Source organism: Holdemania sp. 1001095H_141210_F2 (genome assembly GCF_015558105.1).
Lineage (GTDB): Bacteria > Bacillota_I > Bacilli_A > Erysipelotrichales > Erysipelotrichaceae > Holdemania.
This window is the reverse complement of sequence record NZ_JADNPO010000010.1, coordinates 56,908-107,430: the sequence shown is the minus strand read 5'-3', so window position 1 is coordinate 107,430 and position 50,523 is coordinate 56,908. Positions and strand designations below refer to the sequence as shown.

Here is a 50,523-nt window from a genome sequence, read left to right as displayed (position 1 = left end):
TTGTCCCTCCAGAAAAAGTTTGCAGACTTCGCTCGTCAGAGCGATAAATCAAAATATGTCGCTCCACATAAGTGAATGTAAGTGTATAATTAGGTTAGAACGGAGGGAATTTATGACTAACTTCGATTATTTGAAAGACGAAAAAGATTTTGATAGCTTTGTAGATATTGCGGTTGTCGCAGAAAAAACATTCAATATCGATGTTAGCTCATGTATTTTTAACTGCCGACGAGCGATGGAAGCGGCAATTAAATGGATGTATTCCGTTGATCGAGAATTGAAAGTTCCCTATCAGGATAATCTACATAGCTTGATGAATACTGATGCTTTTAGGGATATCGTGGGGACTGATTTGTGGAATCGATTAGAATTCATTCGCAGATATGGTAATAAAGCAGCCCATACCACAGATAAGAAAAGTGAAAACATAGCTAAAATATGTTTGTGTAACCTTTTCTACTTTATTGACTTTATTGCTTACTGCTATGGCGAAAATTATGAACAGAGAGATTATGATGAAAGCTTATTAGAAACTCAAAAGATAAGTGAACCCGATAATAAAGTACAAGATATTGAATTACAGACTCTGATTGAAGAAAATAAAGCCTTAAAAGCTGAATTAAGTGAGCGCAGAATTCAACAACAGGATACCTATGTTGCCAGGCCTTTGGATTTATCTGAGTTCAAAACAAGGAAGCTATATATTGATGCCATGTTAATTGATGCTGGATGGACAGAAGGCAAAGATTGGCTGAATGAAGTAGAGTTAACAGGAATGCCAAATAAGTCGAATGTTGGTTATGCTGATTATGTTTTATTTGATGATGCGCATAAACCATTAGCGATTATTGAAGCGAAAAAAACATGTGTTGATGTTTCTCAAGGAAGGCAGCAAGCCTCTTTATATGCTGATTTAATAGAAAAACAATATCATGTAAGACCCGTTATTTTTCTGACGAATGGTTTTGATACCCGAATTATAGATAATCAATATCCGGAAAGAAAAGTTTCATCTATTTATTCTAAGCGAGATTTGGAAAAACATTTCAACTTGCAGAAGATGAAATCGCATTTGAAGTATATTGATATCAATAAGGAGATTGCTGGGCGTTATTACCAGGAAAATGCGATTAAAGCAGTTTGCGAAGCTTTCGATGCCAGAAATAGAAGAAAAGCACTACTGGTCATGGCAACTGGTTCAGGTAAGACAAGAGTTGTTATCGGACTTGTCGATGTATTATTAAAAAACGGATGGGTAAAAAACATTCTGTTTTTAGCAGACCGTAATTCTTTAGTTATTCAAGCAAAAAGAAGTTTTGTTAATTTGCTTCCAGAATTGTCAGCGACGAATCTGGTTGAGGAGAAAGATAATTATAACGCACATGCGGTTTTCTCTACCTATCAAACGATGATGGGCTGTATCGATTCAATTAAAGAAGAGGGCAAAAAACTTTTCACTTGCGGGCATTTCGATTTAATCATATGCGATGAAGCTCATAGATCCATCTATAATAAATATAAGGATATATTCACGTATTTTGATGCACCGTTAGTGGGCTTGACCGCAACGCCAAAAGATGAAATTGATAAAAACACGTATGGAATTTTTGAACTTGAAAACCATGTTCCGACTTTTGGATATGAATTAGCTCAAGCTGTAAAAGATGGGTATTTAGTCGATTACTTATCAGTAGAAACAGATTTGAAATTTATTGTTGATGGAATTAGCTGGGATCAATTGAGCGACGAAGAAAAAGAAGAATACGAAAATACCTTTACGGATGAGAATGGAAATTTTCCAGAAAGGATTAGTCCTGAAGCGTTAAATGAGTGGGTGTTTAATGAGGATACTATAAAGAAAGTTTTGAGAACCCTATTTCATTATGGAATTAAAATTGATTATGGCCAGAAAATAGGAAAAACAATTATATTTGCTAAAAATCACAATCATGCGGAAAAAATATACGAAATTTTTAATAAAGAATATCCACAGTTAAAGGGATATGCAAAAGTAATTGACAATTATATCAATTATGCACAAACTGCGATTGATGAGTTTTCGGATGCTAATAAGCTTCCTCAGATAGCAATATCTGTAGATATGTTGGACACGGGGATTGACGTGCCTGAAGTAGTAAATCTTGTTTTCTTCAAAAAGGTAATGAGCAAGGCAAAATTCTGGCAAATGATTGGACGTGGAACCCGTTTATGTCCTGGACTGCTGGATGGGGAAGATAAAAAAGAATTTTATATTTTCGATTTTTGTGGTAATTTTGAATTTTTCAGAATGAATAAAGGGAAAGCTTCTGCGAATATAACCGCTATTCAAGGAGCGATCTTTAACTTGAAATTTGAAATTGTGTGGAAACTTCAAGCTATGGCTTATCAGACAGAGGAATTAAAAGTGTGGAGAAGTACTTTAGTTGATGAATTGGTGGCAAAGGTAAAAGAATTGGATCGTTCCAAATTTGATGTGCGCCAACATCTTAAATTTGTTGATTTTTACTCGAATCCAGAAAATTATGTAACTTTGACCTCTGATGATTGTTCAATGGTTAAAAATGAGCTTACACCGCTGATTCAACCTGATGAAGATGAGATCAGCGCAGTGCGATTTGATGCTTTAATGTATCAGATCGAGTTAGCGTATCTAATGAATAATCGGTATATGAAAGGGTATAGAGATTTAACTAATAAGGTTAAAGAAATTTCCAACGTAGCCAACATTCCGGAAATTCAGGTTCATTCAGACTTAATCAACAAAATCCTGCATACAGATTATTTGGACAATAGCGGAATTAATGAGTTTGAGGAAATCAGAGAAAAACTTAGAAGTCTTATGAAATACTTGCCAAAAGGAAAAATAAGTAAATATGATACTAATTTTGAAGATGATATTCTTTCTATAGAATGGCATGAGTCAGAACTTAATCAAACTAACTTGGAAAATTATAAAGCGAAGATTGAATATTATATTAAGCAGCATCAACAAGACAATCCAGCCATCATAAAACTCAAGTCCAATGAACCTCTAAATTCCAAGGATCTAAAGGATTTAGAATACATTCTTTGGATTGAATTGGGAACGCAACAAGACTATTATTCAGAGTTCGGAGATAAACCATTAGGTGAATTTGTCAGAGAAATTGTAGGCTTGGATATGAATGCCGCGAAAGGGGCGTTTGCGGAATATCTGGATGATGCGGAGCTGAATAGTAATCAGATTTATTTTGTCAATCAGATTATTGAATATATTGTAAGAAACGGTATGCTAAAGGATCCAGAAGTGCTTAAACATACACCGTTTACAGATAAAGGTACGATCCTTGAATTGTTTGGTAATGATTTAAACATGTTAAATGGAATTCAGAATGTTATTAAAAGAATCAATTCTAATGCTTTATCCTGAGATGCAAGTTCTAGGTCTAAGTAAGAATGCGTTATATCATTAAAGCTGGGATAAATTGCTGCCCAGCTTTTAAACTATTTGGGATTTTGATTCTCAGAGTAAATGATTTTATTAGATAATTGCTATTCTTTTGTTCGTAGATTTCGATATCAGATAAATTTAAAAAATTTGATAAGTTATGCCGGAACGGGAATATTGTTTTTCAATTCACTTTAAGCTATTAACAGCATATAAAATTGAGATGTAGAATTTTTTTGAAATTAAGAAAAGATAATTCCAGTAAAACAGATCAGACTACTCAAATCGTCTTGACATTAATGGACTATTGTAGTAGTCTTTATTTAACAAGAAGACTATTGAAGTAGTCTGAAAGGAGGACAGGATGAAATTATTCGATTCTGAATTAAAAATCATGGACGTCTTATGGCGGAAAGGCAAAACACCGGCGAAGGAAATTGCCGATGAGCTGGGCCAGAGTATCGGCTGGAATAAGAATACGACGTATACCGTGATCAAAAAATGTGTGGATAAGGGCGCGGTTTTGCGCACGGAACCCAACTTTCAATGTGAGGCGTTAGTCCGCCGGGAAGAGGTTCAGAAAGAGGAAACCGCGGAGCTGATCAATAAAATGTTCGGTGGAAGCGACGAGCTGTTCTTTTCTTCCTTCTTAAAGAATAAGGGACTCAGCGATGAAAAAGCCGACGAACTTCTGAAGCTGATCGAAAAGATGAAATGAGGAAAAAATCATGTGGATTGTTAAAATGAATATGCCGCTGGTGCTGATGAGTTTGGTCGGGGGCGGAATGATCGTCATCGTGGTGCTGCTCAAAAAAATATTCGGACGGTTTCTGCCGAAACGGTTGTTTCCGCTTTTATGGATCTGCGTCCTGATTCGTCTGCTTCTTCCCTTTTCATTATCGACGCCGTTCAATCTGACTTCACTGCCTGACTGGAAGCTGCCGGTATTCTTTGAACGGTTTGCGGAAAGCGCAGATGTGATCGTACAAGCCGGGACTGCCGGTCAGACTGCGGAAACAAGCGTAACCAAGGATCGGCAAATTGCTTATACAACGACTAACGAAGTCGCGCAGTCAGCGCTTCCGGCATTTCAATGGAATTGGGTAACAATTCGCATTGCCGGAACGCTGCTTTTGGGAGGATTTTTATTCTGGCGCTATACCCAGACGCGCCGCAAATTTGACGATAGTATTTTGATTGAAGACGATGAACGAGTCAGCTCCATTCTGGAAGAACGAAATGTGCGGGCGGAAGTATATCTCAACGATCAGATTGAAGGCCCGCTGGTTTCCGGCGTGCTGCGTCCACTGATTTTCCTGCCCGCGAGCCTGGATTTCCGGGATTCGGAACTGCTGCGGAACATCCTGCTTCACGAATGCGCGCATATCCGCCGCCGGGATAACCTGATGAAGCTGGCCGCATTGCTTGCGCTCTGTATCCACTGGTTTAATCCGCTGGTCTGGCTGATGGTCAACTGGATCAGCCGGGATCTTGAGGAAGCGTGCGACGAAACGGTGCTGACGATCCTGGATATCCAGCAGCGTCAAAGCTATGCCCGGGCGCTGATTCAGATGTCGCGCAAACGTCTGAAATTTGCCTGGAACTACTGTGCATTCAGCCGCAATGAAGTGGAACGCCGGGTCCGCAGCATCGCTGCCTATAAACCGTTGAAGAAAATTATGACAGTCAGTTGTCTGGGCCTGTTGGTCAGCTTTACCATGATCACCGCGGCGGCAGCCCAAACCCCGTTTTCCTCAGAGCTGTCGTCCATGTGTTCCAGCGCGGACTCCCGCTTTATGTTGGAAGCGGAACTGACGCGGGATCTCAATCTGCCATCGACGCAGGAAATCCGCAGCCGTGCCGATCAAGCCTTGATCCAGGTATTGCGCCAGAATCCGCAGGATGGCCTGAACGTCTTGAGAGAAAAAGCCGCAGCCGCGCTGGTTGCCGAATTTCACGCCGAGCCGCGGGCCTTCCATATTGCCGCTTATCTCAACTTAAGCGATGAGATACTGGATCAGGAATATCAGGAACATGAGCTGATCTATGACCACGAAGGCTATACTTACCAGGGAAAAAAGGTCAGAGTGATGGAGGACAAAATGGCCGGCCGATACTCAATGCAGAGCGATGGTCAGGTCGACGTCTATATTGAACGCGATGACCACGGCCAGATCGTTGATCTGAAAATCTACAGGGTTCAAGATTAACTTGTCTCTGATTCAGAAAGGACACTTTGGGACAGGAAAGAAAAAGTTTTACATCGGAGTTTTTACGCTGATTAATTTTAAGAAAAGGATAAGATAAAAGGATAAGATAAAAGAAAACCAGAATGCAGATTGATACGTACAATGACAAGGATACAAAGTCCGTATCATTATTTGGAAGCAACAGGCATTCTGGTTTTTATCATGATTTTAGAAAGATGAATTTCGCAGTCTATCGACACAAGTCAATAAGTTAAGTTTTAAGGTTTGCATGTCTTGCATGGGATATAGCCCATGTTGATCACTTCTTCTCGATCACCATGATAATCCCAACGATTACTGCTTTTTATGGTTTTGACGTGGCGGCAGCTTGGATAGTGAAATTTCATTGTATTTGTATTTAATACATAATCCGCACCCTCACTTTGATATCCTTGCTGACTTGAGGATTCCGATTCCAGGACAATTTGTTTTTCGCTGACGGCAACGGTAATATAATCTTCCAATCCATCACCTTCAACATGAATTTTGGTTGTCCCTGCAGCGACGCCATTGACATTGCCTTGAGAATCGACCGTTGCAATTTCTTCATTATCAGAATAATAGTTTAAATAAGAAGGTGTATTCCCGCCGCTTGAACCATACTGAACATAGGTGCTGACAGTATCTCCGATTTTGATTTGCCAGGCGTTGCTATAATAAGAAGTATTTGCGTATAATAAGAGGGTTTGAGGAGACTGTGCCGGTTCCGGCGTAGGCGCGGGAGTTGGAATCGGGGTAGACTTGACTGCCGGTGAAGGCGTTGGCGAAGGGAGCGGACTTGCAGCGGGCGAAGTGGATGAAGTTGGAGAACTCTCTCCAGCTTTCTGTTCCTGCTCCTTTTCTGCTCCGTTTGAAACGTTTTTTTCTTCTTTCTGCGATTCATTGAAATCGTTGACCGCAAGAGCATCGGGTTCCTGAGTTGCCTCAACTGTAGCGGCAGGTGTGGCAGCGGCGGCCGGTTTATCTGCGGAAGGAACATTGGAAAATAAGATCCCTGAAAAGAACAAAAGAAGCATAAGAACAACAGTCAGACTGGGCTTGACTCTGTATTTCTTCTTTATTTCTGCGATGGATTTGATCGGGGCAATGAACAAAGCTGCGAAAATGAACAGGACTGTTGCGAATAATCCACCTCCGGAAATAAAGTTGGCCAGAGCTATCAAGGCGATGAATGCAGCGAGAATTCCGGTAAAGCAACGTAAAAGGACGGGGCCTGGCGATGATTTCTTTTTCATGAAAATGAACTCCTTTCATAACGGCCTGGAATATAAATTTATTATATCATTAAACATTCGTTACTCTAATTAATTTGAAAGAAGCAGAGTAAATGAGTCCTCGTTTTGTAAAACAGGAAGAAAGTTGTTTCATTAGTGTGATCAAGGCTCAGAAAGAGGACTGATGAAAGGATGTCAAAAATAAATCAGCAAGCTGAAAAGAATAAAAAACAGGCATATTGCCTGATGTGATATCGGAAAACCCGCGGTTCAATTTTTTGATGTGATTTTCATTCTTTGATAATCATTTATCATTTTATCGGTAAAGCAGAATCGAAGGAAATAAGAACAAATACGGCGCCGTCAAAACCGCCAGAACCAACGCCGCTTTGCGCTTCTCACTGAGCGACCAGTCCAGCTTGCGGAAACTGATTTTGAGGTTGAAAAAATAAATCAGAGCCCCTGCTGTCGCCACTATCAGCGCAACAAGCAGAAATCCGGCAAAGTTGGAAAATGGATTAAACTGCATTGCGTAGGGAAACGGATCGCTCAAAACGGTGGAGAGGATAAGCAATATTGCGGCGCCGATGAAATCGGCCAGATAACCAAACGCAAAGATCCCAGGAAAGCTCTTTTTCCAGGCTGAAACGAAAGACTTATGATTCATTTTGCAGCCCAGGGCCAACACCAGCGAATCAATCGCGGCGTTCCCAAGGAATGTGATCAGGAAAAGCCAGGTGGAAGGAATAAACAAAAAGAACCAGATGGGAAACAGAATATTATAGAAGCGATCTTTTTTCATAAGCTCTCCTTTACTGAATCAGGCCATTGCGCCAGCTCTGGATTTTCAGCAGCGGCGTATCATTGCCTTGTGAAGATTCCGGTTATCTCTATTATATAAGGAAAAACGATGTGAAGGAAGAAGACCGGCGAAACGTAAGAAAATTGTAATGGGCCGGTATGAATCACTTACCTTTTTATGCCGGCAAGGAAACCAGAGATAAAAGTAACGTTTGACAGCCAGCCTCTTAATCCAGTATGATGAACGAAACAAGGCTGTCCGCTGCCGCCTAGGGAAAATGGATTTTGTCCGCTGGAAATAAGCGGAAGCGGCAAAGAGGGAAAGGAAGGATCTTATGGAAGCGATCGTTCGTGTCGTTGTGCATCTGGCCTGTTTTGCGCTGGCACTGTACGCCATGCAGGCCCTGAACTATGAAAAACTGATCCGCAAAGGGCGTGTCGTGCAGGCCCAGCTGCTGTATATTCTGACCGCGATGTGCATCGCTTTGTTAGCGGCGCAGTTTTTACTCAATCTCGTCATCAAGATCCATGTATAAACAAAAAGGACATGGACATACTCACCACTAGAGGTGAAATCCATGTATATGTACGAAAAGAAAAGTACCAAAGGCAAAGCAACCGCCGTGATCCTGATGACGATGATTCTGATTCTGATCTCCGGTTTCTTCATTGCCAATTCCACTTTATTCAACAACAAACCCGTCCTTCCGGTCAATCAGCCGGACGCCGTGGCTTCCCTGCATATCCCGGTCGTACTGCCGGCAGACGAAACCGTCGCCGCGCCGTTTGCGATCAACGCCAAGGAAGTCCTGCATTTCTTCGATAAAACAAAAAGCGAAGACGTGCTCAGTCAGGCCGTTACGGAATTTGAAGGCGTGTATCGTCCGAATCAGGGACTCGATTACGCGTATGACGGCAAAGTCTTCGAGGCCACGGCGATGCTTGGCGGAACGGTGACGGAAGTCAAAGAAGACGCGATGTTCGGCAAGAGCGTCACGGTGAAAACCGGGGAAGATCTGGAAATTACCTATCAGAGCTTATCCCAGGTATCGGTGAAAAAAGATCAGGTTGTCAATCAGAACGATGTCCTTGGCCTGGCAGGCGAAAACATCTATAACAAGGATCTGGGAATCCATCTTCATGTCGTGGTGCAGAAGGACGGTAAGCTGATTGATCCGGCAACGGTCATCGGCATGAAGCCGGCTGAAATAAAATAGCACTTCGGTGCTGTTTTTTTCTGACAGGTACGCGCTGCGATAGCCCTTGAAATAGTTACAAATTCATTAATTCTGGTGTTATTTTAAGGAGTTGTGTTATAATGTTTGTGTTTACACGAGATGCGGAGGTTGGTTTATGTTGTTTACCAAAGAAGTAGGTATCGACTTAGGTACCGCGAATACATTAATTTACGTTAAAGGAGAGGGCATCGTGTTGAACGAGCCTTCCGTTGTTTCATTAGATGCAGAAACGAAGAAGTGCCTGGCTGTCGGCCAGGACGCGAAGGAAATGCTGGGCAGAACCCCGGGCCGCGTCAGCGCGATCCGTCCGTTAAAGGATGGCGTCATCGCCGATTTTGAAGTCACCGAGCTGATGCTTGAGCATTTTATCCGCAAACTGAAACTCAAGGGAATGTTCTCCCGTCCGACGATTCTGATCTGCTGCCCGTCGAACATCACGTCCGTCGAACGCAACGCGATCCGGGACGCGGCTTACCGCTGCGGCGCCAAGCGCGTTTACATCGAAGAGGAACCAAAGGTTGCGGCGATCGGTGCGGGTCTGGATATCGCCAAGCCGACAGGCTCGATGGTTCTGGATATCGGCGGCGGAACGACCGACGTTGCGATTCTTTCCCTGGGTGAAATCGTCACCAGCACGTCCTTAAAGATTGCGGGCGATAAGCTCGACCGCGATCTGATCAAATATGTGAAGGAAAGCTATAAGCTCTTGATCGGCGACCGCACTGCGGAAGAAATCAAGAAGCGCATCGGCACGGCCTGGAGAGGCAGCCGCAGCGATTCGATGGACGTCAGTGGGCGTGACCTGGTCACCGGTCTGCCGCACACGATCACGCTGAATTCGGAAGAAACAGAACTGGCCATGCGCGAAAGCCTGCAGGACGTCGTCCGGGCCTGCCGTACAGTTCTGGAACAGACACCTCCGGAATTGAGTGCGGATATCGTCAGCCGCGGCGTAGTCTTAACCGGCGGCGGCGCGCTGCTGCAGGGGATCGATCAGCTGCTGATCAACGAGCTGAACGTTCCGGTGTATGTCGCTGAAAACGCGCTGTCCTGCGTGGCGGAAGGCACGGGCGTCATGCTTGAAAATCTGCATCTTGTTCGCTAGTAACCAACAATATCGCTGATTCAGCGATATTTCTTTATCGTAGTCTGGGGGTACTTTCAATGCTGCATTTGATTGAAGGCGCCTTTCCGTTCTTTGCGCTGCCGTTTGTGATTTCTCTGATCTGCGTACCGATTGCCAAGCGCATCGGATTCGCCTTAAAGGTGTACGCAGTGGAAAACAACCGAACGGTTCATCACGGAAAGATAGTGCAGATGGGCGGTCTGGCCGTTTTCGTCGCCTTTATGATTTCAATGGCCTGTTTTTTGAAGGCCGACTCGACCATCAACGGGATCCTGATCGGAGGCTCGGTGGTCTTTTTGGGCGGCTTGCTCGACGACATGATCAATTTGTCGCCATTAAAAAAACTGTTGTTTGAAGTCGCCGGGGCGCTGATCGCGATTCTGGTCGGCGGCATCGGCCTGACGTCGATCACCCTGCCGTTTGGCATTGAGATCAATATGATGCCGTTTTCCTTTCTTGTTTCGTTTATCTGGATTGTCGGCGTGACCAACGCGATCAACCTGATCGACGGGCTGGACGGCTTATCGGCAGGCATCTGCTTTATCGTCGTCTGCACGATCGGCTTCATCGGTTTCTTTATGGGACGCCGGGATATTCCGGTGATCTCCTTGATCCTGGCGGGTGCGATCGCCGGATTTCTGCCGTACAATTTCCATCCGGCGTCGATCTTCCAGGGCGACTGCGGGGCGTTGTTCCTCGGATTCACGCTGGCCTGTCTGTCGCTGCTGGGGTTTAAGACGACGACGTTCATCACGCTGGGCTTCCCGGTGATCATTCTGTTCGTTCCGATTTCCGACACGCTGATCGCAATGGTGCGGCGGAAGCTGAGCGGCAAGGGGATCATGCAGGCAGACCGCTCGCATTTGCATCACATCTTAATGTATAAGCTGAAACTGGGACACCGCAACACCGTGCTGGTGCTGTATCTGGTGACGGCGCTGTTTGGCGGCTGTGCCGTCTTGAGCTATTTTAATGAACAATGGGGCATGATCATGCTTGTGTTGCTGACGATTGTGGCCGAGATCTTTGTGGAAGCGACCGAAATGATCAATCCAAAGTGGCATCCGTTATTGGGACTGTGCCGGCGCCTGACGGGACATCCGAAGAAGAAGGCGTTAGTCGAGGAAACAGATCCGAGCGACGCCAGCGAAATCCTGAGTGAAACAGAGTCCGATGCGGAGCATACGGAAGCAAAGGATCAGGAAGAGAAGGGGCCGGCAAAGACGAAAGCCTCGAAAGAGGAAGAGCCATCGGATGAAAATGAAGCAGATTCCGAGAAGAACGAAGACCTGAAATAAAAGAAATAAAAAAGACACGGAATTGGAAGGGTTTGCGAACTTCATGAATTCCGTGTTTTTAAATGCATAAAAACTGTTTTTTTTACGGTGGGGAAAGACAGAAGAAAGGCAGAAGAAAGGCTAAAGAAAGGCAGAAGAAAGACAAGAAAGACTGTTAGCCGTCAGCCATTTTCGTTAAGCTTCAAACAACGCTTCGAAATAATGAATGAGATAATGATAAAACGGATGAATCAGAGCTGTCCGGGCGCTGTCCTGCGGATGCAGGGAGATTCTTAATTCGCGGGCACATTGCGGACTGGCTATCGGAATCAGCTTCACGTCTTCGCCGATGGCTCCCCAGGTATGTTCGGGCCAGAAACCGATGCCGCTGCCTGCCCCGATCAGATTGCGCACCGTTGCCGGGCTGTCGCTTTCAAAGATAATTTTCGGCTGAAAGCCTGCCGCCTGACAGAATTGATCGCAGATCTTCCGGAATTTCCGGTTTCCGGCCAGACAGATAAAGCCTTCTTCCTTTAACTCTTTTAAATCAATGGAGCTCAGCCTGCTGTAAAGGGAGGCAGAAGGAACCGCAAGCAGAATCGGTTCCCGGAAAGAAACGGAATTGTCCACTTGGTGCGAAACCGCCGGCAGTTCTGTCAGCGTATCGACGGATAAATCACAAATTTGCGTCAGTTCATTCTGCATGATGGAAAACAAGATTTCCGAATGATCATGTTTGTAGGCGATCACGGCGTCCGTCACAGCCCGGGAAGCCGCCAGGACATTGATGTGCAGCGTGCAGGCACTGCGCTGAGCCAGCTGCCGCATCTGCTCGGGGATCTGATCTAAAGCTGACAGAGGTTCGCGAAGCATACCGTAAAGCGCACGGCCATAGTCCGTCAGCACGATGTTGCGGCCGCGCGAGGCAACCAGGGGAATGCCGAGTTCATCCTCCAACCGGTGAATTGATTTGGTGATCGCCGGTTGTGCGACGTGCATCCGTTCTGCAGCCCGGGTCACGTGCTGAAGCTCGGCCACGGCGGCAAAATAGCGTAGCTGGGTTAACTCCATAATTCTTCCTCCTTTCATAACGGTTTGTTATTAATTCGATCAATATTAACTATTACTTATTATACATGAACGGTGCTATACTTGGAAAGTCTGATAGGGGGTTTTTTATGAATAAGGATTTAACCGTAGGGAAACCGGCGGTTGTGCTGTGGAAATATTCGCTTCCCCTTTTCGGGAGTATTATTTTCCAACAGCTTTACAACATTGCCGACAGCTTTGTGGCCGGCCGCTGGATCGGTACGTCGGCCTTGGCGGCCGTGGGAAATTCCTATGAAATTACATTGATTTATATCGCGTTTGCGTTTGGCTGCAATATCGGCACGTCAGTCGTTGTAGCGCGGCACTTCGGATCGAAAAATTATAACCGGCTGAAGACGGCGGTGACGACCTCGCTGATCACCAGCACGGTGATCGGACTGGCGCTGACCGGGCTGGGCTTGATCGGCGCGGACTTCCTGTTGAAGCTGATTCAGACGCCGGCGGAAATCTTCGGGGATTCGTTAGAATATCTGTTAATTTATCTGGGCGGCTTCCTGTTTCTTTTAATTTACAACATTGCGACGGGGATTTTTTCAGCGCTGGGTGATTCGCGGACGCCGTTTTATTTCCTGGCGGTGTCTTCCGTTACGAATGTGTTTGTCGATATTCTGTTTGTCGCGCAGCTGAACATGGGCGTGGCTGGCGTAGCATGGGCGACGTTTCTTTGTCAGGGCGTTGCGGCGGCCGCGGCGTTGACCGTCGTGTTGAAACGGCTGCAAAGTCTTCCGGAAAGCGGAAAGGCGCCGCTGTTTTCCACTGTTTGTCTGAGAGAGCTGACGCTGATCGCGGTGCCGAGTATCTTACAACAGGGCTTTATTTCCGTTGGCAATATCATGATTCAAAGCATGATCAACGGCTTTGGCATGGCGGCGGTGGGCGGCTATTCCGCGGCGGTGAAGCTGAATAATATGACGATCACTTCGATTACGGCGATCGGCAACGGGATGTCCAATTATACGGCGCAGAATGCCGGGGCCGGAATCCCGGAACGGATTGAAGCGGGACTTTCGGCTGGAATCAAACTGGCGGGGATGATCGCGCTGGTGTTCGCGGGGCTGTATCTGGCGGCCGGTCCGGCGTTTGTCGGCTTGTTTATCACCGACGGCAATCAGGCGGCCTTATCCGCCGGCGTGATGTTCTTGCGCATCGTTTCGCCGTTCTATCTGGTGATCGCGGTGAAGCTGATCGCGGATGGAGTGCTGCGCGGAGTGAATCGGATGAAGCTGTTTATGACGGCGACGTTGACGGATCTGGTTATCCGCGTCGTCTGCGCTGGTCTTTTCTCAACGGTTCTGGGGCTGGGCTTAACCGGAATCTGGCTGTCCTGGCCGGTTGGCTGGCTGATCGCAGCCACAATGTCGGTGTCCTTCTACCGTGCGGTGAAGCAGCAGCGCTTCGATATCCCGCAGGAAGCGATCCAGCCGGAAATGCCGGCCGAAGAAACGGCGGCGGAATGGATCGAAAGTGAAGCATGATCCAAACTGAGCCAGATCTGAAATAACGCTGTATATTCTGATTTTTGATCCATTGGGTCAAGATGGAAACCTGATGCAATGATTCAATCCCGCATCGGTGGTGAACGCTTTCTGGATTTGCGTTGCCGCCGGTAAAGGGGATTGGATCGGAAGTCAGGTTTTTCTTTTGGAACCGGATGAGGTTGAATTAATTTTTCTGCAATACTTGTGAGCGGCAGGCAGGGAAATTCGTATGCAGAAAAAAAGTATTCTCGCAAACCGAGAAGAAAGCAGGCAAAATGTGAAATCGGGCAACATTATAATCAGGAAGGTGAAGAATGATGAAAAACAACCTGATGCTTGAACGTCCGGCTTTGAATTTGTCGCCGATTTACAGTGAAGATCCTTCGCTCAAGGAACAGTGGGGAGCGTATCTCTCATTAAAGGAAGAAGAATTTTCCGCGCTGTCGGTCCGGCAGGCGCATTGCCATCTGGTCAGCGAAGCGAACTGGCTCAACCGCAAGGATGCCCGCAGCTGTGTCCAGCTGGGCGTGAAAGCGAAGATCGGTGATATCTGTTACATCGACTTTGGCCAGGCGTATCTGAATGAAGCGGGTTTTCAGCACTTCGGCGTGATCCTGTCCTTCTGCAATGGCAAAGCGTTCGTCGTGCCGATGACGTCCAATCCGGTAACCTATAAAATGGCGTATGATCCGATCGAATGTCCGAACGGCCGCCGGCATCTGATGCGGATTGGTCTGATCGAAGGCATGAAGAAAGAGTCGGTGCTGTTTCTGAACGACTGCAAATACATCAATACCGCCCGGATTATAGACGTCAAAGCGACGATCCCTGAAAACAGCGCGCTGTTCCGTCATATTGTCAACCGCGTCAAAGAATGCCTGATGCTTTAGAAATTGAAAAGAACTGGAAGATTCGACAGGGTTTTCAGCGAAGCTTTCTTACAATAGCCTTAAGAAGGTGAAAAACATGAGTCAGCTGACCCTAAAGAAGTCTACGGCATGGCTCCGGAAGTTTCATAGGAGCGATGGGTTTTTAGTTTTCAGTTTTTTCTTCACTGCGCTTTCATTTCGATCCGCAGTGTTTCTTTATCCCGGACTGGCCTTTTTCTATCAGCGCAACCGCAGGGAGGGAATGGCGGCGGCAATCGGCACGCTGGCTGGCAGCTGTTTCTCTGGCTTTGCCGGATTTTACTGTCAATTACTGCTGCTGGTCTTCTTCCTGCTGCTGATTTGTCTGATCCAGCTTTTGCGGCAGAATTTATTCGCGTGGTTTCCAATGATCTGCGGTCTGAACGTCCTGCTGGCCAGTCTGGCGACCGGAACGGCCTTCGCGCAGGGGTTGGCCGCGGCGGGGGCGGGGGTTCTGATCTGCCGCTTCACCCAGTCGGACTGGATGTGGATCGACACGGAATTCAAGCTCAGCATGATGATGCTGGGAATTCTCGGAAGCAGTCTGATCTATCCGATCATGACCATCTTTCCATTGGAAGGCGCATGGATGGCGTCGGTGCTGGTGATGGCATGTCTGGCCATGACGATGCCGGTGCGTGAATATCTGGCGTTGTGTTTAGGCTTGTTATTCTGTTTTCCCATCGGCAGTCATACGCCGGTCTGGTGCGCGGCGTTGTTATTGTTGAACATCCTGCGGCAGGATATGGGCTGGCTGCGCTTCTTAGGCTGGATGGTGCCGTTAATCTGGACCCGGCAGCCAGCCTGGTCGCTGGCTTCAGCGATCGTGATCTTTCTGGCGGCGCAGCAGTTCCCGGCCTCGCAGATCACGCAGCGCTGGGTGAGCGAGGAAAAACAGACGCTGAACGGTCAGCGGATCGAAGGCCGCAAGCGGACTTTACTGCACCAGCTATCGCAGTTTTCGCATATCTTTGATTTGATCGCCGATTATTTCAAACCGATTCACCCAAGTCAGTCGCGGATTCTGGAAGGGATGGCCGATGCACTGGATACCGTGGCGATGCAGATGAAGCAAAGCGTCGTGGATGACGAAGCGCTGAGCGATAAACTGGTGAATCTGTTGGAAGGGTATCACTTTGAAGTCAAGCGCGTCCATGTTCAGCAATGGGAGGAAGGTCCGCTGCAGGTAGTGATCGACTTCTCCCAGCTGTCGCACAGCGAATTGGAGGAAGTCGTCCTGCCTCTGATCCACATGGTCGTCGACCCGGATCTGAAGGTGACGCGGTTTCAGCGCAACCGGATTTTCTATACCGGCAGCCGGCTGGAGTTGTCGACCTCTCAGCCTTCAACATTGAAAACACGATTATTTACTTTAAAGAAGGATCCTGAGGTTTCCGGCGATACCAGCGCGGTGTTCCGCAACGGTCAGACAACGATCTGTACGATCAGCGACGGGATGGGCTGCGGCCCCCAGGCGGCCCGCAGTTCCCAATTTGTCACGCAGGTGCTGCAGCGGATGCTGAGCGCCAAGCTGCCGGTGGAAGCGGCGGTGCAAAGCATTAATGCCCTGCTTCATGCCGATCAGCGGGAGTTGTTCGCAACCTTGGATTTCCTGTGTTATGACCAACGCCGCCATCAGGCATTCCTGAGTAAGTCCGGGGCGTGTCCGACGTATCTGATCCGGGAGGATCAGATCATGGAAATCAGCGGCGAATCACTGCCGATCGGGATCATTCAGGAAATCGAAACGGATTGCTTTCAAATTGACTGTCAGGATCAGGATTGCTTTGTGATGAGCAGCGACGGCGTGGAAAAACAAGTGCTCGATCAGTGGATCCGCGGCGGCGATCCGGATCAGATTCTGCAGCGGATTGAAACCGGTCTGCGTGCGATGGAGGAAACCGGCTGCGCCGACGACGTGACCGTGTTAATCGCCCGTGTCAGCAAGCGCTGACGCGGGTTTTTCACATTTTGGACTTCAAAACAGAAAAAAGCCTGAATTTATACAATAATCCGGGATTGTCGCAGGCGAATCGCTTGGCAACGGAATACTTCTGTGGTTCAATAAATAAAACCAGGATTCAAGCGGAAGGAGGCGGTACGATGCGGTGGAATCAACTGGCGGAAAAAAAGTGGATCGTGGGTGTTTCCGGGGGGCCGGATTCGATGGCGCTTCTGGATTTGTGCCGCCGACATCGTGTGAGCGTTGTGTGCGCCCATGTGAATTATCATCATCGGCCGACTGCTGACCGCGATCAACAGATCGTTGAAGCGTATTGCCGCAGCTATGCGATCCCGTTTTATTCGCTGGATCCGGTCAAGGAAACGTCCGGAAACTTTCAAGCCTGGGCGCGCGAGGCGCGGTATGCCTTCTTTGCGCGGCTGGCCGATCAGGAAGCGGCGGCAGGTGTTCTGATTGCTCAGCATCTGGACGATTTTCTGGAAACGGCGCTGCTTCAGCAGGAGTCTGGAAGGCAGTGCGAAGTGCTGGGCATCCGGGAAGAAGGCCGGGTGCTGGGCGTGGTCGTCGTCCGGCCGTTGTTAAGCTGGACGAAGCGGCAGCTGCAGGAATACTGCGGCCGGCATAAAATTGCCTATGGGATCGACGAATCCAATCTGAGCGACGATTACCGCCGCAATCAGCTGCGTCATCATGAACTGGCGGAACTCAGCGAAGCGCAAAAGCGGAGTGAAGTCAGAAAACTGAAAGTGCGCAACCGCAATCGTCAGAAAAAGAAGGAAGCTGTCAAAGCGAAGCTGAATCCCGCGGATCCAGTCATTTCCCAGGAAATATTTCTCACGCTGAGCGAAGCGGAACAACGAATTTTTCTGCGTGCGTGGATGCAGGAACAGGGCGTGGTTCCGCCTTCAGAAGCCTTTCTCATCGAGCTGATCAAAGCGCTGAAGCAGAAAAACGGGAATTTCGACGTGAGTTTCAGTAAAGACCGCCGGTTTCAGGCGGCTTACGGATTCTTTTCACTTGACTTCACAGATGAGGTATCTTATTGTTATGTTCTGGATAAAATAGAATTGTTCGCGACGCCGTATTTCAGGATCGCGGAGAACGGAGAATCCACGGAAGCGGTCACACTCTATCAGGAAGACTTTCCGATCACGATCCGCAATCCCCGTCCCCAAGACGCGATTCAGCTCCGATTCGGCACAAAACGCTTAAACCGGTGGTTTATCGACAGGAAGATCCTGCCGGATCAGCGCCGGCGCTGGCCGGTTGTCGTCAACTGCCGCGGCGAGATCATTCTGGTCCCGAAAATAGGCTGTAATGTCGCACATTACTCTAACAATCCAACTTGTTTTGTGATAAAATAGGGATATTCTGGAGGTTTGGCTATGCATCCGTGTTTAGAAAAAGTTTTACTTAATGAAGAAGAAATTGTAGCTCGCTGCAAAGAGTTGGGACAACAAATTACCCAAGAGTACAAAAACAATGAACAACCACCGCTGTTAGTCGCGCTGCTGAAGGGATCCGTCCCTTTTTTGGCAGAATTGATCAAGCACATTGATCTGGACATTCAGTTTGATTTTATGGACGTTTCCAGCTATGAGGGAACAGAGTCGATCGGCGATATCAAGATTATCAAGGATCTGGACTGCTCTGTCAAAAATCTGGACATCCTGTTGGTCGAAGACATCGTCGATACCGGCAGAACGTTAAAAACGGTCAAGACGATGCTGAAAAACAAAGGGGCGCGGACTGTCCGCGTCGTCACGCTGCTCGATAAGCCGGACCGCCGGGTTGTCGATATTGAGGCGGATTATACCGGCTTTGAAATTCCAAACGAATTCGTAGTCGGATTTGGACTGGACTTCAATCAGAAGTACCGCAATTTCCCTTTTGTCGGTGTCCTGAAAGAAGAATGCTACAAGTAACGCTAGCGAAGGAGTGATACAATGCGTAATAATCGTTGGATCAATTTTGTTCCGTATCTGATTGTGATCCTGGCGCTGTTCAGTTTGATGAACATGAATACCGGGACTGCGACACAGAATCTGACCTACAACGAGTTTCAAAAGTTAGTTGAAGAACAGAAAGTCACCGAAAGCGCAGTGACGGTCGGCGACAATGTGATTAAAATCAAGGGTGTTTTTGAACAGGACGGCAAGAAGGTCGGCTTTACCGCTTCTGTGCCGCGCTCGGAAACCGAAGTCGACGCGCTGATGAGCGCGCTGGAAGCTGCCGACGTCAAGGTCAGCGACATGAACGAATCGAATCTGTTTTTAGATACGATCTTATCGTTGATTCCGTTTGTGATTTTCGGTGCGATGGCGTTTTTCCTGATTTCCAAGATGAACGGCGGCGGCAATAACAAGGCCTTTGAATTCTCAAAATCCCGGGCCCGGCTGGAAGGCAACATCAAGGTTCGCTTTGACGACGTCGCCGGGTGCGATGAAGAAAAACAGGAAATGGCGGAAATTATCGACTACCTGAAATCGCCGAAGAAGTTTGCCAAGATGGGCGCGCGGATTCCGAAGGGCATCCTGATGGTCGGCTCGCCAGGTACTGGTAAAACATTATTGGCGAAGGCGGTTGCGGGTGAAGCAGACGTTCCGTTCTATTCGATTTCCGGCTCGGATTTCGTTGAAATGTTCGTCGGCGTCGGCGCGAGCCGTGTCCGCGACATGTTTAAAAAAGCGCAGCAGACAGCCCCGTGTATGATCTTCATTGATGAAATCGATGCGGTCGGCCGCCAGCGCGGCGCGGGTTTAGGCGGCGGTCATGATGAACGGGAACAGACATTAAACCAGCTGTTAGTCGAGATGGACGGCATTACGGACAATGCCGGTATCGTCGTGATTGCGGCGACCAACCGGCCCGACGTCCTCGATCCGGCGCTGTTGCGGCCGGGCCGTTTTGACCGTCAGATTACCGTTTCTCTGCCGGATCGCAGAGGCCGTAAGGCCATTCTGGAAGTCCATGCCCGCAACAAGAAGCTGGCTCCGGAAATTGATCTGGACGCTTTAGCGAAGCGGACGCCGGGCTTTTCCGGCGCGGATCTGGAAAACGTGCTGAACGAGGCCGCGATTCTGGCGGTGCGGGAAAACAGCGATCTGATCCACATGCACAATCTGGACGAAGCGATTGACCGCGTCATGATGGGCCCGGCCAAAAAGTCCAGAAAATATGATGAAAAATCCAAGAAACTGGTGGCTTACCATGAATCCGGCCATGCGATCGTCGGCCTGAATCTGGAAAACTCCAATATTGTTCAGAAAGTAACGATCATTCCGCGCGGCACCGCCGGGGGCTACAACCTGATGACGCCGAAGGAAGAAAAGATCATGAACACGAAGAACGACCTGATGTCGGCGATCACCGGCTACATGGGCGGCCGCGTCGCGGAAGAAGTGTTCTTTGACGATATCACAACCGGTGCGGTGAACGATATCGAGCAGGCGACGAAGATGGCGCGGGATATGGTCACGCTGTACGGCATGAGCGATCTCGGCCCGGTTCAGTATGATCATGGTCAGCAGAACGTCTTTTTGGGCCGCGATTACAACTCGGCGAGCAACGTATCCGGACAGGTTGCGTTTGAAATTGATCAGGAGATTCGCAAGATCATCGACCAGTGCCATGATGAAGCCAAGAAGATTATTCTGGAGCACAGAGATGAACTGATCAAAATCGCGGAAGCGCTGATTGAAAATGAAACGCTGACTGCCGAACAGATTGATAAGATCATTAAAGGCGAACCGTTTTTGGATCTGCCGACACCGGAGATGAAAGCGGCAGCTGCCACGGAATCGGCGGAATCTGCGTCCACGATTGCGGAAACGCCGGAAAATTCACGTCCGGAAGCGGAAGCTGAATAAGTTAACAAAAGGTGGTCTATGCGGCCATCTTTTCTTGTTTGCAAAGGATGAGCGTATGATCTGTTATACAGCGGATCGTTTTGAAATGATTCTGGCTTAGGGGAAGAGGATCATATTCCAGATTTGGAATACAGAACAAGGCTGCCGAAGCGTTGGAATCGAAGCAAGTTGGAAATCAGGTATGGTTTATTGGACCGGGAATCGATTATAATTAAGAAGTTCAGAGTTTATTGCAACCTTCTCAAATTGACAATAACCTGAAAAAACAGAATAAACGATGGACATGCAGGCTATGAAGTAAGGCAGGAATAACTATGGAATACAATCAAATTTTAGCGAAACGGATACAGGAACTATGCAGGCTTAAACACATCTCAGTGGAGATTTTGGGGAAAAAAGCGAAGATTAACGAGCGGACGTTGACGCGGATCGTAGAGGGAATGTATAAAAATCCAGGTATGGCAACAATTTTCCGCATTGCCTGTGCTTTTGATATGACTTTGGCGGAATTTCTGGATTTCCCTGAAATCAATGATTATGAATTTTCCGAATCCGGATGCGCCTCTTTGTCGAAGCCGAAGGATTCCGAGGGATAAAACGGGCGATTCAGGCATAGAAAAAGCCGGAAAAAGGGGTTACAATACAAACAGGAGGTTTGTTATGAAAATTAGTGAAGTCATACAGAAAATGAAACAGTATCATCGCGGAATCGCCAATGGCAAACCGATTGACGACGCGGTAACCCGGGATCAGATCCTTTACGGAAATCCGGATCAGGAATGTACCGGCATCGTGACGACGTGTTATGCTTCAGTCGACGTCATCCGCAAGGCCAGCGCCAGCGGCGCCAATCTGATCATCAGTCATGAAGCGCTGTTCTGGAATCACGGCGATCATACCGACTGGCTGGACGAAGCTCGGAATAAAACCTTTCTGGCAAAAAAGCAGCTGCTGGATGAAACCGGCATCGTCGTCTGGCGGGATCATGATTATATCCATTCCGGGATTCCGATGAACGGCGGCTATGTAGACGGGATTTTTCATGGCGTTATGGTCACTTTAGGCTGGGAAAAATATTTATGCTGCGATCCGGTCCGCCCGATGGTTTTTGAGATACCGGAAACGCCGGTTAAGGAAATTGGACGCCTGATCATGGAGAAATTCCATCTGACCGGATTGAAAATGCTGGGAAACACCGAGGCGAAGGTCAGGAAAGTCGCGATTGCCAGTCACATCCTGGGCGGCGACAACGATATGATCACCCGGATTGATCAGGAAAATATCGACTTGTTGATCTCGATGGAACTGATCGATTTTACCGTCAGCGAATACATCCGCGACAGTGCGATGCTGGGGATGCCGAAAGCGATTCTGGCAGTCGGCCATTTTAATACGGAGGAACCGGGAATGGAATACATGGTCAGCTATATCCCAAAAGCGCTGGGCGAAGCCGTTCCGTGCCGTTATATCCAGTCCGGCGATATGTATGAATTCATGACTGCTTAAACGATGGCATAATTTTCTTAAGGGGCAAAGGTGTTCAGATGCCGCCGGATAAGCTTAAACAGAAGGAATCAAAGTCAGTTGTTAAACGACAGCTGGCTTTTTTTATTGTATCGAAGATCAGTTTTCTGATCCCCATTGCTCTGAAAAATTCCTGCGTCAAAACAACGGGGGAACTGAATGTAAAAAATATAAGAGATAAAAATATAGTCATATTATTGAATGATTATACATATATAGTGCTAGGCGTAAGGCGAGAGAGAGGGCGAAAGACAAAGAGAGAAAGCGAAAATAAATAACATAATAAAGCAATAAATGATTACAAAGTCACTGATTTACGATGCTTTCATTCCAACTCAAAAAGAAAATCCTACAAAAATCTACAAATTTATCTTGACGTAAGCGTATTCACGAAATATATTATGTATATACAATAAACAAAAACATGATTATACAGGAGGAGAAAAATGGAAAAACCGACGATGGCTGGATATATTCTGGATCAAGGCCGGGCACTTCGTCAGTCGTTTGCCGAAAGAGCCTGTTTCGTCAATCCGATGATTGAATTGTTCCTGAATCAAGATATCCGGAAAGTTTATTTTCTGGGTTCAGGAACAAGCTATCATGCGGCGCTGAGCTTTAAGAACTGGTTTGAAAAATACCTGAAGGTGGAAGCGGAAGTCGTGATTCCGACGGTATTTACGAATTATACGCAGATCAATAACAATGAGATCTATCAGCCGCATCAGATTCTGGTCGTCGGCATCAGTCAGTCAGGCACCAGCGTTTCCACGGTGGAGGCGATGCGCAAAGCTAAAAATGCGGGCTACTTTACCGTTGCGCTGACGGAAGCGTTGTCCAGCCTGATCACCCGCGAGGTCGACGTCGTCGTGCCGTTAACCTGCGGCAAGGAAGAAATCCCGATCGAAACCCGAGGCTACATCATCACGCTGCTGACCGGTTATCTGTGGGCTGTTGAAATTGCCTCGGCGCTGGGACAGCTGGAGAAAGCGCAAAGCGAGCAGAAACTGCAGGAAGCGGAAACGATGCTCGAGCATTTCGATGCGTTGATCGAAGAAGTCCAGCAATGGATCGACCGCAATCAGCCGGAGCTGCTGGACATGAAAAAGGGGCATATCGCCGCTTATGGAACAAATTATCCAACCGCGCTGGAAGGCGTTCTGAAAATGTATGAAACCTTCCACAAGCCGCTGAGCGCCTATGAATTGGAGGAACTGATCCACGGGCCGCAGATGGCGTTCGACGATCAAACCTACCTGTATTTCATCGCAAGCAATGAAGTTGAACGCACGCGGATTCCACTGTTTCTGGACTGGATCCGGGAGAATGAAGTGACCGAGCACGTCTTTGTCTTTTATGCCGATCAACAAGCAACAAATCCGAAGGATCTGCATTTCCGCAGTCCGATCGCGCCCGACTTGAGTCCGCTGGCCTTCGTTGTTCCCTTCCAGCTGATGGCGGCCCGTAATTGTGAGGAAATCGGCTACGACACCAGCGTCTATCCGCCGAAACGCCGGGCGTTCGCTCATAAGAAACCGGAGGAACAAGCATGAATCAATTTCTGATCGCCACTCATTCCACGCTCGCCGAAGGGCTGGCCAACGCGATTCATTTCTTCAACAGCGACGCCGCTAACATTCATTATATCAACGCCTATGTCGAGGATAATGAATTTGAAAAAGCACTGCGTGCCAAGCTGGCGGCAATGGAACCGGGCAACCTTGTCATTCTGACCGACCTGGCCGGAGGCAGCGTGAATCAGATCGCTGCGAAGCTGATGCGGGAAATCCCGTTTGTGCTGGTCACAGGCGTCAACTTTCCGTTAGTGCTGGAAATGGTTTATCAGAGCGAAGACATTACACCGGAGCTGGCCGCGCAGATCGTCGAGTGTGCAAGAGCGGAAATGATGTGCATGAACACGCTGAACGCTGAAGCTGAAGAAGCAGATCTAACCGAGGACGACGAGCTGTAAACAAAATCATTGAGGTAATGACCTGAACTGAATCAGGCGTTATAAAAAGGAAAGGAGGATTTTATGATTATTTTAGTCAGAGCGGACGACCGGTTAATTCACGGCATGGTGGCTGTGTCCTGGACTTCCGCGATCAAGCCGGAAACGATTCTGGTAGCCAACGACGAAGCGGCAGGGGACAGCTTTAAGGCCGCGACGATGAAACTGGCCAAACCGGCGGGCGTCAAACTGATCATCAAGACCCGCGATGATTCGATCAAGGCGCTGAACAATCCGATCAACGACCGGAAAAAAATATTCCTGGTCACGGAAACCGTCGAGGATGCCTGCTACATCTGGGAACGCGTCAAGGGGATCGCCAAGCTCAACATCGGCACGGCCGGCGTCAACAAGAAGCCGGGCGAAGACTACATTCCGACGCTGCCGCAGGTCTTCATGACGCAGAAGGAATTTGAATGCGCCAAGAAAATGGCCGACGCCGGTGTGGAAGTCTTTGCGCAGATCACACCGTCTCAGGACCGCATGAACTTCAAAGACATTGAAAAAATATTTGCCAAATAAAAAATTATAAGGAGGGCAAAAACTTATGCTTCAGGGATTCTTAGTCGCGCTCGTCGCAACCTTGATCTACATGGAAAGCCGCATCGGCGGTCAGCACATGCTGGACCGGCCAATTCTCATCGGCCCGATCGTCGGCCTGATCATGGGGGATTTCACCATGGGCCTGATCATCGGCGGTAATCTGGAACTGGTCTGGATGGGCTTAGTCGGTATCGGAACATCCACGCCGCCGGATGTCGTTGTCGGCAGTGCGCTGGCCACTGCGCTGGCAATCAAAACCGGCGCTTCCTACGAAACCACGCTGGCCCTGGCGATTCCAATCGCACTGCTGGCCCAGGTCGGTTCCATCGGCGTCTGCATCCTCAACACCACCTTCGCGCACCGCGCTGACAAATGCGCCGACAAGGGCGACTGGAAGGGCGTTGAAATGTCCAACTGGATGGGCAGCGCGCTGTACTTCGTCTTCAAATTCACGATGATTTTCTTAGGCTTCTTGATCGGCGGCGACGTCATCACGGCGATCGTCAACAACATTCCGGCCGTTATCCAGTCCGGTTTGGCTCAGTCCGGCAACCTGCTTCCGGCGTTAGGAATCGCGATGTTGATTCAGCTGACCTTTGACAAGAAGTTCGCGGCGTTCTTATTCCTGGGCTTCGCTTTAGTCGCTTTCTTCAACGTCAGCACGATTGCCGCAGCGGTGATCGGCGTAATCTGCGCTTATGTTTACTACCAGTTCGCTCCGAGCGGCAAGTCCGGCTCCATGAGCGCCAGCGATGAAAGTGAGGAACTGTAAGATGACGATCGGCATGAAGAAATTAAGCTCGAAAACCTTAAAGAAAGTTTATAATCGTCACTATCAATTATTGGGATGCTTCAACTATGAACGCCAGATGTCGACAGGCTACGCCTGGACGATGATGCCCGCTATCCGCGAGCTGTACGGCGAAGATGAAGCGAAGATGAAGGCCGGCGTCAAACGCCACCTGGAATTCTTCAACTGCGCGACCACACCGAGTCCATTTATCATCGGGATCACCTGCGCGATGGAGGAACAGTGCGCCAGCGCCCCGGACGGCGAATTTGACGTCGCTTCGATCAACTCCGTCAAGGCAGCTCTGATGGGACCGTTAGCCGGCATCGGTGACAGCTTCTTCTGGGGTACCTTCCGCGTCATCGGCGTCGGCGTTGGCGCGCCGTTAGCGGTCGCCGGCAACATCTTAGGTCCGATCCTGTATTTCCTGATCAACTTTATTCCATCGGAAATCGTCCGCCGCGTCGGCTTCAAAATCGGTTATGAAGGCGGCAGCGAATTCCTGACCCGGATTTCCGAAGACGGCACACTGAATAAGCTGACGGAAGCTGCCCGCATCATGGGCCTGGTCGTTATCGGCGCGATGATGGCTTCAATGGTCAACGTCAATCTGGTTACGGTGCTGAATATCAACGGCGCGCAGGTTGTCCTGCAGGAGATCTTTGACGCGATCTGCCCGAAGATTCTGCCGCTGGGTCTGACCTTCGCGTGCTACTGGGGCTTACAGAAACGCTATTCCGGTACGGTCATCATGATCGCCCTGCTGGTTCTGGGTGTCCTGGCTGTCGCTTTGGGTCTGTTGTAGTCGAATGAAACAGGGGTGAAACGGAATGAAAAAACAAGAAGTGCTGGAAAGTCTGAAAGACGGCTTAATCGTTTCCTGCCAGGCGGTGCCGGAGGAACCTCATTATATGGAAGGCATCACCGTTAAATTCGCGGAGTGCGCGGCCTGGGCAGGAGCGAAAGGCATTCGCGCGAATTCCCCGGAGGATATCCGGGCGATCAAGGCGCAGGTCGATCTGCCGGTCATCGGGATCTGGAAAATTAACCGCAATGTGAAGGACGTTTATTTAACGCCGAATCTGGAAGCGGCGAAAGCGGTCTGGGAAGCCGGCGCGGAGATCATCGCCGTGCAGGCGACGCATCACTACCGCGACGATGGCAAGCTGGCGTATGAAACGATCCGGGAAATCAAGGAAAACATTCCGGAGGCGTTGATCTTCGCCGATGTCAGCACCGCGGAGGACGCGCGGATCGCCGCGGAAATGGGGGCGGATTTCGTCGCTCCGACTTTAGCCGGGTATACGAAAGCCGGCGCCTTCGACAAGCTGGAAATCAAGGACGCTCCGGATTATATCCTGCTTCGGGATATCGTCGACGCCGTTAAAGGCACCGGCGCCCGCGTCATCATGGAGGGCAAGGTCGCCACACCGGAGATCGCGGTTCAATGCCTGTATATGGGCGCTTACGCCGTCGTTGTCGGCAACGCGATCACGCGTCCACACATCACGGCCAAACGGTTTGCCCGGGCGCTGAACCGGTTCCATGACTAATCCGATCCTCTGGATCACGCTGCTGTGTTTGTTCGGCAGCGTGATCTATAAAAAATGGGTGAGCGAGAAAGCGCTGCGGAAGCTGTATACATTCAAAATGAAACAGGATACGGACAGCTTTCTCAAACTGCTCGATTCCCCTTACTGCCGATTTAATTTTTCCAAGGTGTCGTTGTTGATGATGAAGCTGAACTATTTCATTGATCTGCAGGATCATGATCAGGTTCGCGCGACCTACGCGCAGTTCGCTTCGCTGAAGATGAATGCGGATGAAAAGATCGCGCTTGATTCCCGGATGTTCGGCTACGCCCTGCAATTTCGCGACCGCGCGCTGGCCGAGACCTGCCGCGATCAGCTGATGCCTTTGTTAATCGGGAAAAAGGGGCAGAAAGCGGAACTGATCCGCGGGGAAGTGGAACAGCTTGACCGCATTTACATCCAGAAAGACACCACGTTAATCCAGGAGCTGACCGAGGCGCTGCCGGAATGTGAAAACGACGAAATCAAGTCGCTGATCGCTTTCCGTCTGGCTAAACTTTACCATTATGAGGACCAGCCGGAACAGGTAGAGATTTACCTGAACCAGGCAATGCGGTATACTAATAATGATAAGAATAGAAAATCGCTGATGGCGATGATCAGCGATCCCTCGGAGCTGGATTAAATGAATAAATATGAACAAATAATTAATTACTACCGTCAACAGATCGTCGATAAAGTGCTCAAGCCGGGCGATCAACTACCTAACGAAATTGAAATTGCGCAGGCGTTTAAGGTTTCGCGCATGACCGCGAACAAGGCCCTGAACATTCTGGCCCAGGAAGGCTGTATCCGCCGGGTCAAAGGACAGGGGAGCTTTGTCGACAACCAACAGATCGTCAAGGCGATCGGCAACCTGACGAGTTTTACCGACGACATCACGAAGATGGGGCAGAAGCCGGGCGCGATTCTGATCGAATATCGGATCGAGCGGGCGGATAAACTGCCGAAGCTGATGGAAAAAATGAAGCTGAGTCCGGACGATGCGATTCATTATATCGTGCGCATCCGCACGGCGGATGAAACGCCGATCGCGATCAGCTATACCTATCTGTCGCAGAAATACATGTCGAGCGTGGATCTGCGGAAGATCGAAGGCTCGGTCTATCAGATCATGCAGGAAAACGGGGCGCAGTTTAAGTACAGTGATGGCGAGATGACGGCGATGATGCCGACGGAAGAAGAAAAGCGGTTGTTGAAAATCAAGGATGTGGCGTTATTGCGTAACATCACCTGGATGTACGACCAGGACGACGATCTGATCGAATACACGGAGATGCTGTATATCGGCTCCCGTTATAACTATTACTACCGGACAGTCAATCAATAAGGAGGCTAATTCATGACGGAAAAAAACTGGGATATGTACCAGTATATCCTGGAATCCAAGCCGGCGGTGCGCAACATCGTCGAGCACCAGGATGAAATATTCAAAGAAGCGCTGGATTACTGCGCAGACGGCACGATCGAACAGATCTATGTCGTCGGATCAGGCACATCCTATCACGGCGCGCTGGCTTGTAAAAAGCTGCTTGAGGATGTGCTGAAGGTTAAGGTCTTTGCCAGCTATCCGATGCAGTTTAAGGACAATGAACTGATTCTGAACCCGCATACGCTGGTCATCGGAATTTCCCAGGCCGGCCGCAGTTCTTCCACGATCGCGGCGCTGGATAAAGCGCGGAAACTGGGCTTAAAGACGATTGTTGTTACCGGCGAGGCCGGCAAACCGGTCAGCGATCATGCGGACGTCACGATATTGCTGGCGATCGGCATGGAATATGCCGGCCCGAAGACCAAGGGGTATATCGGCACGATGGCGACGATTATGCTTCTGGGCATGAAGCTGGCGGTGCGTTTAGGCCGGATTTCAGAAGAAGAGAAAACGCGGTTAACGGAACAGATGGTGAAAACCTGCGACAACATTCCGGAGATTGCGGAACAGGCGAGCCAGTGGTATCTGCGCAATAAGGAAGATCTGCTTCCTTGCCGCCGGATGATTCTGGTCGGCTATGAAAGCTGTATTTCGGCCATGATGGAAGGCACGCTGAAAATTCTGGAAGCGGTGCGTTACAGCGTCGTCGGCTACGAGCAGGAAGAATTCATGCACGGCGTATATCATTCGATTCACGAAGACACGATGATGGTTTATCTGGCTTGCCCGGGACAGTATTTTGAACGCTGTCTGCGGATGCGGGATTACTTCGCCCGCGAGCGGCATAACCCGAACTATGTGATCACTTCGGAGGCTTCCCAGGCTGAGGATCCGCATAATTTCGTTTACCCGTTTGTTAATGATCCGTATTTCGCAACGATGGAGTATATTGTGCCGCTGCAGGTGCTGGCGAGAAAATTATCGCTGGATCTGGGCATAGACTGCAACGTTGCCAGCGATCCGGATTTCCACAAAAAGATGGGCAGCTATACTTACTAGATCGTTTTCCTCCCTTTCCTCGAATCTAGGAAGTGAAATGCTGCGGCTGCCGGAGGATCATTCTCGGCAGAAAATTCAATTAGAAAGCGTTGTCTCTGATGGCAGCGTTTTTCATTTCTATTAGGAAAGTGCATGGCAGAGGAAAGGAAAAAAATAAAACTCCCTAAAATTATAATTTGCTAAAGCGTTTTAAAGGGATGGAAATTAATCATTTCCATGCCGCACTGAAAAGAAAGAGAGGCAGGATTATTCAGTTTTAGAAACTTTCTGCAGGACACTCCCAGGAAGCATCAGAGAGTCACAGCGAATACAATAAGCGGAAAAACATAAAATTTTGCTCGCAGTAAACCGATCACAAACTTTTTCCGCAATGTTAAGATCATAATCCTAGTCTTCAATCCAGCTTTGAGCAATGACGGGCCGGCCTGCATAACGGATGATGGAACCACGCCATCTAGAGTGGTTTTATCAGAGGAAGGCGGACAATAGACATAAAAGCCGTCGGAATAATCACGGTAACATCGATTTTTTACGTATTGCATATCTTTTGAAATAATATATGCAGAAAAAAAGTGTAACTGTTTGAATTACTGCATATAATATGGTAAATTTATATGCAGAAAAGAATGGAGACTATGGAATGAGGATATTTGATTATTCCTTTTTAAACAATGGTTTGCTGCCTGCAAACCTTATCAACCTGACATCCAGCATTGCATCGCTGAAAACCATGGCGGGTATGCGGAAGGAGGAGTACACGCGGATTTTTACGGAACTGGAGGCCATTGCCAAGGTCCAGTCGGTCAAAAGCTCCAACGCCATCGAGGGTATTGTCACCAGTGATGAGCGTATCAACGCGATTGTTAATCAAAACAGTGCTCCTTTGAATCATAACGAAGCGGAGATTGCCGGGTACAGGGATGCGTTGAATACCATCCATCTGGGATACGATCATATGGACTTTCGGCAGAGTGATATTTTACGGCTTCATGAAATGTTGATGTCCATTGCCGGATATGAGTACGGCGGTCAATATAAGACCGATGACAACGTGATTTTGGAAGTGGATGCCCAGGGCCAGCGGCGGGTACGTTTTCGTCCCACGCCTGCGGCAGAAACATCCCAGGCGATGGAGCAGTTGGAGCTGGCTTATCTGGAGGCAAGAAATGACGCCAATATCAATCAGCTTCTTCTTATTCCCTGTGTGATTTTGGATTTTCTATGTATCCACCCGTTCAGGGATGGTAATGGAAGAATGTCCCGGTTACTTTCCCTGCTTTTGCTTTATAAAAACGGATATGACGCTGGAAAGTATGTTTCTTTCGAGGAGCAGATCAACAACTATAAAGCTTATTACTACGAAGCTCTGCGTCAATCTTCAGAGGGCTGGGAAAACAACGAGAACAGTTATTTTCCTTTTATAGAAAACTTTCTTTCTACGCTGTATATGTGCTATAAGGAACTGGACAAGCGGTTTGCTGTTGTGCATGGTAAGAAAATCACGAAGAAGGCCCGTGTGGAGGCAACCGTGCTAAACAGCCTTACGCCCATTTCCAAAGCTGAGATTTGCCGCATCCTGCCGGATGTCAGCCCCACTACGGTGGAGGCTGTGCTGGGGGCTATGGTGAAAAGCGGAAGTATTAAACGGATCGGGCAGGCTCGGAGTGCGCGATATATTAAGGCAGAATAATAAAGAGTGTCTTAAACTTGGGTCGAATATAAGAATACAATTTCGATTTATGAAGTTTTACATTTAATAATTTTACGACAAGAGGGTGAGTATTGGAATTTTAAGAAGGAAGGGTACACTTCAGTCAGCTGTATAAAGGGCTGACTTTTTTTCTTTATCAGGCTCATGGTAGACTACGCCGGCTGCTCTGAATTCGTTGTACTATGCCGCAAATGGATCATAACGAATTAGTCAGAATAAATATATTCGGGTGATATATCAATTTTCCAGGTTTTCAATACCTGGGCGGTAATCTGTTTGATTGACCAGTCAGGGTGATTTCGAATTATTGTCAGGATACATCGAATGAGTTCTCCATCCTCATCTAAATCGTCTGCGATTTCTATGGCGGATAATCCTTTCTTTGCCTTTTTCATAACGGAACCGATGAGTTTGATGAGTCTTCCTTCTGCCAACGCTTCTTTCCGCATGTCGCATTTCCATTGATTCATTTCCAGCTCAAGGCCTATTTCTCTTGTTTCTTGAATGTAAGCCAACACTTCCGGACTCCATGTTGCCATTTTTAACACCGCCCTTTCACAGTTTTTATCTATATCAATGATCTGATGGATCAGTTCTTTTTTTGCGGGATCTTCCGCATATTGGAAAACAAGCGCCCAACGCTCACGGACAGTTAATTTTCCAACAGGTTTATTTTCAAATAAGAAGCATCTGCCTACATTCAATATACTCAGATGAAGCATACTTGTCAAGCTTTGCTCAAAAGGAACGTCATCGTCAGGCCAATCTGCGACTAATATCAGCCAGGCAGGCTTTAACTGATCAAAAGACTTTCCGCGCAGCTCTTGTGCATTGAACAAACGCGTCAAATAATAGGCGATCCGTCTTTCCTGATCCCGGGCATTTCCATACCGCTGGAACTCCATATCGAATAATAGCGTGTTATTGATGATTCCATGAACATCATAGCGGATAGTTTTATCCGCGGGAAAGCGTGCGATCATTTCGCCGGAATGCAGCTGAATGTCCGACATCGGATATTCCGGACGCATCGCCTGCAGAAAGCCCAATGGCGTCCAGGGGTCGGCAGGATCATTAAAAACAAATTTTGAAACCATGTCATCCATCAACGAAAATCGTCGCGCTTTCTGGTTTTTATCAGGTGTAACCGCATCTTCAGTATTCTTTTCAGGAAGTTTAAGTTTATCCATCCATATCATCTCCATTAAGAATATTGCGGTTTTTTTGAAAAAGCCTCTCTGAAATATAAAAAACACATAATTTTACATAATCTTCTGTTTGATGAATCCTTTATCATTACAGCAGCATCGTTAGCAACAGGTCCCAGGATAAAGTCAAATGTTTCTCCCGCATAGTTGCCTGATCTGTTATCTGATACGAATAAAAATAGTATATCCTAATTTCAGAAACCCTCAATAAAATACTAAGATCAACTGAATATCCCACACATGATTTGTTCTTAATATCAATAGTTTATGCTCATCTAAACCTATATCGAATAGGATACTTTATTCTTACTTCTATATATGAAAAAGCAGGCGATCTCTCAGCCTGCTTATCCTGAAACTATCTTTGCCAGCTTATCCCATTGGGAAGAAACCGACCGCCGTTAATAAAATGCCTAAGCCTAACAGAAGGAATAACAGCTTGTTGACGCTGACGCCTTTCTGGATGTAATGATAAACAACGACGGATAAGATCAACGGCAGTAAATTCGGCATGATGCTGTTGAGAACATCCGCCAGAATGAACGAACCGCCGCCCATGTTCAGCTCCAGGGAAACCGGCACCGCGACGATCGCCGGCACCAGTCCGCCGATGACGACCAGACCCAAAATCTTTGCGGCCTCCGTCACTTTTTCAAGAGTGCCGTCAGCCTGGATTTTCGCCAGGAATTCCCGGCCACCCTGATACCCCAGCTTAAAGCCATAGACACGGGTCAAGGTTGACGGCAGTAAATTTAACAACAGATACAGCACGACCCCGAGCAGATTGCCGGCCGCAGCCAGCGGAGCGCCGATCCCGCAGGCGATTACCCGGAACGTTCCCCAGAAGAAGCTGTCGCCGATCCCGGCTAGCGGTCCCATCAAAGCGATCTTGACGGAGCTGATCGACTGCGGATCAAACGTACCTTCCGGGGCGTTGGCGTATTCCTCTTCCATCGCGCAGGTGATGCCCAGACAGAACGGTACGAAAGCGCAGGTCGTATTAAACATGACGTTGTGACGGATCAGGGCTTCTTTCAGATCTTCCGGATCCGGATAGAGTTTCTGCAGCGCCGGAAGCAGGGCGCGCATGTAGGAAATCCCCTGCTGCTTATCGTAGGTATAACACCCCAGCGCCTGATAGGAACGCCAGAATACCTTATTCAGTTCCTTTTTTGATAATTGAACCGGATTTGTCATGATTAGTCGTCCTCCTCTGCTCTCGGTTTAAATTGATAATAGATGTATGCGCAGACCAGTCCAGTGAGTGCGACGCCCATCGTGCCCATTCCCAGATAGGTTGGAAGCAGGAAGCCCAGCGCAAAGAAGCCGGCATATTTCCAATCGAACGTAAATTTCAGCAGAATGCCGATGCCGATCGCAGGCAGGAGCTTGCTAGCGTTGGTCAGACCGTAGCGGACGACGCCTGGAATGGAATCAATGACCGCCTGGATCGCGACGGATCCGGCCATAAAGCCCAGGGCGATAACGACAAAGTAGACGATGAAATAAATGATGCCTCCGCCGATGCCGGTCCACCAGATCATCTTGGTATCACAGTTTTCCACCGCTTTGTTCGTCAAGGAAGACAGAACGGCAGAGTTCACCGACGAGATAAACGTATTCATAACGCTGGCCAGCAGCGCGACCGGGATCGCCAGCGCGACGCCTTCCTCGACGGTCAGACCACTGGTGATGACCAGCGCCGAGGCCAGCACGCTGCCGCTGACAACCTCTGTCGGTGCAGCGCCGATCTGAACGACGCCGGCCCAGATCAACTCCAGCGTGCCGCCGATGATGACACCTTGCTTTAAATCTCCTAACAAAAGTCCGACGAGCGTACACAGCCAGATCGGCCGCGCGATCATCTGCTGCCCAAACCAGGATTGTTCGATCCGTCCGTAACCCGCGACAAGACCGACGAGAATAGCTTGTAAAATCATACCCTTTTCTCCTTCTTATTCAAATTTTTGAGCGAAATCCGTAAAATCAACGGCCGGCATTTGCGGAGTGATCTGCGCGAACACCTCGACGCCCCGATCATGAATGCGTTTCAGACATGCGAATTCTTCCGGGGAGGCAAAGACGCCGTCGCTGATCTCCACTTTTCCTTCGGTTACCCGACCCTTTGTGCCGTCGACTTCAGGGCCGACATTGACGCGGCGAATCTCCGGACATTGGCTGACGAGCGCTTCCGCGTCGGCGATTGTGCCGACCGTGATAAAGATTTTCTTCGCTTTGTATTTCGGTCCATTCAAGCGGTCAACCGCCTTGGCCAGCGTCCAGACGTACATGTCCACATTGGCCGGCTTGGCCAGCTTTAACGTCATTGTGTGAAAACTGTCGTTGGCTGCCGCATCGTTGGCAACCACTAAAACGTTCGGCTTGAGTTCCCCGACCCAGGTTACGGCGACCATGCCGTGAACCAGCCGTCCGTCGACGCGCAATAAACTGATCATATTGATTTTCCTTTCTAGTCGTCCTCTTCCCCGCAATGAAGCAACAAGTCGTTCATGTAACAGGTTTGACGGCAGGCATTGGCGATGATTTCTTTTAACTGCGACGCATCCAGATCGGTTTCCGTGAAAGCACATTCCAGAATCATCGCTAAATTCATGCCGGTGATCAGATGAAAGGCATGATCCCGCAGGTTTTTGAAAAAGATCTGATTGACGGAACCGCCGTACAGATCGGTAAAGACAATGCAGTTTTGGCCGGCGCATTGCTGCAGGATCTGTTCAGCCTTGGCCTCAAAGCCGGTTTCCTGAACGGTTTGTTCAAGAATGATGATGTTTCGGGCGCCGAAAAATTCCAGCGTTTCCTTCATGCCCGACGCAAGCCGGCCATGGGCGGCGATGATAATTTGATTCATTCGATGTTTTTTCCCCCTTTCAATGGATGAAACTGGATGAGAGCTGCCTGATTTAAACTCAGTATAATCTATAAATATATATTTGTAAATATAAAACTTGTAAAAATATATATTAAAAATTATAGTAACAAATGATTACATCCTAATATATGACAGATTTGTATGATTTCACGCATATTCCTGACAAAAAACCGCAGAATATCCTGAATCCTTGGAGAACACAAATTATTTTCAAGAAAGAAATTTATATCAAATATATATTTACTGTTGATTTTTGAACGGTATGTGGTATATTTGGGATGAGCTGCCCGGTGATTCAAGAAAAAGGAGAACAGAATAAAGCATGGAAAAAGAAAAACTCTCAATGATCGGTCATATTCAGGATACACCCCGGGTTTTAAAGAAGGCCTACGCTACCCGCAATGAATATATGACCCGCTTTGTTGACGCTTTTGTCGAGCATGATTTTAAGAAAGTCTATTTCCTGGGGTCCGGTACTTCCAATCATGTTTCGATGGTTATTAAAAATCTCTTTGTCGAGCTGCTGCACGTTGAAGGCGTTGCCTGCGCACCGACGTTGTTTACCTATCATGAGAATCCGAATCCGTCCGGAATTTTTAAGAAAGAAGAAATCTGCGTCATCGGCTTTTCACAGCACGGCGACAGTATCTCAACCTGTGAAGCGGTAAAAAAAGCTGCGGAGGACGGGTATTTCACCATTGCGGTGACCGAACAATTAAACAGTGTGCTGGAAGAATTGGCTGACGTATACTGTCATTTAGTCTGCGAAGAAGAAGAAATCGGTCCGGAAACGCGCGGTTATACGGAAACCATCTTCCAGTTTTACATCCAGGCCATTGAGATCGCGCGGCGTAAAAAACTGATTGATCAAGCCTATTATCAGCAGTTGGATGAAGCGGCTAAGGCGTTGGCCGACAACCTGGAAATAGTTGTCAATGAGTCGATCGACTGGTATAATCGTAATAAAGAAGAATTTTATCAAATGACAAAATCCTCTATCGCAGGCTATGGTCTGAACTATCCAACGGCGCTGGAATCACGCCTGAAATTCTTTGAAACGTATTCCCGGCCGTGTACCGGTTATGAAATGGAAGAACAGATGCATGGACCGATGCGGGCTTACAATCAGGATAACTATATCTTTATGATCGCTTCCGAGGGCCGGAAAGAACTGGAACGCTTGAAGGAGTTAGTTCCGTATTATAAAGACGTCTTTACAGAGCATGTATTTGTGGTCACCTGTGAGGAGGATGTGGCAAGTTCAGAAAGAGATCTGAAATTCTCAGTGAAAACGACGGATCTGCTTTCGCCGATTCTCTATGTGATTCCTTTTCAGGTGCTTTCAGCTCTGATCTGCGAAGACACGGGAATCGACACGAAGGTCAGTCCGGTCAAAAAGCGTTACGTCTCGTCGCATTATCCAAGCCTCAGACATGGAAATGTGGAAGAAACGAAATAAACAGAACACGGCAATTCTGAGAACAAAAGAATTGCCGAAAGTTTGAAAAGCAGGGGGTAAAACATGCCGAAACTTCCAAAATATGTGGAAATCGTGAATTACTTTAAAGAGAAAATCGAAAGTGGAGAGATTGCTAACGATGAACCGTTTCCGCCGGAAAGCGAGATCTGCGCCAGGTTTTCCACCAGTCATATGACGGTTTCCCGGGCCATGAACGAATTAGCCGTGCATGGGTTTATCAAACGGATAAAAGGCAAGGGCACGTTCGCAGATGACAAATTCAAGGCGAAGATCAAAAAAAGCTCGGTGCGGACTGAAAGCATTACGGATATGATCCGCAACGCCGGTTTGGAACCGTCGGCTGAATTGATTAAATATGGAATTATCAAAGGTAAGGAAGCTCCGGACATCGCTGCTCTGCTGCATGTAGCGGAGGACGACTTTCTGCATTTCTTCATCCGGACGCGTTTCGGCAACGGCAGTCTGATCTGTATTTCGTATTCCTATATTTCGCAGAATATTCTGCCGACGATGGATATTAAACGGCTGGAAGGTTCGCTGAACCAGTACATCGAAGAATTGGGGATTGAGCGGTCCTATGGGTATATGGAACTGGGTGCCTGTCTGCCAAGCGCGGAACAGGCCAAACTGATCGGCTCCAATCATGTTCCTCTGCTTCGTCAGACGATCCTGTGGAATGTCAACGACGAACCTTTTGAATTAACAACCCACTATTTTGTTGGAGATAAGTTTACGATCACGCAGGACAAGATCACGGCGCGGCCAACACAAACGACGCTGTCGGATCACGCGCGGGAACCGCTGGTCAAGTAAGGACTTTCCGGCAGAGCAGTCGGATCTGAATGGATTGTTCTTCCTCCATTCTGCTTCGAACAAAAAAATGTAAAAAGAAGGGACGCTCTCATCGAAGGAGTGTCCCTTTGGCGCTCTTCCGGCTTCCGCACAATTCGGGTAAACAGAACACTTTTGAAATCGGAAGTTCCATAACAAAGGCGGAGAGGGCTTGGACATCAATAAGAAATTCAATACAGTCCATGATCAGGAAAAATAGAAAACCGTAAGAAATCCGTTATAAAAATTCACAATTCTTCGCTTTTTCTTTTCCCCAGGCAGGCGTATAGTGGTGTCAAAGGAGTGTGAAGTTATGCGATTTGGAATATTAGGTTATGGTGGGATCGCGCAGCGATTCGTTCATGACAGCGCCCAGGTTGAAGAAGCGGAGATCACATGGATTGCTTCTCAGACCCCAGCCAAGCGGGAAGCGGCGGCCGCGGCAGTGCCCGGCGCACGGATTGCCGACAACTATCAAGCCTGTCTGGCCAGTCCTGAGGTTGACTGCGTTTACATTGCACTGCCGCATGCGCAGCATAAAGCGATGACGCTGGCGGCGCTGGCGCAGCATAAACATGTCCTGGTGGAGAAACCCGCCGCATTTACCAGCGCGGACTGGGATCAGCTGTGCGCGGAAGCGAAACGTCAGGATTGCTTCTTAATGGAAGCGCTGAAGACGCCGTTTTACCCGACCAGCGCGATCGTCAAAAATCTGATCGAAGACGGGGCTATCGGTCAAGTGACCGGCGCCGATGTCAATTACTGTTACGATTTAAAAGGCCAGACAAAACCGGGCTGGTACATCCTGGATCCCCTTCAGGGCGGCGCGCTGTACGACATCGGCAGCTATCTTTATTATTTCGTGTTGGATTTGTTTCCGGACCTGACGCCGACTTTGAACGTGACGGCCCAGCTGCGCGATCACATCGACGTTCACTTCCAATGCGAACTGACGACGGCCAGTGGCGCGCGCATTCTGACCGAAGGCGCGATCGACCGTGAACGTCCGCGCGAAGCCGTGATCCGGGGAACAGAAGGCACGCTGCGGATTCCTTACTATTACCGGGCGGAGGAAATCATTCTGGAAAACGCCCAGGGAACGCAGATGATCCGGCCGACAATTCAGTATACCGATCTGGCGGGGGAGATTGCGGAAGTCTGCCGCTGTGTTGGCAACGGCTGGCGGGAAAGCCCGCTCTATCCACAAGCCAAGACCCGGGAAGTGCTGGCGCTGATGGAAGCGATCCGCAGCCAGTTTCCCCATTGAAATCATGGGAATCAACGTGTGCGAAGACCTTCGTTTCTAATCCGCAAACAATAAAATCTTCTGTTGATTCAGCCCAGAGGAGAAAGAAAACTTCACCAGAAATGGTGATTTTTTTCAGCTTCTGACGCTGAACTGGACTTTCTATACTAAAGGAAGAATGAAAGTCAGAGCGGAGGGGAAAGGGATGGAGAAGTATCAGGAATCAATGAAACACTTTTACCGGCAGGCCCTGTATCTCTGTCTGGCGATGATCGCGCAGCAGCTGATTCTCAACCTGATCACGATTATCGACAACGTGATGGTCGGCCGGTACGGCGATCTCTTCGTTTCATCGGCTGCGATTGTCAACCGCCTGTTTACGGTGCCGAGCAGTTTCCTCAACGGCATTCTGGCGGGCGGGGTTGTGTTTCTCGCCCAATATGCCGGAATTGATCAGCCGCAGCGGATGGTTCAGACGTTCCGCTTTTCTCTGACATCTTCGATCGCGCTGTTGTTTCCGTTTATCCTGGCTGGCCTTGCCTTCCCGCAAACGCTGGTCCGGCTGTTTTCCTCCGATCCGGCGCTGGAAGGCCCGGCGGCGGTCTATCTTCAGCTGCTGGCGCTGTCGATGATTCCTTATGTGCTGTCGCAGGCGATTGCCAATGCGATGCGGGCGATCGGACAGGTGCGCCTTCCGCTGTGGGGCAGCTGCGCCGCCGTCATCGTTAAGATTTTGGCGAATCTGATTTTGCTGGAAGAGATCCCTGGCGGCATGTTGGGGGCGGGTCTGGCGATGCTGCTGTGCCGGTGTGCGGAAGCGCTGATCATGATGGTCCTGATGAAACGCTCGCGGTGCGTCTATGCGCAGGCGTGGAAGACGACGCCGAAAATGCCGCGTTCGCTGGCAATTCAGATTGGAAAAACGATGCTTCCGATCGGATTGAACGAATTATTCTATGGCTTGGGGTTGGCGATGTTATTTAAAGGCTACTCGTCGTTCAGTACGCCGATGACGGCCGGATATGCCATTGCGATGACCTACTATGAGCTGTTCCGGGTGCTTTTTCCCGCGGCCGGCACGGTGCTGACCATTCTGGTCGGTCCGGTTCTGGGGCAGGGAAAGAAAGCGGAGGCCAGGGAGGTTGTGCGGCGTGTGTTCAAACTGGCGCTGGGACTTTCCATCGCGTTTGGAATCCTGATTGATCTCTGCCGCTGGACAATCCCGCTGATCTACACAGGTTCTGCGCTTTCGCTGCGGACGGCGGATCAGCTAATGCAGATCATGGCACTGTTATTCCCGCTGGCGACCGGACATTTTCTTGTGTATTTCGTCTTCCGCAGCGGCGGGGACAGCCGGTCGATCTATCTGATTGATTCGCTGTTCATGTGGATCGTTCCGATTCCCTTGTTGATCGGATTGACGAGGGGAACCGACTTGCCGCTGACTGCGGTTTACTTTCTGGTTGAAATCAGTTATGTACTGAAATGTCTGTTAGCGCTGGGTTTGTTGAAAAAGGAACGATGGCTTAACAATCTGACCCAGCCGGAGGTTTCGCCAAAAGAGCTGTCGGCTTTGAAGCGGGAAATTGAAAACCGCAGCCCGGCAGTACCACAGACAAACCGGATCGAAGCGTTTGCGGAAAACCCGGATGCTCCAACTTTGAAAATCCCGCATTCCGGATCGAATAGTTAACTATAAATAAAAAAGAATTCAGTTTTGACGGTTCATTGTCGTCAAAAGACTGAATTCTTTTTCTGTGATCTGATCGGGCGAACTTTTACTTTGCTGCGCTGTCCGGCTGGCGGATAAAGTGATTTTCCGCTTCATTCTGAATCCTGTTTTTTCAGTGCGCGATTAAGACTCAGAGTCCGGCATCAGTGCGGGCTTGCAGAGAATCTCATGGATCCGGGTGGTGAGGATGGAGGCCGAATAGCCCGGCGTGATCACGACGGCGGTATCCGCTCCGCTTGCGGTTCCGCCCAAAGCTACGACCGGTTTTCCCCATTCGATCGCGTCGGCGTCCAGCGCCATCACCGCGCATTCAAAACAGACCTTGACGCCCTGTCCCAAAGTCCGCAGTGTGGCGGCCATGATTTCCAGCGGATAAATCCCGCTGAACTGACGGCTCAGTCCCCGTTCCCCACTGCTTAACGCGTGGCCGGCGGTGACGATTACGACGCCCTGAGCTTCCAGTTCACGTTTGGTTTTTGCGTCCATCCGGTTGAGACCGCGAGCTTGCACGTCGGTGACGGAACGGACGTCGATCAGTTTTCCGGTAAATCCCTGTTTTCGGGCTTCGGCGATGACGATTTTGGCGGTCGCGCCGGAGGATGAGGCGAAGACGAGATCGGTATTCAGCTGTTTGACTTTGCGGATGCCCTCGGCCACCGCCGCGTTGGTGTTGTGAGGTCCGGGTTGAGCAAATAAAAGCATGATTGATCGCTCCCTTCTGTTTCTATTATAGCGGATTGCCGCACAGAAATCAGGGGGAACGCTGCACTAAGCTTGGTGATCTTTTTCCGTTTTTGTTCCAAAGCACAATCTTCCTATAATAAATCCGCAGGAACACAGAAAGGAGGTTGAAGATGGAGAAAATCGTCATCTTTGATATGGACGGCGTGCTCGTCGATACCGAACCGGTTTATTACAAACGGCTTGAAGATTTTCTGATCAGCCGGGGTTATGCGTTTCCCCGCGCGGTGCTCGACCGGCTTGTCGGCGAAAGCAGCCGCAAAACATTTTCGATTCTAAAACAGGCGGATCCAGCATTTTATGATAGTGAGGAAACCTATCGCCGCGATTACCGGGCGTACCATCAGGGGCAGCGGATCGCGTACCGCGAGCTGGCGAATCCTCACGTACATCAAACGCTGAATCAGCTGAAAAACTCCGGCTGGCGCCTGGCTCTGGCGTCCAGCTCGCCGCGCGCCAACATCGAACAAGTGCTCCGGGAGCTCGCGATCCTGCCCTTGTTTGAAGTGATCGCCAGCGGCAATGATTTCCGGGAAAGCAAGCCGAATCCGGAAATCTATCTGCACGTCGCCGCCCAGCTTCAGGCCAAGCCCCAACAATGCACCGTGATTGAAGATTCCACCTACGGCATTCAGGCTGCCATCCGCGCCGGCATGCGCGTGCTGGCCAAGCGCGACCAGCGGTATGGATTTGATCAATCCCCGGCGCACGCCTTGTTTGACGATCTGGCGGAAATTCCGGCGCTGCTTCACGCCCCGGACGGCTGATGCACTGCACTAGAATTAGTGAAATTAATTGAGTAGTTAATGATTACAAAGCTTTCTATAATGGCATTGAAAAGGACGAATGGAAAGAGGAATAATGTGAAATATCTGATCGCGAGTCATGGCGAATACGCCGCCGGACTGACCAGCGCGGTGTGCCGGCTGGCAGGCGAAAATCCGGACGTGACAGCCCTGTGTGCCTATACCGACGAAACGCCTCTGGAAACCCGCATGCAGAAGATCATGGAGGGCCACGAAGCGGAAACCTGGATTATCATGACCGACCTGCTGGGCGGCAGCGTCAATCAATACATGATGCGCAGCCTGCTGAAGCCCAACTGCCACATCCTCGCCGGGGTCAATCTCGAATTGATTCTCAACGTGCTGAAACTGGAAGAAACAGACGATCTGGCCGCTGATCTGCAGCGCTGCGTCAGCGAAGCGCAGAGCCGGATCTGTTATGTTAATTCATTTATTCAAAAGAAAGGAAGCGAGAGCTGAAAACAAACCGACAGGCCCACCGCATCACAGACCAAGGTTAAGAAAGGGGTAAACACTTATGTTACTAAACGCACTGCTTCTGTCGTTGATCTATCTCGTGTCGAGAACCGATATGATCAACGGTTACATGATGCTGACCAAACCGATCGTTCTCGGACCGCTGGTCGGCCTGGTTTTGGGGGATCTGCAAGCCGGAATTCTGATCGGCGCCACGCTGGAGCTGGCCTTCATCGGCGTCATGAACATCGGTATTTCGGTATCCATGGACGTTTCCATCGCAACGATCGTCGGCGGCGGGCTGGCGATTCTGTCCGGTCAGGACGCGGCGTTCGCGCTGACCATCGCAATTCCGACCGGCATTCTGTTCAATATGTTAAAAACGTTCATCCGCGTCGTCATGCAGTACTGGATCGTCGAGATGCAGAAAGCCTGCGAAATCGGCGATTACAAGAAGGTGGAACGGTATCACTGGCTGACCTGGTGGCTGTTCAGTCTGATCATGATGATTCTGGTCTTCGCGTCCATCTATTTAGGCACCGGCGCAGTTCAGGCGGTCGTCGATTTCATTCCGCAGTGGATCTACAACGGCTTGAAGGTCGGCACGTCGATCTTGCCGGCACTGGGCTTCGCGATGCTGCTGAATATGATCTGGACCCGCGAAATCGGCGCGTTCTACTTCATCGGCTTCGTGCTGTCAGCCTTCCTGGGCATGACCAACACGGGCGTCGCGATCCTGGGCGCAGCCTTCGCGGTGATCGCCTTCTTCTTCATCAAGTCGGAGGACAAGGAAGCGGCGGAAGAGGAAGTCACGGACGAAAAGCGCGAAACCAAGCGTCTGAGCCGCAAGGCGTTAATGGGCGTGTACTGGCGCGCACATACGCTGGAAGCTTCGTTCAACTATCAGAATTATCAGGGCTCGGGTTATTGCTACGCGATGATTCCGGCGTTAAAAGAACTCTATCCGGATAAGAAGGATCTGGCGATGGCGCTCAGCCGTCACTATGAATTCTTCAACACGACGCCGCAGGTATCGACACTGATCTTCGGTATCTCCTGCGCGATGGAAGAAGAAATCTCGAGCAATCCGGATCTGGCTCCGGCTTCGGTCAACGCTGTCAAAGCAGCGCTGATGGGACCGCTGGCCGGCATCGGCGATTCGCTGTTCCAGGGCACCTTCCGCGTCATCGCGGCCGGCGTCGCGGCGCAGTTAGGCTTACAGGGCAACGTGCTGGCGCCTTTCGTCTTCATTCTGCTCTACAACGCACCGCATTTCCTGGCCCGCTGGTATCTGATGTGGAAGTCGTATGATTTCGGAAGCAAGTTTATCAACAAGATCTACAAGTCGAACATCATGGACAAGCTGACGCTGTGCTTCGGCATCCTGGGCCTGATGGTGATCGGCGCGATGACGATGTCGATGGTTTCGGTTTCGACGCCGTTAGTCATTCAGTTTGGCCAGATGGAACCGTTAGCGCTGCAGTCGCTGTTTGATGAAATTCTGCCGGGCCTGCTGCCGCTGTGCATTACGTGGGCGACCGCCTGGCTGTTAAAGAAGCAGGTCAACATGCTGCACATCATGATCGGCATGTTCATTCTGGGCATCGTCTGCAACGTCATCGGCATTCTCTAATCGTAGTCTTCAAACGGCTTATGTCTCCCTGTCCGTGGACTGAAGCGTCCATTTTGGGTCAAGTTTAGCGCGTTTTAAAGCGGCAGGGCAGGCAGACCGCATTGCACAAGGAGGGGAACAAGGCTTTTGCGAAGGGCCTTGCTTCCTCTTTTCCATGAAAAACATAAGGAGGAATTGTCGAAATGGAAACGATGATGGGTTATATTGAAGAAAGCGCGGCGCAGTGCCGCCGCAACATCGAACAAGCTTCACAGCTGGTACAGCCGGCCGTCGATCTGTATACGAAAAAGGAGTACAACCGGATCCTGATCATCGCCTCCGGATCTTCCTACAACGGCTCCTGTCTGGCAAAATACTTTGTCGAAAAGGTCCTCAAGGTCAGAACGGAAGTCGTCACTTCGTTTACCTTTAATCATTATGAAACGATCTTTGATGAAAAGACGTTTGTCTTCGGCGCGGGGCAGAGCGGCCGTTCGACCAACACCAACGACGCCCTGCAGAAAGCCCGCGATCATGGCCTGACGGCGATCGGCCTGACCGGCAATGTCGAGAGCGTCATGAAGGAGCATTGCGATCTGTGTCTGAACTGGGGCATGGGGATTGAAAAGATCGGTTTTGTCACCAAGGGCGTCGTCACGCTCGGCTTATACTACATGTTGTTCGCGATTGAGGCGGGCAAGGCCAAGGGCCTGATCAGCGCGGAAGAAGCCGCCGGATATTATGAACAGCTGAAGCAGGCCTGTGACACGATGGATCAGACGGTGGAAAAAGCAAAACTCTGGTATGCCGCCAATGAAGCAGAGCTGACCGACCTCAAGCGCGTGCAGATTCTGGGCTATGGCCCGAATCACGCCGTTGCACTGGAAGGGGCGTTGAAGATCGCGGAGACGACCGGCCATGCCGCGACCGCTTATGAGATGGAGGAATTCCTGCATGGACCATCGATTGAGACCAACGCTGAGCGCACGGTGATCATCGTCGATTCGCTGGGACAGCCGAGCGACCGCGCGGTCAAAATGTACGAAAGCGTCCATGAGCTCACCTCCCGCGTCTATCTGATCACCAACCGCAAGATCGACGATCCGAAAGTGCTGACGATCAATCATCATCTCGACGAACATTTCAGCGTCCTGTTCAACGTCATCCCATTCCAGGTGATCTCCGCGATGGGCCGCGACAAATGGGTCAATCCGCTGGACGAAGCCCGCAAACGGATGAACGACATCATGGGCTCCAAAGCGCCGAAAACCGGCAACGAAGTCGGCTTGTAAAAAACAAGGAGGAACAAGCGAATGATAAAATTACTGCGTGTTGACGACCGTCTGATCCACGGCGCGGTCGGATTTTCCTGGACGAAGCAGCTGTCGATCAACATGATCATCCTTGCCAACGACGCGATCGCCAAGGATGATTTCCAGAAGATGACGCTGGATATCGCCAAGCCGCGGGGAACGAAGCTGGTCTGCGAAAGCGTGGAGAAAGCGAAGGCGCTGATCCGCACTCACTTAAAAAGCAGCACCAACGTCATGGTCATCACCAACAACATCCCCGACGCCGCCGACATCCTCACCAGCATCCCGGAAATCGGTTCGCTGAATCTGGGCGGAATCCGCAAGAACGCTGAAACGAAGGAGAACCTGATCGGCGCGATCGCGGTGTCGCAGAAGGATATCGAGCTGTGCAATAAGCTGGTCAGCGACGGCTTTGAGGTCGAGCTGCGCCTGATTCCGGATGGGAAGAAGACGTACTTCAAGGATTATAAGCTGCAGTAGCACATCATGCAGGGGCAACCCTGCATTCTTTTAAGAGAGGAGGGGAAGCGGATGGAATACATCAGCGACCGCCTGGAACAAATTTTGATTTTGCTGGGGGAAGCCTCCCAGCCGCTGACCAGCGCCCAGCTGGCGGAAAAGGTCAAGGTGTCGGCGCGCACGGTCAAAAAAGACATCGGCGAGCTGAACGCGATCCTCAAGGACTACGACGCGGCTATTCTGGCCCGGACCGGGGTCGGTTACCAGCTGTCGGTGGGCGATGAATTTCTCTATAATCAGTTTCTGACGGAGCTGAAGCGGCGTGAGCTGCGAACCGCGCAGACCGTGCCGAAGTACCGTTACGAACGCGTCAATTACATCGTGAAGAAGCTGTTGACGGTGGATTATTATCTGACGATCGAGGATTTAGTCGACGAGCTGTATATCAGCCGCTCCACGCTGACCGCCGATCTGAAGGAAGTGCGGGAAATCTTCAAGGACTACAATCTGGAGCTGATTTCCCGGCCGAATTATGGAATATTGTTAGTCGGGGAGGAAATTGCCAAACGGCTGTGCATCGCCGAATATTTCTTTCACGCCAATGTCTCGACAGGCTATTTTGCGGCTGACAACGCGATGTTTGTTTCCAGCACCAATCAGAATGAAATCCGGTTTGTGCGCGACCTGTTGGAAGAAATTATGGAAAAATACGGCATTCACATGTCCGATCAGTCGCTGCAGAATTTCGTGATCCACATCATCGTCTCCATCCGGCGCTGGAAATTCTACAATTACGTAAAAATTGAGAACGGAAATCTGGATGAGTTTCGAACGAGCGTCGCGCGGGAATGGCCGGCGGCGCAGGATTTGGTGCAGCGGCTGCAGGACAAGCTTGAAATCTTATTGCCGCAGGAGGAGATTCTCTACTTCGCGCTGCATTTCAAGTCCAAGCACATCACGGAACTGGACGAAATTACCAGCGAGGAAATCGAACAGGTAGAGAAAACACTGTACGATATTTACCGGATGCTGCAAAAGCGCTTCGGCGTGATCGCGATCAATAAGGATCGCTACGAGGAATATCTGCGGATGCACATCCCGGCGATGGTTGCGCGGCTGCGCAGCGGTCTGGTCATGCGCAATCCGATGATCTATGAATTCCTGAATAAATATTTGTTTTCCACTCACATCACGATGATGATCAGCGATATTCTGGAACAGAATTTCAACGTCCGGATGAATAAAAATGAATTTGCCTATCTCGTGCTGTATACCAATCTGTTGTTCTCCACGGAGAGCCGGCCGCACGGCGCCAAGATTTTAGTCGTGTGCGGACGGGGCCGGCCGGAAACGATCACGCTGATCAATGAGATCAACGAAAATCACGCGGCGCTGGCGAACATGATTGAGATCTGCGACGTCGGCGAGTTGGAAAATCATGATCTGCATCAGGCGGAACTGATCCTCAGCACGGTGCCGCTGCAGGCATCCTATCCGGTGCCGTCGATTTATATGGACGGCCGGCTGTCGTATGGCGAACAGATCCAGCAGTCGATCAAGCACAACCGCCTGTCCTTCCGCAAGCTGGCGCGCTATTTTTCCCCGCGCTATTTCAACGGCAGTCTCAAGGGGAGCGTGCGCGACGAGGTGTTCCGCGAGGTGGCTAAAGCGTTTGACAACTGGAAAGAGATTCTGGCGATGTTTTGGGAAGCGGAGCATATCCTGTCACATGAAACGACCAAAGGCGTCGTCTTCCTGCACACGTTAAAACCTTTGCCGGAAAGCTTCATCTATATCGGTTTTCTGAAAAAGCCGATTATCTGGAACAAGCTGTGGGCACAAGCGGTCATCTTCGTCAACATCAACGGCGATCTGGATTCGCTGCGGCTGGGCTATGATTTCATCAGCGAGATGATCAACGATCCCCGCGAACCGTTTTCAGGGAAAATCACGGAGTATGAAGATTTGATTGAAGTGTTAAGTAAAAATTAGAAAGGAGCGGGCACATGCGATATTTGATTGCCGGACATGGCGACTATGCCCAGGGCGTGGCCAACACGCTGAAATTTTTTAAGGATGATCTGAACAATGTGGATCTGCTTCCGTACAATAACGATTTTGAACAACAGCTGCAGGCGTATCTGGACCGGCGGGATCCGGCGGAGCCGTTGTGCGTCGTGACGGATCTGGTCGGGGGGAGCGTCAATCTGGAAGCGATGCGGCAGCTGCGAACGCGGGATTTCTATCTGATCAGCGGAGCGAATATTTCGGTGTTATTGGAAATGTTGTTTTCCGAGGTGAGCGACGGGACGCAGATCGAGGAGATTGTAAACGCGGCGAAGGATCAGATGGTTTATGTCAATGCCATGATGGGAGCGCGGTCTGAATGATCCGACAGGTCAGCGTGGACGATCGCCTGCTTCATGGACAGGTGGCGTTTTACTGGACCAGCTATTACAATCTGGATATGATTCTCGTCCTGAACGACGAGGCGGCAAACGACGAATTCACCAAGATGATTCTGGGGCTGGCGAAGCCGCGCGAGGTGCGCTTACAGATCGCGGAGGTGGAAGCGGGCTTTGAGATCGTACGCAGGCAGCTGGAATCGCCGGACAACGTGCTGATCATCGTCGGCAGTCTGTTCGACGCCAATCAGGTGCTGGAACATTTCCGCGAGCTGAAAACGCTGAATCTGGGCGGCCTGCGGATGCGCCCCAACGGGAAGATCCTGAACGAGCGGACGGCGCTGACCAGCGAGGACATCGCGATCTGCCGGCGGTTGTTAGAACGGAAGATTACGATCACGGTGCGGCATTCGCCCGAGGCAGCGGAAAGCTTGTTGACGGAGAGCGTGCTGAAGCAGCTTTAGAAGTCAGGATCAGACAAGGCTATCCTGAGCTTTTAACCGAGGCGGTTTTCGCCAAAGGATTTCGCATTCCCGACCGCGGAACAAACGGCGAGGGCAGGCATATGATCGAGAACGCGATCAGCCAGCGGAGGCAGCGCAAGCTTGCTTCATTTCAGTCGGGAGAGAATGCGGCCTCTAAAGATATAAAAAAATCAGGGTTTCGCGGCTTAAGCGCCGGAGCCCTGATTTTTAAAATGCTTTCTGAACTGCGTCGGGGTTACCCCCAGCGCGGTTTTAAAGGTGCTGCAGAACAAATAGATGGAGGAGAAGCCGGTCGCGTCCGCAATCGCGGTGATCGAATCATCCGTTGTTTTCAGCAATTCCTGGCTTTTCTGCAGCTTAAACTGCAGGATAAACTGGCTGGGCGACTGCTGGACGAGCTTTTTAAAGCAGCGGTATAAATAACTCTGCGAGACATGCGCGATTTCGCACAGCTTGTCGACTGTGATATTTTCGCTCAAATGCTCCTGCAGATAGCGGACGCATTGGTTGAATACCGTTTCCTCGCTGGAGCGGACATGCGGGGAAGCTGCCCGCTGATGATCACCTTCCTGCCGCAGAATCCGCAGCCGCAGCATCAGGCTTTGCAGAAGCAGGACTGCTTCCAGATAATAACCCGGCTCCTGCTCGTTGACCTTTTTAATCGTGTGCTGCAGCTGATGCACCAGCACTTCGTTGATCGTATCGTGCAGCACCAGAATCTGCGTCAGCTCCAGCGACTCGATAAACCGTGCGATTTTATGCACCGGCTGAACGGTAAAATGGAGAAAGAAAAACTCGATTGTGTCTTCGCCGACGGAACTGACCGTATAAAAGGCGTTGATCGGCACGATCAGCAGATCGCCCGGCCCGACCTGGTATTCCTGATCCTCAACGATAATCCGGCAATGTCCATGCAGGAAGAACAGGATCTTGAAATGGTTCATGAAAATGCTGTGATTGATCAAAGGCGGCTTCTTGGAAAACCTTCCTATTTTAAGAATTTCATAATCAAATTCTTCTTCGATTTTGGAGAAATTATCTTTCTTTATGGGCGTATAAATTGAATTCATTCCACAATCACCTCAGTTTCTGTTGAATTAAGTATAACATAGATTTCCATAATGCAAAAATGAAGGTTCTGAAATTCTTAAAATCAGGAGTGAATTTGATATTGTGAAAACATTCTTAAATGATAAACTTACAATCAGAAGGGAAGGAAAGAAATGAAGAAAACAGTAGCCTTATGTTCAGCCTTCTTGTTGATGGTTTCCGCGATGAGCGGATGCTCAACGTCCAACAACAAGCCTGTGGAACAACAACCGTCAGCGCCGGCTACGGCGTATGATGAAGAGAAAACAGCCGACGTCATCGTCGTAGGCGCAGGCGGAGCGGGGTTATCCGCTGCGATCGCGGCCACCGACAACGGCGCGCAGAACGTCATCATTATTGAAAAGACAAACCGTACCGGCGGGAATCTGAATCTGACGTCCGGATCGATGTCTGCGGCGGAAACCTCGCTGCAGAAGGAAGCCGGCATCGAAGACACGAAGGCTTCCTTTGTGGAAGACATCATGAAAAACGGCGCTCAGCTGGGCAA

Annotated in this window: 48 protein-coding genes (1 of these 48 only partly in view); 38 read left to right on the top strand and 10 right to left on the bottom strand. The window is 49.4% G+C overall.

The features are described from left to right. Window positions 1-112: 112 nt before the first annotated feature. From I2G61_RS08540 to I2G61_RS08530, 3 genes are all read left to right on the top strand, one after another. On the top strand, window positions 113-3,409 hold the full coding sequence (locus tag I2G61_RS08540) for a DEAD/DEAH box helicase family protein (protein WP_195548141.1): 3,297 nt from the start codon (window positions 113-115) through the stop codon (window positions 3,407-3,409). 382 nt (window positions 3,410-3,791) lie between these two features. Then, a complete protein-coding gene (locus I2G61_RS08535; RefSeq protein ID WP_006057941.1) occupies window positions 3,792-4,145 on the top strand; it encodes a BlaI/MecI/CopY family transcriptional regulator in 354 nt (117 codons plus the stop codon). A 10-nt stretch (window positions 4,146-4,155) separates the two neighbouring features. Further along, on the top strand, window positions 4,156-5,637 hold the full coding sequence (locus I2G61_RS08530) for a M56 family metallopeptidase (RefSeq protein ID WP_072685433.1): 1,482 nt from the start codon (window positions 4,156-4,158) through the stop codon (window positions 5,635-5,637). 257 nt (window positions 5,638-5,894) lie between these two features. Here I2G61_RS08530 and I2G61_RS16720 read toward each other — a convergent pair whose 3' ends face one another. Next, entirely contained in the window at window positions 5,895-6,911 is a 1,017-nt protein-coding gene (locus I2G61_RS16720) for an Ig-like domain-containing protein (RefSeq protein WP_072685434.1), read from the bottom strand. Between the two features lie 295 nt (window positions 6,912-7,206). After that, window positions 7,207-7,692 (bottom strand): hypothetical protein, encoded by a 486-nt coding sequence (locus I2G61_RS08520; RefSeq protein WP_072685435.1) that lies wholly within the window; start codon window positions 7,690-7,692, stop codon window positions 7,207-7,209. Between the two features lie 334 nt (window positions 7,693-8,026). Between I2G61_RS08520 and I2G61_RS08515 the strand changes: the two genes are divergently transcribed. The 4 genes from I2G61_RS08515 (at window position 8,027) to I2G61_RS08500 (ending at window position 11,353) form a co-directional block, all read left to right on the top strand. Continuing rightward, a complete protein-coding gene (locus I2G61_RS08515) occupies window positions 8,027-8,227 on the top strand; it encodes a DUF1146 family protein (RefSeq protein ID WP_072685436.1) in 201 nt (66 codons plus the stop codon). A gap of 42 nt (window positions 8,228-8,269) precedes the next feature. Continuing rightward, the gene (locus tag I2G61_RS08510; RefSeq protein WP_006057935.1) at window positions 8,270-8,908 is read left to right on the top strand and encodes a M23 family metallopeptidase; all 639 of its coding nucleotides are present in this window, start codon (window positions 8,270-8,272) and stop codon (window positions 8,906-8,908) included. A 136-nt stretch (window positions 8,909-9,044) separates the two neighbouring features. Beyond that, on the top strand, window positions 9,045-10,034 hold the full coding sequence (locus I2G61_RS08505; protein WP_006057934.1) for a rod shape-determining protein: 990 nt from the start codon (window positions 9,045-9,047) through the stop codon (window positions 10,032-10,034). Between the two features lie 59 nt (window positions 10,035-10,093). Next, on the top strand, window positions 10,094-11,353 hold the full coding sequence (locus I2G61_RS08500; RefSeq protein ID WP_072685437.1) for an undecaprenyl-phosphate alpha-N-acetylglucosaminyl 1-phosphate transferase: 1,260 nt from the start codon (window positions 10,094-10,096) through the stop codon (window positions 11,351-11,353). 174 nt (window positions 11,354-11,527) lie between these two features. On the opposite strand, the gene I2G61_RS08495 is transcribed toward I2G61_RS08500, so the two are convergent. Continuing rightward, a complete protein-coding gene (locus I2G61_RS08495; RefSeq protein ID WP_072685438.1) occupies window positions 11,528-12,403 on the bottom strand; it encodes a LysR family transcriptional regulator in 876 nt (291 codons plus the stop codon). A 107-nt stretch (window positions 12,404-12,510) separates the two neighbouring features. Here I2G61_RS08495 and I2G61_RS08490 point away from each other — a divergent pair, with 107 nt between their 5' ends. The 18 genes from I2G61_RS08490 to I2G61_RS08405 all read left to right on the top strand — a co-directional run bounded on the left by I2G61_RS08490 (window position 12,511) and on the right by I2G61_RS08405 (window position 31,241). After that, window positions 12,511-13,917 carry an MATE family efflux transporter gene (locus I2G61_RS08490; RefSeq protein ID WP_229100717.1) on the top strand — a complete coding sequence of 469 codons (1,407 nt, stop codon included), beginning with the start codon at window positions 12,511-12,513 and terminating at the stop codon, window positions 13,915-13,917. 317 nt (window positions 13,918-14,234) lie between these two features. Next, window positions 14,235-14,810 carry a hypothetical protein gene (locus tag I2G61_RS08485; protein ID WP_229056704.1) on the top strand — a complete coding sequence of 192 codons (576 nt, stop codon included), beginning with the start codon at window positions 14,235-14,237 and terminating at the stop codon, window positions 14,808-14,810. Between the two features lie 241 nt (window positions 14,811-15,051). Further along, window positions 15,052-16,782 carry a SpoIIE family protein phosphatase gene (locus I2G61_RS08480; RefSeq protein ID WP_072685440.1) on the top strand — a complete coding sequence of 577 codons (1,731 nt, stop codon included), beginning with the start codon at window positions 15,052-15,054 and terminating at the stop codon, window positions 16,780-16,782. A 149-nt stretch (window positions 16,783-16,931) separates the two neighbouring features. Beyond that, the gene (gene tilS / locus I2G61_RS08475) at window positions 16,932-18,155 is read left to right on the top strand and encodes a tRNA lysidine(34) synthetase TilS (protein WP_195548140.1); all 1,224 of its coding nucleotides are present in this window, start codon (window positions 16,932-16,934) and stop codon (window positions 18,153-18,155) included. 21 nt (window positions 18,156-18,176) lie between these two features. Then, a complete protein-coding gene (gene hpt, locus I2G61_RS08470; RefSeq protein ID WP_072685442.1) occupies window positions 18,177-18,716 on the top strand; it encodes a hypoxanthine phosphoribosyltransferase in 540 nt (179 codons plus the stop codon). 21 nt (window positions 18,717-18,737) lie between these two features. Then, the gene (gene ftsH, locus I2G61_RS08465) at window positions 18,738-20,660 is read left to right on the top strand and encodes an ATP-dependent zinc metalloprotease FtsH (RefSeq protein WP_072685443.1); all 1,923 of its coding nucleotides are present in this window, start codon (window positions 18,738-18,740) and stop codon (window positions 20,658-20,660) included. 314 nt (window positions 20,661-20,974) lie between these two features. Next, window positions 20,975-21,256 (top strand): helix-turn-helix domain-containing protein, encoded by a 282-nt coding sequence (locus I2G61_RS08460; protein ID WP_072685444.1) that lies wholly within the window; start codon window positions 20,975-20,977, stop codon window positions 21,254-21,256. A gap of 64 nt (window positions 21,257-21,320) precedes the next feature. After that, on the top strand, window positions 21,321-22,166 hold the full coding sequence (locus tag I2G61_RS08455) for a Nif3-like dinuclear metal center hexameric protein (protein ID WP_072685445.1): 846 nt from the start codon (window positions 21,321-21,323) through the stop codon (window positions 22,164-22,166). Between the two features lie 464 nt (window positions 22,167-22,630). Then, complete coding sequence (locus tag I2G61_RS08450; RefSeq protein WP_072685447.1) at window positions 22,631-23,737, top strand: SIS domain-containing protein; 1,107 nt, start codon at window positions 22,631-22,633, stop codon at window positions 23,735-23,737. Then, window positions 23,734-24,156 (top strand): PTS sugar transporter subunit IIA, encoded by a 423-nt coding sequence (locus I2G61_RS08445; RefSeq protein WP_072685448.1) that lies wholly within the window; start codon window positions 23,734-23,736, stop codon window positions 24,154-24,156. Before I2G61_RS08450 ends, I2G61_RS08445 begins: the two co-directional genes overlap by 4 nt. Window positions 24,157-24,219: 63 nt before the next feature. After that, on the top strand, window positions 24,220-24,717 hold the full coding sequence (locus I2G61_RS08440; RefSeq protein ID WP_072685449.1) for a PTS sugar transporter subunit IIB: 498 nt from the start codon (window positions 24,220-24,222) through the stop codon (window positions 24,715-24,717). A 25-nt stretch (window positions 24,718-24,742) separates the two neighbouring features. Next, entirely contained in the window at window positions 24,743-25,510 is a 768-nt protein-coding gene (locus tag I2G61_RS08435) for a PTS sugar transporter subunit IIC (protein WP_006057918.1), read from the top strand. Then, window positions 25,491-26,333 carry a PTS system mannose/fructose/sorbose family transporter subunit IID gene (locus I2G61_RS08430; RefSeq protein WP_083538638.1) on the top strand — a complete coding sequence of 281 codons (843 nt, stop codon included), beginning with the start codon at window positions 25,491-25,493 and terminating at the stop codon, window positions 26,331-26,333. Before I2G61_RS08435 ends, I2G61_RS08430 begins: the two co-directional genes overlap by 20 nt. A gap of 25 nt (window positions 26,334-26,358) precedes the next feature. Beyond that, window positions 26,359-27,081, top strand: coding sequence for an N-acetylmannosamine-6-phosphate 2-epimerase (locus I2G61_RS08425; protein ID WP_006057916.1), 723 nt, complete (start codon window positions 26,359-26,361; stop codon window positions 27,079-27,081). Then, the gene (locus tag I2G61_RS08420) at window positions 27,074-27,745 is read left to right on the top strand and encodes a hypothetical protein (RefSeq protein WP_195548139.1); all 672 of its coding nucleotides are present in this window, start codon (window positions 27,074-27,076) and stop codon (window positions 27,743-27,745) included. Before I2G61_RS08425 ends, I2G61_RS08420 begins: the two co-directional genes overlap by 8 nt. Then, window positions 27,746-28,450, top strand: a complete 705-nt coding sequence (locus I2G61_RS08415) for a GntR family transcriptional regulator (RefSeq protein WP_072685451.1) — start codon at window positions 27,746-27,748, stop codon at window positions 28,448-28,450. It abuts the gene before it with no gap. Between the two features lie 12 nt (window positions 28,451-28,462). Then, a complete protein-coding gene (locus I2G61_RS08410; protein ID WP_072685452.1) occupies window positions 28,463-29,551 on the top strand; it encodes an SIS domain-containing protein in 1,089 nt (362 codons plus the stop codon). A gap of 640 nt (window positions 29,552-30,191) precedes the next feature. Continuing rightward, window positions 30,192-31,241: a Fic family protein gene (locus tag I2G61_RS08405; protein WP_072685453.1), complete on the top strand. Its 1,050-nt coding sequence runs from the start codon at window positions 30,192-30,194 to the stop codon at window positions 31,239-31,241. 227 nt (window positions 31,242-31,468) lie between these two features. On the opposite strand, the gene I2G61_RS08400 is transcribed toward I2G61_RS08405, so the two are convergent. The 5 genes from I2G61_RS08400 to I2G61_RS08380 all read right to left on the bottom strand — a co-directional run bounded on the left by I2G61_RS08400 (window position 31,469) and on the right by I2G61_RS08380 (window position 35,339). Then, window positions 31,469-32,452 carry a PD-(D/E)XK nuclease family transposase gene (locus tag I2G61_RS08400; RefSeq protein WP_072685454.1) on the bottom strand — a complete coding sequence of 328 codons (984 nt, stop codon included), beginning with the start codon at window positions 32,450-32,452 and terminating at the stop codon, window positions 31,469-31,471. 390 nt (window positions 32,453-32,842) lie between these two features. Beyond that, window positions 32,843-33,667: a PTS system mannose/fructose/sorbose family transporter subunit IID gene (locus I2G61_RS08395; protein WP_072685455.1), complete on the bottom strand. Its 825-nt coding sequence runs from the start codon at window positions 33,665-33,667 to the stop codon at window positions 32,843-32,845. A gap of 2 nt (window positions 33,668-33,669) precedes the next feature. Beyond that, entirely contained in the window at window positions 33,670-34,410 is a 741-nt protein-coding gene (locus I2G61_RS08390; protein ID WP_083538640.1) for a PTS sugar transporter subunit IIC, read from the bottom strand. A 15-nt stretch (window positions 34,411-34,425) separates the two neighbouring features. After that, the gene (locus I2G61_RS08385; RefSeq protein WP_072685456.1) at window positions 34,426-34,926 is read right to left on the bottom strand and encodes a PTS sugar transporter subunit IIB; all 501 of its coding nucleotides are present in this window, start codon (window positions 34,924-34,926) and stop codon (window positions 34,426-34,428) included. A 14-nt stretch (window positions 34,927-34,940) separates the two neighbouring features. After that, window positions 34,941-35,339 (bottom strand): PTS sugar transporter subunit IIA, encoded by a 399-nt coding sequence (locus tag I2G61_RS08380; protein ID WP_072685457.1) that lies wholly within the window; start codon window positions 35,337-35,339, stop codon window positions 34,941-34,943. Window positions 35,340-35,682: 343 nt separating this feature from the next. On the opposite strand from I2G61_RS08380, the gene I2G61_RS08375 reads away from it, so the two are divergent. The 4 genes from I2G61_RS08375 (at window position 35,683) to I2G61_RS08360 (ending at window position 40,610) form a co-directional block, all read left to right on the top strand. Beyond that, complete coding sequence (locus I2G61_RS08375) at window positions 35,683-36,819, top strand: SIS domain-containing protein (protein WP_072685458.1); 1,137 nt, start codon at window positions 35,683-35,685, stop codon at window positions 36,817-36,819. A 63-nt stretch (window positions 36,820-36,882) separates the two neighbouring features. Continuing rightward, a complete protein-coding gene (locus I2G61_RS08370) occupies window positions 36,883-37,653 on the top strand; it encodes a GntR family transcriptional regulator (RefSeq protein ID WP_072685459.1) in 771 nt (256 codons plus the stop codon). A 331-nt stretch (window positions 37,654-37,984) separates the two neighbouring features. Next, window positions 37,985-38,938, top strand: a complete 954-nt coding sequence (locus I2G61_RS08365; RefSeq protein ID WP_072685461.1) for a Gfo/Idh/MocA family protein — start codon at window positions 37,985-37,987, stop codon at window positions 38,936-38,938. A 184-nt stretch (window positions 38,939-39,122) separates the two neighbouring features. After that, the gene (locus I2G61_RS08360; protein WP_072685462.1) at window positions 39,123-40,610 is read left to right on the top strand and encodes an MATE family efflux transporter; all 1,488 of its coding nucleotides are present in this window, start codon (window positions 39,123-39,125) and stop codon (window positions 40,608-40,610) included. Between the two features lie 162 nt (window positions 40,611-40,772). On the opposite strand, the gene I2G61_RS08355 is transcribed toward I2G61_RS08360, so the two are convergent. Continuing rightward, entirely contained in the window at window positions 40,773-41,351 is a 579-nt protein-coding gene (locus I2G61_RS08355) for a pyruvate kinase alpha/beta domain-containing protein (protein WP_072685463.1), read from the bottom strand. 152 nt (window positions 41,352-41,503) lie between these two features. Between I2G61_RS08355 and I2G61_RS08350 the strand changes: the two genes are divergently transcribed. From I2G61_RS08350 to I2G61_RS08315, 8 genes are all read left to right on the top strand, one after another. Then, complete coding sequence (locus I2G61_RS08350) at window positions 41,504-42,157, top strand: HAD family phosphatase (RefSeq protein WP_072685464.1); 654 nt, start codon at window positions 41,504-41,506, stop codon at window positions 42,155-42,157. Window positions 42,158-42,253: 96 nt separating this feature from the next. Further along, entirely contained in the window at window positions 42,254-42,655 is a 402-nt protein-coding gene (locus I2G61_RS08345; RefSeq protein WP_072685465.1) for a PTS sugar transporter subunit IIA, read from the top strand. Between the two features lie 58 nt (window positions 42,656-42,713). Continuing rightward, complete coding sequence (locus tag I2G61_RS08340; RefSeq protein WP_006057892.1) at window positions 42,714-44,285, top strand: PTS system mannose/fructose/sorbose family transporter subunit IID; 1,572 nt, start codon at window positions 42,714-42,716, stop codon at window positions 44,283-44,285. A 182-nt stretch (window positions 44,286-44,467) separates the two neighbouring features. Next, window positions 44,468-45,556 carry an SIS domain-containing protein gene (locus tag I2G61_RS08335; protein WP_072685466.1) on the top strand — a complete coding sequence of 363 codons (1,089 nt, stop codon included), beginning with the start codon at window positions 44,468-44,470 and terminating at the stop codon, window positions 45,554-45,556. A gap of 21 nt (window positions 45,557-45,577) precedes the next feature. Next, on the top strand, window positions 45,578-46,057 hold the full coding sequence (locus I2G61_RS08330; RefSeq protein WP_006057890.1) for a PTS sugar transporter subunit IIB: 480 nt from the start codon (window positions 45,578-45,580) through the stop codon (window positions 46,055-46,057). Between the two features lie 51 nt (window positions 46,058-46,108). After that, window positions 46,109-48,028: a BglG family transcription antiterminator gene (locus tag I2G61_RS08325; RefSeq protein ID WP_072685468.1), complete on the top strand. Its 1,920-nt coding sequence runs from the start codon at window positions 46,109-46,111 to the stop codon at window positions 48,026-48,028. Between the two features lie 14 nt (window positions 48,029-48,042). Beyond that, entirely contained in the window at window positions 48,043-48,426 is a 384-nt protein-coding gene (locus I2G61_RS08320; RefSeq protein WP_072685469.1) for a PTS sugar transporter subunit IIA, read from the top strand. After that, window positions 48,423-48,905: a PTS sugar transporter subunit IIB gene (locus tag I2G61_RS08315; RefSeq protein ID WP_072685470.1), complete on the top strand. Its 483-nt coding sequence runs from the start codon at window positions 48,423-48,425 to the stop codon at window positions 48,903-48,905. Before I2G61_RS08320 ends, I2G61_RS08315 begins: the two co-directional genes overlap by 4 nt. Window positions 48,906-49,111: 206 nt before the next feature. On the opposite strand, the gene I2G61_RS08310 is transcribed toward I2G61_RS08315, so the two are convergent. Further along, window positions 49,112-49,996: an AraC family transcriptional regulator gene (locus I2G61_RS08310; protein ID WP_072685471.1), complete on the bottom strand. Its 885-nt coding sequence runs from the start codon at window positions 49,994-49,996 to the stop codon at window positions 49,112-49,114. A gap of 153 nt (window positions 49,997-50,149) precedes the next feature. On the opposite strand from I2G61_RS08310, the gene I2G61_RS08305 reads away from it, so the two are divergent. Continuing rightward, on the top strand, window positions 50,150-50,523 hold the 5' portion of the coding sequence (locus tag I2G61_RS08305) for an FAD-dependent oxidoreductase (RefSeq protein ID WP_072685472.1). The gene runs 1,588 nt beyond the window's last position; the window shows 374 of its 1,962 coding nt (coding positions 1-374); it begins with the start codon at window positions 50,150-50,152; the stop codon falls past the right edge of the window.

Excerpts from the sequence above, each read along its gene's own strand:
- I2G61_RS08540 (WP_195548141.1), top strand. The coding sequence starts at position 113 with ATGACTAACTTCGATTATTTGAAAGACGAAAAAGATTTTGATAGCTTT.
- I2G61_RS08535 (WP_006057941.1), top strand. The coding sequence starts at position 3,792 with ATGAAATTATTCGATTCTGAATTAAAAATCATGGACGTCTTATGGCGG.
- I2G61_RS08530 (WP_072685433.1), top strand. The coding sequence starts at position 4,156 with ATGTGGATTGTTAAAATGAATATGCCGCTGGTGCTGATGAGTTTGGTC.
- I2G61_RS16720 (WP_072685434.1), bottom strand. The coding sequence starts at position 6,911 with ATGAAAAAGAAATCATCGCCAGGCCCCGTCCTTTTACGTTGCTTTACC.
- I2G61_RS08520 (WP_072685435.1), bottom strand. The coding sequence starts at position 7,692 with ATGAAAAAAGATCGCTTCTATAATATTCTGTTTCCCATCTGGTTCTTT.
- I2G61_RS08515 (WP_072685436.1), top strand. The coding sequence starts at position 8,027 with ATGGAAGCGATCGTTCGTGTCGTTGTGCATCTGGCCTGTTTTGCGCTG.
- I2G61_RS08510 (WP_006057935.1), top strand. The coding sequence starts at position 8,270 with ATGTATATGTACGAAAAGAAAAGTACCAAAGGCAAAGCAACCGCCGTG.
- I2G61_RS08505 (WP_006057934.1), top strand. The coding sequence starts at position 9,045 with ATGTTGTTTACCAAAGAAGTAGGTATCGACTTAGGTACCGCGAATACA.
- I2G61_RS08500 (WP_072685437.1), top strand. The coding sequence starts at position 10,094 with ATGCTGCATTTGATTGAAGGCGCCTTTCCGTTCTTTGCGCTGCCGTTT.
- I2G61_RS08495 (WP_072685438.1), bottom strand. The coding sequence starts at position 12,403 with ATGGAGTTAACCCAGCTACGCTATTTTGCCGCCGTGGCCGAGCTTCAG.
- I2G61_RS08490 (WP_229100717.1), top strand. The coding sequence starts at position 12,511 with ATGAATAAGGATTTAACCGTAGGGAAACCGGCGGTTGTGCTGTGGAAA.
- I2G61_RS08485 (WP_229056704.1), top strand. The coding sequence starts at position 14,235 with ATGATGAAAAACAACCTGATGCTTGAACGTCCGGCTTTGAATTTGTCG.
- I2G61_RS08480 (WP_072685440.1), top strand. The coding sequence starts at position 15,052 with ATGGCGGCGGCAATCGGCACGCTGGCTGGCAGCTGTTTCTCTGGCTTT.
- tilS (WP_195548140.1), top strand. The coding sequence starts at position 16,932 with ATGCGGTGGAATCAACTGGCGGAAAAAAAGTGGATCGTGGGTGTTTCC.
- hpt (WP_072685442.1), top strand. The coding sequence starts at position 18,177 with ATGCATCCGTGTTTAGAAAAAGTTTTACTTAATGAAGAAGAAATTGTA.
- ftsH (WP_072685443.1), top strand. The coding sequence starts at position 18,738 with ATGCGTAATAATCGTTGGATCAATTTTGTTCCGTATCTGATTGTGATC.
- I2G61_RS08460 (WP_072685444.1), top strand. The coding sequence starts at position 20,975 with ATGGAATACAATCAAATTTTAGCGAAACGGATACAGGAACTATGCAGG.
- I2G61_RS08455 (WP_072685445.1), top strand. The coding sequence starts at position 21,321 with ATGAAAATTAGTGAAGTCATACAGAAAATGAAACAGTATCATCGCGGA.
- I2G61_RS08450 (WP_072685447.1), top strand. The coding sequence starts at position 22,631 with ATGGAAAAACCGACGATGGCTGGATATATTCTGGATCAAGGCCGGGCA.
- I2G61_RS08445 (WP_072685448.1), top strand. The coding sequence starts at position 23,734 with ATGAATCAATTTCTGATCGCCACTCATTCCACGCTCGCCGAAGGGCTG.
- I2G61_RS08440 (WP_072685449.1), top strand. The coding sequence starts at position 24,220 with ATGATTATTTTAGTCAGAGCGGACGACCGGTTAATTCACGGCATGGTG.
- I2G61_RS08435 (WP_006057918.1), top strand. The coding sequence starts at position 24,743 with ATGCTTCAGGGATTCTTAGTCGCGCTCGTCGCAACCTTGATCTACATG.
- I2G61_RS08430 (WP_083538638.1), top strand. The coding sequence starts at position 25,491 with ATGAAAGTGAGGAACTGTAAGATGACGATCGGCATGAAGAAATTAAGC.
- I2G61_RS08425 (WP_006057916.1), top strand. The coding sequence starts at position 26,359 with ATGAAAAAACAAGAAGTGCTGGAAAGTCTGAAAGACGGCTTAATCGTT.
- I2G61_RS08420 (WP_195548139.1), top strand. The coding sequence starts at position 27,074 with ATGACTAATCCGATCCTCTGGATCACGCTGCTGTGTTTGTTCGGCAGC.
- I2G61_RS08415 (WP_072685451.1), top strand. The coding sequence starts at position 27,746 with ATGAATAAATATGAACAAATAATTAATTACTACCGTCAACAGATCGTC.
- I2G61_RS08410 (WP_072685452.1), top strand. The coding sequence starts at position 28,463 with ATGACGGAAAAAAACTGGGATATGTACCAGTATATCCTGGAATCCAAG.
- I2G61_RS08405 (WP_072685453.1), top strand. The coding sequence starts at position 30,192 with ATGAGGATATTTGATTATTCCTTTTTAAACAATGGTTTGCTGCCTGCA.
- I2G61_RS08400 (WP_072685454.1), bottom strand. The coding sequence starts at position 32,452 with ATGGATAAACTTAAACTTCCTGAAAAGAATACTGAAGATGCGGTTACA.
- I2G61_RS08395 (WP_072685455.1), bottom strand. The coding sequence starts at position 33,667 with ATGACAAATCCGGTTCAATTATCAAAAAAGGAACTGAATAAGGTATTC.
- I2G61_RS08390 (WP_083538640.1), bottom strand. The coding sequence starts at position 34,410 with ATGATTTTACAAGCTATTCTCGTCGGTCTTGTCGCGGGTTACGGACGG.
- I2G61_RS08385 (WP_072685456.1), bottom strand. The coding sequence starts at position 34,926 with ATGATCAGTTTATTGCGCGTCGACGGACGGCTGGTTCACGGCATGGTC.
- I2G61_RS08380 (WP_072685457.1), bottom strand. The coding sequence starts at position 35,339 with ATGAATCAAATTATCATCGCCGCCCATGGCCGGCTTGCGTCGGGCATG.
- I2G61_RS08375 (WP_072685458.1), top strand. The coding sequence starts at position 35,683 with ATGGAAAAAGAAAAACTCTCAATGATCGGTCATATTCAGGATACACCC.
- I2G61_RS08370 (WP_072685459.1), top strand. The coding sequence starts at position 36,883 with ATGCCGAAACTTCCAAAATATGTGGAAATCGTGAATTACTTTAAAGAG.
- I2G61_RS08365 (WP_072685461.1), top strand. The coding sequence starts at position 37,985 with ATGCGATTTGGAATATTAGGTTATGGTGGGATCGCGCAGCGATTCGTT.
- I2G61_RS08360 (WP_072685462.1), top strand. The coding sequence starts at position 39,123 with ATGGAGAAGTATCAGGAATCAATGAAACACTTTTACCGGCAGGCCCTG.
- I2G61_RS08355 (WP_072685463.1), bottom strand. The coding sequence starts at position 41,351 with ATGCTTTTATTTGCTCAACCCGGACCTCACAACACCAACGCGGCGGTG.
- I2G61_RS08350 (WP_072685464.1), top strand. The coding sequence starts at position 41,504 with ATGGAGAAAATCGTCATCTTTGATATGGACGGCGTGCTCGTCGATACC.
- I2G61_RS08340 (WP_006057892.1), top strand. The coding sequence starts at position 42,714 with ATGTTACTAAACGCACTGCTTCTGTCGTTGATCTATCTCGTGTCGAGA.
- I2G61_RS08335 (WP_072685466.1), top strand. The coding sequence starts at position 44,468 with ATGGAAACGATGATGGGTTATATTGAAGAAAGCGCGGCGCAGTGCCGC.
- I2G61_RS08330 (WP_006057890.1), top strand. The coding sequence starts at position 45,578 with ATGATAAAATTACTGCGTGTTGACGACCGTCTGATCCACGGCGCGGTC.
- I2G61_RS08325 (WP_072685468.1), top strand. The coding sequence starts at position 46,109 with ATGGAATACATCAGCGACCGCCTGGAACAAATTTTGATTTTGCTGGGG.
- I2G61_RS08320 (WP_072685469.1), top strand. The coding sequence starts at position 48,043 with ATGCGATATTTGATTGCCGGACATGGCGACTATGCCCAGGGCGTGGCC.
- I2G61_RS08315 (WP_072685470.1), top strand. The coding sequence starts at position 48,423 with ATGATCCGACAGGTCAGCGTGGACGATCGCCTGCTTCATGGACAGGTG.
- I2G61_RS08310 (WP_072685471.1), bottom strand. The coding sequence starts at position 49,996 with ATGAATTCAATTTATACGCCCATAAAGAAAGATAATTTCTCCAAAATC.